The following is a 57671-nucleotide window of genomic DNA, read 5'->3' on the forward strand; positions in this document are numbered from 1 at the left end:
AAAATCTTATCAATTTGAATATAAAATTGATGCAAATAAATATATTATTGGATGTGATGAAGTTGGAGTGGGAGAGTATTTTACTAATCTAACAGTTTGTTGTACTTTGTTTAAAATTCAAGATATAAAACCTGATTTAATTAATCAAATTGTTGATTCTAAAATGTTAACTGGAAATAAATTAAACAAAATAGCTGATGAATTAAAAAAAGAAATTATATTTGAAGTGATTAGTTTGGATATGGATAAATACAATAAATTAATTGATGAAGGTTATAATTCTCATGAAATAAAAACTATATTGTATTTAAAAATTTTAAAAAAACTTGCCAAAAACTATTTTGCTAATTTAGAAATTAGTCAAATTTTCATAGATGGTTTTGTTTCATCTGAGCGTTTTTCTATATATTTGCAAAAAATTTACACTCAATTAAAAACACAAGCTTGAAATTTTGAAAAATATCCAATTATTTTAGCTAAAAAAGCAGATGAATGACTTAAACAAGCAGGAGCTGCCTCAATTATTGCTAAAGAGCACTTGAGTTCAAAAATGATTAGACGTGAAGCTAAATGAAAAACTAAATTACCAGCAGGTTCTAACCAAATTGATAAAATAATAAGTTATTGTATTTTAGAAATTCAAAAACATGGAATAGATTTTTTGTATAACAATGTAAAATATCACTTTAGTATCACGCAAAAAGTTTTAGAAAAATTAAATTTTAAAAATAAGGAGTAAATATGATTAAATTATTACAAGACGCAACAACAACTGAAAGCATAAGTGAAACAGTAGGTGGCGTATCCCTAGCTGGTTGAATTGGAATAACAATTGCAGTTGCAATTATTATGTTTATTGTCGGTGGGATTATTGCTTTAGTAGTTTCTAAAAAAATGTTTGAAAAACAAATTAAAGAAAATCCTCCAATTAATGAAAATATGATTAGAGCAATGTATATGCAAATGGGAAGAAAACCATCTGAAGCACAAGTGCGCGCTGTAATGCGTTCAGTTAAAAATGCAAGATAGGTAAAAAATGAACACAAAACAAAAAAAAACTGTCGTTTTAACCATCATAGATGGTCTTGGAATTAGAAAAGATAAGCAAGGAAATGGTTTTGCTTTAGCAAAAACACCCAATTTTGATAATTTGTTTGCAAACTATCCAAATTCACTAATTCAAGCATCAGGCGAGTTTGTTGGTTTGCCTGCGGGTCAAATGGGAAATAGTGAAGTGGGGCATCTAACAATTGGAGCTGGTTTTGTTGTATATACAGGAATTTCAATTATTAACAATGCTCTTGAAACAAAATCATTTTTTAAAAATGAAAAATTTATTAAGGCTTTTGAAAATTCAATAAAAACCAACACACCTCTGCAAATTATAGGACTTTTATCCCCAGGTGGAGTGCACTCACATGAAGAGCATCTTTTTGCTTTGATTGATTTTGCTGCTCAATACGGAGTGAAAAAACTCAATGTTCATATTTTAGGTGATGGTCGAGATGTGGCGCCAAGTTCGATTTTGCCTTCTATAGAAAAATTAGAAGCCAAATTATCACAAAAATCAGGTTATAAAATTGCAAGTATTGCAGGTCGTTTTTATTCCATGGATCGTGACAAAATGTTTGATCGTGTTGAACTAGGTTACCAAGCCATTTGTGGAGAAAGTGCTAAAACTTTTGTAGATGTAAAAGACTACATTAATCAACAATATTCTAGTCAAATTACAGATGAATTTTTTGTACCAGCAATTAATTCTGAAATAGCTAGTTCTGATTTTTTAACTGATAAAAATTCAGTAATTTTTTTCAATTTTAGACCTGATCGAGCAAGACAATTATCACATTTGATTTTGAGCACAAATTTATATGATTATCAACCTAAAAAAGCTGTAAAAACCAATGTTTTTGTGTCAATGATGAAATATGAAGGTATTGATTCTGATATTGCTTTTGAGGAAATGAAAGTTAATTATCCCTTGGGAAGAGTGGTCTCAGAAGCAGGGTTATCTCAACTTAGGTTAGCTGAAACTCAAAAATATGCTCATGTCACATTTTTTATGGATGGAGGGGTTGAGTTAGAACTTGATAAGGCCAAAAGGATTTTGGTTGATTCGCTAAAAGTTGAATCATATGCTGATGCGCCTCAAATGTCAGCTGTAGAAATCACAGATGCTTTACTTGAGCAAGGTGGTCAATTTGACTTAGTAATTATGAATTTTGCAAATCCTGATATGGTTGGTCACACTGGTAATTTGCAATCAACTATTGAAGCATGTGAAGTTTTAGATACTCAAATAGGAAGAATTGTTAAATGAGTTGAAGATAATGACTATACTTTATTTATTACAGCAGATCATGGGAATGCAGAATTAACCGAAGATGAAAATAACAAACCATCTACAAAACACACTTCATTCCCTGTAATGTTAATTAGCACAGATAAAAATTTAAAATTAGAAAATGGTAGTTTGGCACAGATAGCACCAACTATTTTGGATTATTTAGGACTTGAAAAACACCCTGATATGAACCAAAATTCACTTATTATTAAAAAATAAAAAAATTTTTTATATAATTTTGAATTTATATTTTTAAAAGCAAGTAGAAAGAGGTGTTCTTATCTCCTCATTTATTTATCATAGTTCCAATTTTTACTTTAATGTATTTGTAAACTTGTGAACATTTTTAGCTATTATTTTAGCTGTCCCAATTTTATTGGTTTTTTTAGTTGCTTGGATTAAGCCAAAAATCAAACCATCTAGCAATATTTATCTATATGCACTAAGTTCTGGGTTGCTTCTTATGGTTGCCACTGTTGGACTTCTGCGTGAATCATTTGAAGGTGCTGAAACATTTGCTGAAAAACAAAGAACTATACCTAGCCATTTAAGTATTCTTGCACTAATAATTGGTGGTGGTTCAATTGTTGGACTTACTACTGTTTTTGTATTTCGTTATATTTTTGTACGTTTTTTTGGCGGTGAAGTTCATAACAACCACCATGGTCATGATCATGGTGACCACATCATAAATTTTTCAGATGTGGATAATCCGAAAAAAGCTTGATTAGCTATAATTTTATTGCTTTCTCATCGAAGTATTGATGGTTTTATTTTAGGTTCTTTAGTTTCGAAAGTTACTGCAGGAGATCGCGTAAATTGATTTTTAATAGGTACTTTCGTTGCCCATATGTTGATTGAAATTTTAATTGTTCATTACCGTCAAGTTCAATATGGGCAGACTATTTTTAAATCCGTTGTTTACAATATTTTAACTACATTAATTCTTGTTCCAATTATTATTATTGGTGCTTTTGCAAATAAATTTTTTCAAGAACAAGGGTGAATTTTACCTTTATTTAATGCAAGTGGTGGAGCTATTCTATCTTTTGTGGTTATTATAGAATTAGTTCCTGAATTCATACACTTAAGAAATGATTCTTCTAAATCTTGACATATTACCTTAATTTTGTTTGCATTAGGAATTGTTAGTGCATTAATTCTTTTAACTATGCATCAACATTAAGTGTATTAATTATTCAAAAAACATTGTATTTATAATTTAAATTTGAATCAAAATTTTTAGATTCTACACGCAATCTATAAACTCCATCTTCAAAAGCTTGAAAATTTATTTTGTCAAAATTTGTTAGTTGCGAATCTGCAACCATAAGCACTTGTCAAGAACCTTTTAGCACTTCTAAATAAATATCGAAATCATTAAATTTTAATTTTGTTTCTTTTTGATTAACTATTTTTGTTTTATCTGGAAATCAATTCTTTCAAAATTGTAAACGATTTCAAATGTTTTGTCATATAGTTGTTGCTTCTTCTGTTATTTTCGGTTTATCATTAAAAATTTCTTTGTCATTTTTAGTAGAAAAAAATAACAAAGCAGATAATTTATCACCTTTTTTCATATTAAACATAGAGAAAGTTTTGGATTCGTTATAATCTTGAGAAACGTGTTCTGAATTTGGTTCAGACCCTTTTAAAAAACGCAAAGATTTTTCATAATTTATATAACCAAAACCTTCTGCAACATGCATTCCATTAAAAGAAAAATTTTGATTTTCAGAGTTTAAACTGTTTAAAGAAAGTGCTGCTCAAGTGTTCTCATTATTAATTTTAGAATTTTGCAAAGAACTATAATTAGCTAATAGTTGACTAAATAAAGCCCCACTAACAATTGCTGGATAATACTCTATTGTTGCATTTCTAAATTGATTTTCAATTTTGTACTTCAATTTTGGAATTATAAAATGAGGAGCAATTAAACCAGAATTTTGACTATCTATTGTTTTTGTTATTGTTAACGGAGAATGCTTTCGTCTTTGTTTGTCTTCTGTTTTCGCTAAAATAGAAAGTTTAGTAAAAACAGATTTTCCAACAACATTATCTGCATCAAAAAAATGTACTATACCATCAGTATTACTATAAAAATTCAAAATTTCATCAAAAGTAAATGCTTCATTTTTAATTCTAATTTTTTCTAGTAAAAAGTCTAAATTTAAAGGATATAAATGTAAAATTAGTTCTACATTTTGATTATGTAGGATTTCCAAACCTTCTACTCAACTATGTTCAGAACTAAAATTAACTGTTAAAATTTTTGGCTTACTAACAAAATAATTAAAAATTTTTTGTAAATTTTCTAACAATAATTGATTTTTCTTATTAGTTGGACTATAAAGCATCACACCTATTTTGATACTTCTGCCCGCATAGTTGGAAAATTTATAAAAATAAAGCTTTTCGGCTAAATCATCGAAGTCAAAACTAATATTTTGAATAGGTTTTTGGTTTATTTGTTGATTAAATAAAACAAGCGGAGATAGCAAGGGTGTGATTGTAATACTTTTGAATAAAATTTTTTTTAATAGCTTTTTCATCATATTTATAATTAAATTTTTATTGCAAAAAGTAAAAAAAAGAAAAAAAATAACTTTTTTGTCTAAAAATAGTTTATTTTTTAGTATTTTTAATTAAAATTTATATAAGTTTAGAAATAAACCTTAATTAGAACAAGTTAGTAAATTTATGCCAGAAACAATATTAATTAAATTATCGGGCGAGAGCCTTGCGAATAAGCAAAAATCACTTGCAATTGATTATGAATTAGTTAGAAATATAGGTTCACAGTTGGCGCAAGTTCGAAAACTAGGTCACAAAATTCTTATTGTTATAGGGGGTGGAAACTTTTGACGTGGAGCCTCTGCGGAAAAAAATGGAATTAAACGTAATAAAGCTGATTACATTGGTATGTTAGCAACTATTATGAATGGATTAGCTTTAGAATCAGTTTTTAATGATCTAGGTTTAAAAACAAGAGTTTTATCTTCTATTAACACAGACCCTAGAGTTTGTGAATATTACATTAATGAAAAAGCTAGAAAATACTTAGAAAATGAAAATATCATTATTTTTGTGGGAGGAACAGGTCGTCCTTATTTCACAACAGATAGTGCAACAACACTATTTGCTTCCGAAATGGGTGCTAAATTAATTTTAGTTGGTAAAAATAATGTAAATGGTGTTTTTGATTCAGATCCAAATACAAATCCAAATGCAGTTCGCTATGATGAAATAACTTATGATGAAGTTATTCAAAAAAATTTGAAAGTTATGGATTCCACAGCATTTTCAATGGCGCGAGATAATAAATTAAAATTAGTTGTTTTTGATATTAAAGAAAAAGATTCGATAGTTAATGTAATTCAAGGTCATATAAAACATACAAAGGTGTATTAAAATGGAAAGTAAAAAGGAAATTAATTTTTTTATAGATTTAATAGAGTCTAAATCTTTGGAAGTTTTTTCACATTTAGAAAAAAGCTTTTCAAAAATTAGCATAGGAAGAGCAAATCCTCAAATACTTGCTGCAATTAAAGTTGATTACTATGGTACTTTGACACCGATTAATGAAGTAGCAACTATCACAGTTCCTTCAGCTCTTCAACTTTTAATTCGTCCATATGAAATTAACTTAGTTAAAGAAATTGCTAGTGTTATTGTAGCTCATAAACTGGAAGTTCAAGTTCAAAAAGAAGCAAATCAAGTTCGCTTGATTTTCCCAGAACTCACAACAGATAAAAGAAAAGAATTAGTAAAATCATTAAAAAAATATGAAGAAGAAGCAAAAGTTAAGGTTCGTCTAATTCGTCAAGATATTAATAAACTTATAAAAAATGAAGACTTAAGTGAAGATGAAAAGAAACATTATTTAGCAGAAATTCAAAAACATGTTGATAAAATAATTGATAAAATTGAAAAAAATTTAAGTGAAAAATCATCATCCATTTTGAACTTTTAAGATGCTAAAATTTAAAAACGAAAAAATTAATGATTTATTAAAAAGAAGCATTATAAGTATTGTAATGCTTCTTATTGTTTTTCCAATTTTATTTGCAACTTATTATGGTCACCAAATAGGCAGGGCCATAGGTTTTGCTTTATTTGCATTAGTTCTTGTTTATAGTGTTTATGAAATTTTTCAACATTTTAAACTTAATAAGTTTTCCAGAATTATTTTAAGTTTGGTGCCATTATATATTTATTTTTTACCAGTCAACGTCATAGAAATTTTATTGAATAATCAAAATTTAGAAACAACCTCAAATAATTCAGACATTACTAAATTATTAGTTCAATTTACAATTGAACAATTTAGAGATTATAACATTCTGATTGGACTAGTTGTTGTAGTTGTTGCATTTCTATTAGAAATTAAAAATAAAAATAAAAAGGATATTTTATTAAATATTGTAGTAGTTTTTTTTGTAATTTACTTAGCAACTCTTTTTTTTAAACTGTTGTGATTAATAAATGTTTTTAATGTATATTTAGTTTTATTTTTAGGCTTTATTGCGGTTATCTCGGATGTTTTTGGTTACCTTGTAGGAAATGTTTTGGGTCATAAAATATTTAGTTTTTCTTTAAAAGTATCTCCAAAAAAAAGCTTAGAAGGTTTTTTATCATCATTTATTTTTAGTGCTTTATTTGTTTTTTTAGTTACTTTTTTTGGTCATTCGATTATGCCAATGGTTTCTAAAAATACTATTTTTCAGATTTTATTAATCTTAATTTTGCCAATAGCCGCTATTATTGGAGATTTATTTTTTTCATTTATAAAAAGATTTTTAAATATAAAAGATTTTTCTAAAATAATTAAAAACCATGGTGGTTTTTTTGATAGGTTTGACTCAACTTCTTTTGTTTTCTTCTTTTTTGCAGTTATCTTAATTATTAGTTTTTAAAAACTATGCAAAAGATTTAAAATGCTATACAATTAGCAAATTAATTAGAAAGAGAATTATGAACCCTGCTTTTAAAAAGTTTTGTGATTTTATCAAATGATCTATACCTTCAAATTGGGAAGATGCAAGTTTAACCCACAATACTTCAAATGATGATATTTTAAATTTAACTATAGAAAAAGAAATAATTCCAAAAATCAAAGATGTTGAATCTTTACTACTTGCAGTAGTTAGAGTTAATCAAAATTATGGTCAGGAATATTCTTTTAAAATAAATTTAAAATTAGATTTTAAGCAAAATTATTTTAAAGATGAAGAGTTTTGAGAATACTCAAACTTTTTAATGAAAATGATAACTAATAAAGAAGGTTTTTTTCAAAACTGTGAAATTATTCGAAACCAACCTGCAGAATTTACAATCCTTGTTTTTAATAAAGATCAATATGAACAAGTTTTAAAATATGAACAAGTTTTTTTAAACAAAGCACAAAAATTAGGATTAAAAAATTTAAAAGTTAGTTTTATATTTGAAGAAAGACCAGAACCACTTCCGCCTTCTCCAGTTACTCCTCTTTTTGTTAAACCTTTTTCTTTTAATAAAAAACGGAATATTTCTAATAATGTTCCAAAATTACAAGATTTTGAAAGCATCAAATTAGAAAATATTAGAAAACATCCAACACCTTTTGTCACTTTTGTAGGTCAAATCTACAAAATTAATAGTAGCAAAACCAAAAATAATAGATTTCGTTACAACTTGTTTTTAGTAGATGGTTTTTATAAAGAAGCAATAAGAATAGATTATTTTAATTTAGCTAAACCACTAGAACTGTCAGAAAACGACTATGTACAAGTTTGAGCCGAAATATCTAACCCTGAAAATCGTTTTAAAGATATAGTTGAATTAAAGCCTAAAAAAATAAAAGTTATAGATAAACCTGAAGATTTTTCTTTAACTTTAGTGGATGATGCAAATGAAAAACGCGTCGAATTAACAGCTAGAACTTCCAAGTCTACTATGGATGGCATTTCTAGTCCGGCTGATTATGTAAAAATAGCAGAAAATTTTGGACACAAAGCTATAGGAATTGCAGATTTGGATTCTGTCCAAGCATTCCCAGATATGTATAAAGCAATCAAAAAATCTAACATAAAAGCTATTTATGGTTCTACTTTTTCTACAATTTCTTCACAAATTAAAAAAGTTTTAAATTTAAAAAAGAATTTTGATTTATCAAAATCTAGATATGTTGTTCTAGACTTAGAAACAACTGGGCTTAGTCCAGAATACTCTGAGATTATTGAATTTGGTGCAGTTGTTGTAGAAAATAATGAAATTATAGAAGAACACCAATTTTTTGTAAATCCCGGTGTTAAAGTTCCTGAAAAAATTACAACAATTACGAATATTACTCAACAAATGGTGGATGAACAAGGGATCACCAAATCAGAGGCTTTTAAAAAAATATCAACTATTATTAAAGATTCGATAATGGTTGCTCACAATGCTAAATTTGATTTTAAATTTTTACAAAAACTCTTTATAAAAGAAGGTAAAACAAAAATTTCCGTTCCTATTATCGATACTTTAGAAGTAGCGCGTTTTTTACTTCCAACTTTAAAAAGTCATAGCCTTAAATATGTTAGTAAAACTATTGGTGTAATTTATGATGAAACAGTAGCCCACCGTGCTGATTATGATGCGAGAGTTTTAGCTCAAGTTTGACAATCATTTTTACAACAACTCTTAGAACAAAAAATTTCAACTGTTTTTGAATTGCAACAAGAAAAAAGTACAATTTTTGAATTAAAACCTGATAGAGTTTTTTCTAAAGAAATAACAGTTATTGCTAAAAACCAGTTGGGATTAAAAAAACTTTATAAAATGGTTTCTATTGCCAATACCGAAAACCTTATTGCCAATAAACCTTTGCTTTTTTATGACACTCTTAAGAAAGATAGTGATTTATTTATCGGTACCGGAGGTCCAAATTCTCAAGTTTTTGAGTTTTTACTATATGGTTTAAAAGAAGAAGTGGAAGAAATTATACATATTTATGATTTTATTGAACTACCACCCCCTATCGCTTTTACACACCTAATTAAACGTGAAATCATACTAGAAGAAAGTATTCATGATGCATTATCTTATTTAATTGGTTTAGGCAAAAAATATAATAAACCTGTTGTAGCAATAGGTGATGTTAGATATTGTGAACCTCGTGAAAAAATTTTTCATGAACTATATATATATGCAAAAGGTGTTGGGGGTGCCACACATCCACTTTATGATTACCGGGATAAGGATAAAAATTCTCATATTTTTCCTGATAAATATTTTTTTAACACAAAGGAATTACTAGATCAGTTTGCTTTTTTAAATGATTCTAAATTATCTTTTGAGTTAGTTGTTGATAATCCAAATTTAATTGCTAATCAAATTGACAAAAATATTGAAATAATTAAGGAGGATTTATACCCACCTAAAATTGAAAATTCAAGTCAAAAATTAAGAGATTTTGCTTATGAAGTTGCCCATAAAAAATACGGAAACCCACTTCCCCAGCTTATTCTAGATAGAATTAAAAAAGAATTAGATCCAATCATTCAACAAGGGTTTGATGTTGTTTATTGAATTTCTAAACAACTTGTTGAAGAAGCAAAGAAAGAAGGTTCTATTGTAGATTCTAGGGGTTCAGTTGGTTCGTCAATTGTAGCTTACCTAGTCGGTATAACCGATGTTAACCCACTAAAACCACATTATGTTTGTTTGAATTGCCAATATGTAGAATTTTCAGAAACATCTGAAGTTTCTTGTGGTTTTGATTTGCCTAGCAAAAATTGTCCAAATTGTAGTGAACCATTAGACCGTGATGGTCAAAACATCCCTTTTGAGACATTTTTAGGATTTAATGCAGAAAAAGTTCCTGATATTGATTTAAACTTTGCTGGTGATATTCAACTGAAAATGCACAATTTTATTCGTAAAATTTTTGGTGAAAAAAATACATTTAGAGCAGGAACAGTTTTAACTAGTGCCGAAAAAACAGTTTTTGGATATGCCAAAAATTTAAGTGAAGTAAAAAGACAATTAGACCAACGTTTTAATTTAAGTGAAGAGGTTAATTATTTTACGCATACCTTTATGGATTTTTTATCTACAAAAGCTAATGGTGTTAAAAGAACTAGTGGTAAACATGCAGGAGGGATTGTTGTTATTCCAAATGACTATGAAATTGAAGACTTTACACCCGTAAACTATCCTGCCAATGATGAAAAATCAGATTGAAAAACCACACATTTTGATTACAAACCAATGCAAAACAATATTTTAAAATTTGATATTTTAGGTCATGATGATCCTGTAATTTTGTTAATGCTTGAAAAATTAACAGGTTTAAAAGCGGATCAAATTCCTAAAAATGATCCTAAGATTTTAGAACTCTTCAAATCTACTAAAAGCTTAAAAATTCATCCATCACAAATTGCAGGCGAAACTACAGGAGCAATGGGAATTCCAGAATTTGGTACTCACTTTGTTCGTGGTATGCTTGTTACTGCGCCAGTTTCCAGCATTGCTGATATCATCGCAATTTGTGGTTTAGCTCATGGAACAAATGTTTGACAAGGTAATGCTGAAAGTTTGATTACTAAAGAAAATTTAACAATAAAAGATGTTATTTCTTGTCGTGATGATATTATGCTTTACTTAATCAACAAAGGTTTAGGTTCTTTTGATGCTTTTGAAATTATGGAACAAGTTAGAAAAGGGAAAGGAATTAGTGAAAGTCAAGAAAGGCTTTTAATTGCACAAAATGTACCTGATTGATACATTGATTCGCTTAAAAAAATTAGTTATCTTTTTCCTAAAGCACACGCTGCAGCTTATGTAGCAAAAGCATGGAAACTTGCTTTTTTTAAATTATATTACCCACTTGCTTTTTATGCTGTTTATTTTTCTATTCGTTCTAATACAAAAGATATTGATAAAATGATTCTAACACCAAAAGAGTTGGAACCAATTGTTAAAGATTTAAAAGAAAGAATGAAAATTAAAAAAACAACAAAAAAAGAAGAAGATTTGTGTTACATGTTAGAAATTGTTATGGAATTAAAAGCACGTGGTTTTGAAATTCAAAAAATAGACTTGTATCGTTCAGATGCTACAGAATGGCAAATTGATTATGATAATAAAGCTTTAATTCCGCCTTTTTCTTCACTAGATGGTATTGGGGATGTCAATGCAATTAATATTGTTAAAGCAAGAAAGGAAAAAGCTTTTAATTCTATAGAAGATTTTGTAAAAAGAACAGAAACTAATCAAACTATTACTCAAAAATTAACTGAAATGGGTGTATTTGGAACACTTTCTAAAAAAGACCAAATTAATATTTTTGAATTATAATATAATTTTGATTATGCAAGTAGGACAACGAGTTTTGTGTAAAATTAAATCACTAAATAATAATTATTTTTGGTGTGATTTACCAAATGATTATCAAGGTGTGGTTTTTGTAAATAAAATGCTTTTAAGTAAGAAAAATATTTCCGATTATTATATAGTTGGGCAAAAAATTGAAGTCGATGTTTTGACAGTTAGTCATGCAAACAAAAAAGCATCACTGAGAGATAATATGTGAAAAAGGTTTGTTGCAAAACCAAAGCAATCAAATTCTTTGTTATGTCCAACTGCAAAAGGTTTTGGAAATTTAAGTAAAAGAGCTAAGGAGCAAATAAATGAATTTAAAATTAGACATACAAACTAGCAGAAATCTTAACTTCGCTTCATTAGAGGCACAAATTTCAGAAATTCATTATGATATGAATAATTTGAATGTAAAAGGTTTTGAGTTTTTAGGTTGAAAAGACTTTCCCGAAAATGCTGTTAATGCAAAAGAATTGGAAAGAATGAAAGAAATTGCAAAAAAACTTCATTCTAAAAATATTGAAGTTTTAGTAGTAATCGGAATTGGTGGTTCTTTTTTAGGAGCTAAAGCAGCAATTGATTTTGTTCAAGGTTTATATCCTATTAGAAGACCAATGGAAGTTATTTTTGCAGGTACTAGTTTATCATCAACTGATTTATATCAAAAATTATCTTATGTTGAAAATAAAAGGTTTGCAATCAATGTTATTTCCAAATCTGGAACTACAATTGAACCTTCAATTGCTTTTCGTTTTTTTAAAAATCTTCTTGAAAAACAAGTTGGAAAACACGCAAATGAGTTAATTTTTGTTACTACTGATGCTAATAAAGGCGCACTATTAAATATTGCTAAAAAACAAAATTATGAAACTTTTGTTGTTTTAGATAACATAGGTGGTCGGTTCAGTGTGCTTTCATCTGTTGGATTTTTCCCAATGTTGTGTGCAGGTCTTAATGTAGACGACATGATTCAAGGGGCAAAGGAAGCTAATATTATTTTTAGTCAAGATAATTTAGAACAAAATTTAGCTTATAAATACGCAGCAGCCCGTTATTTGTTATTTAACAATAACAAAGGGAAAAAAGTGGAAATTCTTATTGGATATGAACCTAGTTTAGCTTATTTTAATGAATGATGAAAACAACTATTTGGTGAGTCAGAAGGTAAAGAAAAAACTGGACTTTGACCTTCATCAGCTATTTTTTCCACAGATTTACATTCGTTAGGTCAATATATTCAAGAGGGTTCTAAAATTTTTTTTCAAACTATTATTTTTATTCGCGAACCTAAATACGATGTTTATATAGATGAAGAAGTGGGTGATTTAGATGGATTGAACTATTTAGCTAAAAAAACAGTTCACGAAATTAATAGAGCTGCTTTTGAAGCAACTACAAAAGCACATACCTATATTGGTCAGAACCCAAACATTGTAATTGAAGTTGGCGACAATAGTGAAAAAACTTTCGGAACTCTTGTGATGTTTTTTGAAAAAGCTTGTGCAATGTCAGCCTACTTACTTGAGTTAAATCCTTTTGATCAACCTGGAGTGGAAGTTTATAAAACAAACCTTAAAGATATTTTGAAAAAATAAAAAATAAAAAACCACTTAAAAAAGTGGTTTTTTATTGTAATTAAACAGTTAGATTAAAAAGGTCAATTAAGGACAAAAGAAAAATTATACATAATAGTTAGGTAAAGATATCCAACACTACAGCGAATAGATATTCAAGTTATTATTATATATCCATTAATTATTAAAAATTAACTTAAATAACTTTTTAAAGTGATTTTGTTTCAACCAAACATAATTACGTATTTGTTATTCAATTTGGTTTTCAAACCTTCCAAATTAAAATTTTTGTATATTGTTTGATCCTCTCAATTGGCATTGTATTATATTTATTACTGTAAAACTTTAATTAACAGTATTAACTTAGTTAAAGATATCTTAGCAAAATTAAATATTCTAATTATAAAGTGGTTAGTGTAGATCCGACTGCAAAAACAAGACTAGCCACAAAAAATATTACAGCAATAAATAAATGAGCGTTATATTTCATTCGTTCTCAAGAAGGCAAATACAACTTCGTTTTTTCATATGTGATATTTTTATCTTTTGGATTATCTTTTATATATTCTTGGAGTTGTAATTCTTTAAAAGCCTTTATTTTTCTTCTAGTATAGCCATGTAATGACAAAGTTGCTATAGATAAAATAAAAAATAAAACAGCCAATGGAATAGTGATGGTTAAAGGTAAATTAAGAGATACAACACCTTCACGATCAAAAGGGTTAATATTTGATGATTGAAATTCAATGATTTTTAACATAATAGTTCGTTTATTTTTTAAAGCAAATTAATTAAAAATGTCTGTTAATTTGCTATTGGTTGGTAAATTTTTGATCTCATCATTAGATTTGATTGGATTACCTTTAAAAGCTGAAGTGCTAATTGTAATGGCTGTGTTATTTTTACTAAAAGTTATAGATTGAATTTGATTATTTTCAAAAGCACCACTGTTTATTTGTCTAATTGTATTAGTATTTGAAAAATCTATGCTTTCCAAAGAGTTTTCAAAAAAAGCACCAGTTTCTATTGTGTTTAATTTTGAATTTTCTGGCAATTCTAAAGAGTTAATCTTGTTTCTTTGAAAGGCCCCTTGACCAATAAAAGTTACAGAACTTGGTAATTTCAAATTAGTTATAGAATTATTTGCAAAAGCAAATTCATCTATTTTTTCTAGGTTTGTTGATTTAGAAAAATCAAGTTCAGTAATTTTTTGATTTTCTTTTTCTTGTAAAAATGAAGTATCAGCCTCAAAAGCACGTGCGCCAATTTCTTTTAAAGTCGCTGGAAAAATAATTTTGGAAAGATAGTAGACTTTTTGTACAATTTGTTTTTTATTTTCATCAGAACTTGTTTTGTTAGATACTGCATCTAAATTGTCAATCTGAGAAAAAACTCTATCTTTAAATTGAGTAAAGGCGTTGTTATCAATTTTTGTCAAACTTGTTTTACTTAAATCTAATGTAAAAGTTTTTCCATCAGGATTTAAAAACACATATTTGTTTAAAACATCTTTTTCATGTAAATATTGATTAGAAAAAGATTGAGTGTTGCCACAAGCAACAACAGCAAAAATAGGAATTATAGGAGCACTAAATAAAAATATTTTTTTAATTTTGTTCATAACTAAAAATTTTACAACATTGTTGTAAATTAAACTAAAATATATTAGTTTAAATTAAAAGGAAAAAATATGTTCGACTTAGTTTCAAAGTATAAACCAAGTGGTGACCAACCTAAAGCGATTCAGGAACTTGTTACAGGCTTAAGAGAAAATAAAAAAAACCAAGTTTTACTTGGTGTAACAGGTTCTGGTAAAACTTTCACAATGGCTAATGTTATAAAAGAAATTAACAAACCTACACTAGTTTTATCACACAATAAAACACTTGCTTCGCAACTGTTTAGTGAATTTAAAGAATTTTTTCCAAACAACAGAGTTGAATATTTTGTTTCAAACTTTGATTTTTATCGTCCCGAAGCATATTTACCATCAAAAGATATTTATGTGGACAAAACTAGCAAAACAAATATGGACTTAGAAGTTATGAGGATGTCAGCGTTAAATGCACTTTCTATGAGAAGAGATACAGTTGTAGTCTCTTCAGTTGCAGCTATCTATGGTGCTTTAAATCCTGAGGAATATATTTCTAGTTTTTTTAACATTGAAGTCAGAATGGAATTTAAACCTCAAAATTTTGCTATCGAACTTGTTAAAGTGGGTTATGAACGCAATAACACAGATTTGAAACCCGGAACCTTTAATATTAAAGGTGACTTGGTTGAACTAGCACCGGCTTGAGATGATAGCTTTAATATACGCATTGAATTTGATGGTAATATTATTGAAAATATAGCTACAATTCATCCAACTAGCAAAAAAATTGAACGAATTTATAAGGGTTATACAATTTATCCAGCAAGCGCCTATACAGTTAAGAAAGATACAATTAAAAAAGCTGTTGAAACTATTCAAATCGAGTTAGAAAATCAGTTAAATTTTTTCGACAAAGAACAAAAACTAGTAGAAAAACAAAGGTTAAAAGAACGAGTAACCAATGATATTGACTCACTTTTAGAATTTGGATACTGTTCTGGAATTGAAAATTATGCTCGTCATATTGATGGGCGCAAAGAAGGTGAAAAACCTTTTACTTTATTAGATTATTTACCAAAAGATTCACTAATTATAATAGATGAATCTCATATGATGATTCCACAATTAAATGCAATGTATGAAGGTGATCGTTCAAGAAAGCAAAATTTAGTGGACTATGGTTTTCGATTACCATCAGCGCTTGATAATAGGCCTTTAAAATTTAGTGAGTTTGAAAAATATAATCATTCAAAAATTTTTGTTTCAGCAACTCCTTCTAATTATGAAATCGAACAATCTAATGGTGAAATTGTTAGACAAATTATTAGACCAACAGGTCTTTTAGATCCTGTAATCGAAATAGTTAATACTGAAAATCAGATGGAAAAAATTTATCAATATTTACTGGAACAAAAAGCCAAAAACGAAAGAACACTCATTTTGACAACGACTAAACGTTTGAGTGAGGAAATTAGTAAATATTTACAAGAAGAAAAACAACAAAAAGTTTATTATATTCATTCAGATTTTACGACTTTTGAACGCGATGAAATCTTAATTAAATTAAGAAAAGGTATTTACGATGCTGTGATTGGGATTAATCTTTTGCGTGAAGGAGTTGATTTGCCTGAAGTTTCACTAATTTTAGTTTTAGATGCTGATCATGAATCCTTTTTTAGGTCAAAATCATCTTTAATTCAAATAGCTGGTAGGGCAGCTAGAAATGATAGGGGAAAAGTTGTGTTTTTTGCTGATAAAATAAGCCAAAGTATGGCTGCGGTTATCGATGATAACAAAAACAAACGAACATTACAAATTGCTTATAATGAAAAAAACAATATTATTCCTAAAACAATTATTAAAGCAATTCCACAAAGTTTGAACCCTAAAACATATTCAAGTTTAGCAGAACTTATGCGAGAAAAAAGAAAATCTAAAAAAGAAATTCAAAGGCACATTGAAAGCTTACGAATTGAAATGAAAGAAGCTGCAAAAAATCATGATTTTGAACGAGCGATTCAAATTCGTGATTTAATTGCTGAATTAGAACAACAAATGTAAAAAAGGATAAATTTGGTTTTGTACAAAAAATTAAACAATTTAAAATCACAACTTTTTGATTGTTGCAAATCTCAAGTTGTTTTTGTTGCTACATCAAATTGAGATTTAATTCATTCTATAAACAAACAAGTTTATTTAAATAACCTATTTTTGCTATCAAAAACAAAAATAAGTTTTAATAATTTTAATTATTTAGTCAAAAAGCATCAAATTTGTGCTGCTTTGTTTGTAAAACAAAAAAACAAAAATGAGACTTTTACTTTAAGTTTTGTTAGTTTTCATATAAATAAATCTATTGATTTTATTATTGATTTTCAAAGTTTGACTCATTTTTGAAAATCAATCATTAATAATTTTGATTATTTAAAAAATAATCCAAATATAGCTCAATTACAAAACGATATTTCTGAAATGAAAAAATATTCAAATTTATTTATAACTACAACAGACACTGTTGTAGGTATGGGTGTTTTTATTAAGAAAAAAGAAGTTGAAAATTTAATGATAATTAAAAAACGACCTGTTGAAAAACAATTTTTAATTTTAGTATCAAATTTAAAACAAATCAAACCATATGTTAAAACATCTAGTTTTTTAAGGTTAAAAAAAAATTCTAATAAGTTTTGACCTGGAGCAAACACTTTGATTTTGGAAGCTAAAACAAATCAAATTACGCTTGGATTTAGAATTCCAAATTGTCAAAAATTAATTGACAAACTAAATAAATATGGACCAGCTTATGTTAGCAGTGCAAATATAAGCGGTCAACCATCACTATCTTTTGAAGAAGCAAAAGCTCAATTTTGGCAAGTTAATAATTTTTGAAATTTATGTTCACCATCTGGAAAAGCATCAAAAATTATTGATGTTTCTACAGGTAAAATTTTTAGAAAATAAAAAAAATGCCAAAGGCATTTTAGGTCAATTTCTTGAAATGGTGGGAACGAATGGATTCGAACCATCGACCACACGATTATCAGCCGTGTGCTCTGACCAACTGAGCTACGCTCCCAATTAAACTATAATTTTAAATAGCATTAAAATTATAGTATAAAAATGAAAAAAAAGAAGAAATTTTAACGTTTTGAGAATTGTCTTGCACGTCTAGCTTTACGTAATCCGAATTTTTTACGTTCTTTCACACGCGCATCACGGGTTAGCATTCCGTTAACTTTTAGTTCTTTACGATAATCTGCAGATGCTTCAAGTAAAGCTCTAGCAATACCAAGTCTAATAGCTCCTGCTTGACCAGCAACTCCTCCACCTTTTGCATTAACACGAATGTTAAATTGCTCAGCAGTGTTTGTGATTCCAAAAGGTTGTAGAGCATCTTGGATTAAAATATCTGATTTTAAATATTCTTTTGCAGTTCTTTTGTTAATTTTAAACTCACCTGTTCCTGGAGTTAAAATAACTCTAGCAACTGAGGATTTCCTTCTACCAGTTCCGTAATATGCAATAACTTTTTTCACTATTATTTAACCTCCAATTTGATAGGTTGTTGTGCAACTTGTTTGTGTTCGCTACCAGCATAAACAAAAAGATTTCTACGTTGTTTGTCACCTAATTTTGTGTGTGGCAACATTCCATAAATAGCTCTTTCTAATAAAGCAGTAGGTTTTTTTGCTCTTAAAACTTTAGCACTTCTAACTTTTAGTCCACCTGGATAAAGTGAGTGATCATAATACATTTTTTGTTCTTCTTTTTTAGCTGTCAAAATAACTTTTTCAGCATTAATAATAATGATATTGTCACCCATATCCACGTTAGGAGTGAATAAAGGACTAGTTTTTCCACGTAAGTGAGATGCAGCTAAAGTTGCAACTTTACCAAGAACTTGGTTTTCTGCATCAATTAAATATCATTTTTTTGACACTTCTTTGTGTTTGACAATGGTTGTTTGTCTCATAATATAAATCCTTTTTTAAATAATTATTTAATGTGAGATGTAACGGAATAATACAAGCTTTTAATTATACTATAAATAGAACATTTTTAAAAAGGAAATTTTTAAATTTTTGAATTTTATGGTTTAAATTAAATTTGAAGTATAAAAATTCAATAAATTTATATTTAAATTATGATATTAATTAAAATATGTTTTTTTAAAGAAGTTTTAGGTAAAAATGAAAAAATCAAACAATAAAATCCAAGCTAAAAAAAGATTTGGGCAAAATTTTTTACAAAATCAAGAAGTTATAGATGCAATTATTAATTCAGTAGAATTTGAAGGTAAAGAAGTTATTGAAATTGGGCCAGGTTATGGTGCTATCACAACAGAACTTGCAAAACAAGCTAAAGAACTTACAGCTTATGAAATTGACAAATCGCTAATACCAAAATTAGAAAATGTCTTTAAAAATAAAGCCAATGTTAAAATCATAAATCAAGATTTTTTAAAAGTTGACCTTGATTTTACTACCAAAAAAACTATTATTGCCAACATACCTTACAATATTACAAGTGATATTTTGTTTAAAATTTTTGGCAAAATTAATAATTTTGAAACAATTGCACTTATGGTGCAAGAGGAAGTTGCCAATAGAATTGTTGCAAAAGCTAATACCAGTGATTTTTCAAAATTATCCTTAGCTTGCCAGTATGTTGCTGAAGTAGAAAAAATGTTTAGAATTCATCCAAACTCTTTTTTTCCTGAACCAAAAGTTTTTTCAGTTTTCGTGGTTTTTAAAATCAAAAAAAACATTAATCAAGAACAAGCAAATATTTTTTTTAACTTTGTCAAAAAATGCTTTTCAATGAAAAGAAAAACATTTTTCAATAATTTAATAACATTTTTAAAGAAAGAAAATGTGAATTTAATTTTTGAACATTTTGATCTCAATCCGAATGTTCGGCCACAACAATTAGATTTAAAACAATATATTCAAATTTGTGATTTTGTAATTTCAAATAAATTAGATTAATAAAACTTAATTATTCAAAACTTTTTTTATTTTTTTCTTATTATAGTGTAATTTAGCAAATTTATCAACTGTTTCTTGAATTAAAGATAAAAAATTAAAGACATCTTGAGAAACAAGAATTTGTTCATTTTTGTCATTTATAACATGACTAGTCTTGTGATTTTGATTTTTTACTAAACCAAAAACTTTTGCCTCAATTTTGTGTTTTTCTAAAATAATTTTAACTTGTTTGAGTTGGGCTAAACCACCATCTACAAATAGTAAATTAGGCTTAATAAAATTTTTATTTTTTAAGTATTTGTTTAATCCATCAATCATATAATCAACATCACCATACTTCTTCCCATTGTAATTAAAAAAGCGATTATATTTTTTATTATGCTCTCCATTTATGAAACAAATAATTCCTGTTGTGACAAGGTTGTTGGCAAAATGTGAGTTGTCAATTGACATAATTACGTCAGTTTTGTTTACTTCAAAAGTTTGTTGAATTTCAAGAAGAAGACTTTGAATTTGCTGTCTTTTTTGATTATTTAATTCAATGTTATTAGCTATAAAATCATAGTGATTTTGTTTTACATTTTCTAAAATTTGCAAAAAAGATTTATTTTTTGCAAATTCAATGTTAATTTTTGAATCAATAAACAACCATTTTAAATTTGCCATTTGTGAATCTAAAATCACTTTGTCTGGAATGAAATTTTTTTTGTAATAATAATTTAAAAAATTAATTAAACTTTCTTCAAAATTAAGGACAATATCAATAATAAAACTTCGATGAGATAAAAAAGTTCCATTTCTGTAAAAGAAAAAAGTAATGACAAAAGTGTTAATATTTTCCTGATTACAATAGAGAAAATCTAAATCAATTTTTTTAGGCAAGTCAATATTTTGATATTGTTTGAATGTTTGTTCTAAAACTTGGATGCTTTCAAAATATTGTTGAGCAAGTTCAAATTGTTGTTGTTCGCTAGCTTTTTCCATTTTGTCACGATAGTGTTCAATTCATTGACTTTTTTGTAATATTTGCTTGCAAATATTAAATTTTTTTTCTATTTCTTGTTTGTCAGCAAAATTTACTTTTTGTCCTTTGTCATACATAACTTCGCTTTCAAGAAGTTTCTTGATTTCAAAGGCTCCACTTCTTTTTAAAAAAGGACCAAAATAAAATGAATTATGATTTTTACTTAATTTGTATGTAATTTCAATTGCTAAACCAGAATTTTGCTTACTTATTTTTAAATAAGGATAGCTTTTATCATCTCTTAAATCAATATTGTATCTAGGTTGTAATTTGCTAATTAAATTTTTTTCTAGCACCAAAGCTTCAGCTTCGTTTGCTACAATAATGTATTCAATTTTAGTTGTTTGGCTAATCAAACTATTCGTTTTATATGAGTTTATAGATCCATTTGCATATTGTCAAATTCTATCATTTAAGTTTTTGGCTTTGCCAACATACAACAATTGGTTGTTGTTATCAAAAAATTGATATACTCCAGATTGTTTGGGAAAATTGGAATTGGCAACAATTTCTTTAAAATTTTTCATTTTAATTTGCAACAATTTTTATGTTTCTATTATATAATAAAGGAACTAAAAGAAGGTAAAAATGAATTTAGAACAATATAAAAAATTAAATAAAAGTCAAAAAGACAAAGTTCAAAAAAACACCTTTATTTTTGCAGCTATTGCAATTATAGCTTTTACAGCTTTTGCAATTATGCTCGCTTTTTATATTTTAATAAGTAGTGCAAATAAATTTCCAGATGATTTCTTAGAACCAACATGGTTATCAGTTACTTCTTTATTATGTTTACTTGGAGTTGTTGCTGTTGTTGGAATAATTTTTGGTTTAATTAAATTAAGAGTATTGAAAAAAGAATTAAAATCAATTGTAGATGAAATTCAGTTGTACAAATTTACTAATTCTTAGAATTTAAATTACGAAAAAGCCTTATGGCTTTTTTTATTTAAATAAAATCGATTTGAATTAACAATAAAAAAATTAGCACTTTTTATTTGTTTGTGCCAAATTTGTGGTATACTATTGGCATAATTAGTTTTTAGTGCTAATTATTGATTTTAAAAATGAACTTAATTTTAAAAGGGGAAAAATATAAATTATGGCAAAAGAAATAATTCTAGGTATTGACCTTGGGACAACTAACTCAGTTGTTTCTATTATTGAAAATAAAAAACCAGTTGTTTTAGAAAATCCAAATGGAAAAAGAACAACACCATCAGTTGTAGCATTCAAAAATGGTGAAGAAATTGTTGGTGATGCAGCAAAAAGACAACTGGAAACCAACCCAGATGCAATTGCATCTATTAAAAGATTAATGGGTTCAGGAAAAACTGTTAAAGCTAACGGGAAAGATTATAAACCTGAAGAAATTTCAGCAAAAATTCTAACTTATTTAAAAGAATATGCTGAGAAAAAAGTTGGACACAAAGTTAAAAAAGCAGTTATTACAGTACCGGCTTATTTCGACAATGCTCAACGTGAAGCTACTAAAAATGCTGGTAAAATTGCAGGTTTAGAAGTTGAAAGAATTATTAATGAACCAACCGCAGCAGCTTTAGCTTTTGGTCTTGACAAACTTGACAAAGATATGAAAGTTTTAGTTTATGACTTAGGTGGTGGAACATTTGACGTTTCAGTTTTAGAACTTTCAGATGGAACTTTTCAAGTTCTCTCAACCAGTGGTGATAATAACTTAGGTGGAGACGACTGAGATAATGCGATTGTTAAATGATTAACTGAGCAGATCAAAAAAGAATATGATTTTGATGCAACTAAAGACAAAATGGCATTAACCCGTCTTAAAGAAGAGGCTGAAAAAACTAAAATTAGTTTATCAAACCAAATGGTTGCAACAATTTCATTACCATTTTTAGGAATGGGTCCAAATGGTCCAATTAATGTTGAACTCGAACTAAAAAGATCAGATTTTGACAAAATGACTGCAGACTTAGTTGATAGAACTCGCAAACCAATTATGGATGCTCTAAAAGAAGCTAAATTAGAAGCTAAAGATTTAGATGAAATTCTATTAGTTGGTGGTTCAACTCGTATTCCAGCTGTGCAAACTATGATTGAACACGCTTTAGGTAAAAAACCAAATCGTTCAATTAACCCAGATGAAGTTGTTGCTATTGGAGCCGCAATTCAAGGTGGTGTTTTAGCTGGTGAAATTAATGATGTTTTACTACTTGATGTTACACCATTGACTTTAGGTATTGAAACTTTAGGTGGAGTAGCAACTCCTTTGATTGCAAGAAACACAACTATTCCTGTAACTAAATCACAAGTGTTTTCAACAGCAGCTGATAATCAAACAGAAGTAACAATTTCAGTTGTTCAAGGTGAGCGTCAAATGGCTGCTGACAACAAAATGTTAGGAAGGTTCAATTTATCAGGAATTGAAGCAGCGCCAAAAGGTGTGCCTCAAATTGAAGTTAGTTTCTCAATTGATGTTAATGGAATTACTACTGTAACTGCCAAAGACCAAAAAACTGGAAAAGAACAAACCATTACTATTAAAAATACAACAACACTTTCTGAAGAAGAAATTGAAAAAATGGTTAAAGAAGCTGAAGAAAATCGTGAAGCCGATGCTAAGAAAAAAGAGCAAATCGAAACTACTATCCGTGCTGAAAACTTAATTAACCAAATGGAAAAATCACTCCAAGATCAAGGTGACAAAGTTGATGCAAAACAAAAAGAATCTCTTGAAAAAGAAATTCAATCTTTAAAAGATTTAATTAAAGAAGAAAAATTTGAAGAATTAAAAACTAAATTAGACCAAGTTGAATCAGTTATTCAATCATTTGCACAACAAGCAGCTCAACAAGCAAACACTGAAGGTGCAAAACCATCAGACAAAGATGATGTAATTGATGCTGATATTAAAAAAGATTAATTTTGCTCATTAACCACTAACAAAGTCAATTAATAGCATTAAATAATAAATAAATTATTTTTCTTGTATTTTAAATTTTTTTGCTATAATATCTAATTAAGGCAATGCTCATTGTTATGAGCCACAAAAGAACCAATTGAAAGATTGGTTCTTTTGTTTTTTTATAGATAAACAAAACTTAATAAACAAAAATAAAAAACAATTAAAACATTATTGTTATAAAATTAAATCTGATTCAAAAAGGTTTTTAATTAAAAAATTATAAATTAGTATTTTTGAGTTTAGTGCAACAAAATTTCTTTAAAATTTAAATAAAAAATGATAAAATTTATAGAAAATTTTTTATGTATAGTTCTATAATGAATAAATCTATAAGATATATATATATATATATATAAATTAAAAATAAATAAAACCGGAGCTTCTTATGGCTAAGATTAAAGTCTTAGAAGCTTTTTCTGGTATTGGGGCACAAGCTAAGGCAATAACAAACCTTCAAAAAGAAGGCATTTTTGATTTTAAAATTGTTGGAACTATTGATTGAGATGTTAGAGCAATTATTTCATATGCTGCAATTCATAATAATTTATGAAAAGAATATAAAGAAACTTTAAAAAATAATAAATTAGATTCTGAAGAACAAATAGATAAATTTTTAAATAATTTCAATTTATCACTAAATGGAAAAACAAAATCTTTTATTTTAAGAAAAGATTATTTTTTTAAACAAATTTTAGCTGCAGCAATATTGTTGTCAAAAAATCTTGGTGATATCACAAGTGTTGATGTTCAAAAAATTAATAAATTAAAACCAGACTTAATAACATATTCCTTTCCTTGTCAAGGGCTTTCAATTGCTAATATGGGTCGAGCCAAAGGAATAATGAATGAAGAATCTACTAGTTCATTAGTTTGAAATATCTATAAAATTCTAGAAAGTTTAGAACATAAGCCAAAATATTTATTAATGGAAAATGTTAAAAATTTATTGTCAAATAAATTTATTAATCAATACAAATTATGATTAAAAAACTTGGAAAATATGGGTTACCAAACATATACTACAACAATTAATGCATTAAATTGTGGTTCGATTCAAAAACGTGAACGGGTCTTTGCTATTTCTATTTATAAGCCAGATAGATATTTTCTTAATGATGACTTAGATTTTTCTGAGCATATTAGTGAATTGTGCAATCTAGATAAGTTAGATTTTGTAAAAAGAAAAGAAAAATTTAATGAAATTTTTAATTTTAGATTGAATAACGAAGAAAATACAAATGCACTTATAAACAACACACCCTCACGAATTAGATTGGTCAATGAAAGCAAAATTATTAATAATAGTAAAGATTTTATCATTAATACTGTAACTACTAAGCAAGATAGAATTCCATGTTGCGGAGTTGTAGAACATGATAATGATAAAGAAAATAAACTAAAGCATAGATTCTTAACTCCAAGAGAAGCATTCATGTTAATGGGGTTTGAGAGCACTGATTTTGATAAATTATTGCCATTTATTGAAAAAAATATTTTGACAAAAGAAGCATTATATAGGCAAGCTGGAAATTCAATAGTTGTGCAAGTTATCGAAAAAATTTTTAAATTAGTTAATAATAAGGAAAAAAATGAATAAAACAACCAAAGAATGAAAAGAAATATTGAAAAATTTAAATATGGACTTGTGAAACATTGGAACCAATGTTCTTATATATTTGAAAAATTCTCTATTTAAATGATTTCATTTAATAGATTGAAATTCAAATTGGAACATATATTTAAAAAAGAAAATGTCACTAAAGGAATATAAAATTTTATTTGAGAAAGATGAAAATATTACATTCTATGAAGCAAAAAATAAGCAATATTATTCTTATTCAACAGCCAGACAATGTCTAGATACTCTTTTAGCTTTTGAAATCATTGAAAAAATAGATGAATCTAAATTTCAAATTCATAATACATTCAGAGAATTTGTGGTAAATGAAAATAAACATAATAATGTAGAAAAAATATTTATTCTTTTTTTAAAAAGAAAATTAAATTATTTTTTAAATAAATATATTTTAGTTCCATTAGAAAACTATAAATATAATCATTCATTCAACGAAAATGATAAAAATAAAAATCAATCAACTAAATTTTGATGAAATGTTCTCTTAGCATATGATAAAATTGCTGAATATTCAAAATTAACCAGTAATAACATTTTTTTGTCTAGTGAATTTTTTTATGATTTAAGCAAAATAATTTTTGAAAATAAATTGGATTTAAAAGAATTTTATAACAATTTTTTTGAAAAAACTACTAGAGAATTTCAAAAAAATAACATAATACTTGAAGAGAAAAATTTAGAAAATACTAAAGATTGAATAGCTTTAGATATTTCTAGTATTTTTAACACTATTGCTAAAGAAGAGAATCCTAAATGTAATTGTGATAATACACTAATTAAACAAATAAATCACACATCACTTGATCATAAAACAAAAGAAGCTAGTAAGGTTGATAAATTTAAATCATTTGCTATTACAATTCCAGAATTATTTGAACTTAGTTCTCGACTAGAATTGCCAATATTTCAAAGAACATACTCTTGAGATGAAAATATAATAGGCCACTTGTTTGAAAGTATTTATAATGATTTTAATATTGGGCCAAATGAATTTACATTTTTAAACACAATTATAATAAGTAACTCTGGAGAAAACATACTTATATTAGATGGACAACAAAGAACAGTGTCCAACACCTTGCTTGCCATAGCATTTGCAAGGTGGGCAAAGTACATCGATGATAAACAAACACTTCAAAAAATTGCGGATAAAATTTTTACAAAAAATAATAATATTAAAAAAACAATACAAACATGGTTAAACACTGCTCCACATTATCAAAATTTAAATTTTATTTTTTCAGGAAATTTCAATCTTGTGAAAGAGAAAAGTAATTTTTATAAAAATTATTATGAAATTTGTGAAATTATTGAAAAAAAATTTACAAACAAAAATGATAAATTTTCTAAATTTATTGATTACTTTTTGGAAAAAGTTCATTTTGTTGTTGCTTATGCAGGGAATGTTAGTGATAATTCAACAAAAATGACTAGAATTTTTCAAAACTTAAATCAATATAGTAAACCATTAGGAATTTTAGATTTATTTAGAAATAAAATCTATGAACATTACAAAAATAAAAATAAAAATGCAGATAATTATGTTCGTATTTATGAAGAAACAATTAATTTATTTTTTAGAAAAGATTACAAAATAGATAGCGAAGAAGAAGAAAAAGAAATTAATGTTTTTGTTGATACAGTTTTAATTAAAAATGAACAATTTAAAATTCTAAAAGAAGTTGATGAAGAATATAATAGTTTAAGCTCTAAGTGTCTTCAAAAACTTTGCAGAATTTTTGATAATTATGAAAATGAAAACAAAAATCCTTTATTAGAACTTTTCAAGGATCTCATTGATTTCCAATATTGTTGAGAAGGAAATATTAGCAAATTTAAAATAAGTCATTTAGACAATGAGGACAAAGATAATAAAGAAAAATTTAATTTCTTCTACAATAAGCTAAGTGATTTATTAAACAAAAATCCAGAAGCTAGTGAATTTATCCAACAAATAACAACTTATTCTAGCAAAATAGCAAGTTATGATTTTGTTGGTTCTCAAATAATGCATATTTCAAAAAAAACTAAAAGAACTGTGTTTATTCCTTTAATCTCATTATTTAAAAAAAGATCTAAAATAAATTTTTTAGATAATAAAGATGATAGAGATTTGGATTGGAAAGTTTCCAATTTTAGTAAACAATTATTTCCAATTGAAAAATTTTCAATTTTATGGACATTGTATACTAAAGGTCAATCTTTGACAGAATCAATTAATAAAATTTGTGAAAATCTTTCAGAGGGCAACATTACTGAAGAAGGTGCATTTAAAAAATTAAAACAAACGATTAATTTAGACATAAATAAAACTGACCAAGAATGATCAAAAGAGATTTATTCTACATTATCAACCCAATTTAATTCAGATTTTAATCCAGAGGAAGAAAATATAAAATCATCTAAATTAAGAAATAATGATTTATGACTAATTTGAATAAGATTAATCTATGGTATGAATGATGTTGAGTCGCCACAATATTTTAGTAAAAATGCAAGCAGGTTAGATAAGTTAAATTCCACATATGAGCATTGTATTCCAAGAAAATTAAATAAAGAAATAAAAAAACAGTATTCTTGAAATGAATTAAAAGAACTTCAATGATTAGTTTTGAATATTGGAAATGGTGGGTTAATTTCAGGAAAAGAAAATAGCAAACAAAGTAATAGATTTAATAAAGAATATTCCAATTTTAGTGAACCAACAATTTATGGTGGCAGAATGAGTGGGAAACTAAAAATTAGTATAGAAGAACAACAATATAATTTAAATGGCAAAATTTTAGAACTTCTTCCTACTCCAAACAAATTACTATCTTTAGAAAAAAACACTATTCATTTAATTAACAATGAAAAATATTCAAATAATTTTGAAAGTCTAAAAAACTATATTAAAAAAAGAGGGGCACAAGTTTTATCGGGTTATGTATCCATTTTCTTTGGTTCAAACAACAAATAAAGAATTTCACTCAATTTAAAAACATAGAATATTATTATCAAAATTTATTAATTTATCAAAATAAATTCAAATTTATTTTTGAATTAATATAGATTTAAACCAACAACATTTTAAAAACATAAAAGAAAAAAATAAACTTTTTTCGAACTTACCGATGTTGTTGTTATATAATATTAAGATATTTTAATTTTTACACTTAAGGACAAAATGCCAACAATATCTCAATTAGCAAAAGGTGCCAGAGTTAAGAAAGTAGCAAAATCTAAAGTTCCTGCTCTTAACTTGGTTTATAACACCTTAGACAAAAAAGAATTTAAGCTTACTGCTCCATTTAAAAGAGGAGTGTGTACAAGGGTTGGAACTATGACCCCTAAAAAACCTAACTCAGCGCTTCGTAAATATGCCAGAGTTAAATTATCAAATGGAATGGAAGTTAATGCCTACATTCCAGGTGAAGGTCACAATTTACAAGAACACTCTGTAGTTTTAATTCGTGGTGGTAAAGTTAAAGACTTACCTGGTATCCGTTACCACATTGTTCGTGGAACTCAAGATACCCAGGGAGTAAACAAAAGAGCGCAAGGGCGTTCAAAATATGGGTCCAAAAAACCTAAACAAGCAAAATAAAGGATAAACTATGTCACGAAAAAAACAAGCTCCTATTCGTCAGGTTTTAGCTGATCCTGTTTTTAAATCTAAATTAATTACAAAAGCTATAAATGCTGTTATGCTTGATGGTAAGAAAAACACAGCACAAAATATTTTGTATTCATCTTTTAAAATAGTTGAACAAAAAACAGGGAGAAATGCTTTAGAAGTTTTTGAAGAAGCTGTTAAAAACATTACTCCTTTAACTGAAGTTCGTTCACGTCGTGTTGGTGGGACCAACTACCAAGTTCCTATGGAAGTTAAAGCACGTCGTCAACAAACTTTATCACTTCGTTGATTAATTCAATTTGCTCGTAAACGTAATGAAAAAACCATGGATGTGCGTTTAGCAAATGAAATTATTGATGCTCTTAATAAAACTGGTGGAGCATTTAAAAAACGTGAGGATACACACAAAATGGCAGAAGCCAACCGTGCTTTTGCTCACTTTAAGTGATAGTAGGTTATTATGGCAAGACAATTTGATTTAAAAGATTACCGTAATATTGGGATTATGGCTCACATCGATGCCGGTAAAACCACTACAACTGAACGTATTTTATTCCACACTGGTAAAATTCATAAAATTGGTGAAACTCACGATGGTGTTAGCCAAATGGATTGAATGGAACAAGAAAAAGAACGTGGAATTACTATTACTTCAGCAGCTACAACAGCTTTTTGAAAAAACAAAAGAATCAACATCATTGATACTCCAGGTCACGTTGACTTTACTGTTGAGGTTGAGCGTTCCCTTCGTGTTTTAGATGGTGCTGTTGCAGTTTTAGATGCTCAATCAGGAGTTGAACCTCAAACTGAAACAGTTTGACGTCAAGCAACCACTTATCACGTACCTCGTGTTGTTTATGTCAACAAAATGGACAAAGCAGGGGCAAATTTTGAAGCTTCAATTGAATCAGTTCGCACAAAATTAAATGGAAATGCCTGAGCTATCCAACTTAATATTGGTGCTGAAGCTGATTTCCAAGGTATTATCGACCTTGTGGAAATGAAAGCTTACAAATATGATGGTGAAAAAGAAGAAAAAGAATATGAAATTGAAATTCCAGCAGATCTTTTAGACAAAGCAAAACAAATGCGTCACCAACTTGTTGAAGCAGTTGCTGATTTTGATGAAGAATTAATGAATGACTTGCTTGAAGAAAAAGAAGTTACTATTGAACGCTTAAAAGCAATTATTCGTAAAGCAACTATCACAGGTGAATTTTTCCCAGTAGTTTGTGGTTCATCATTTAAAAACAAGGGTGTTAAAAAAATGATTGATGCCGTTGTTGATTATCTTCCATCTCCACTTGATGTGCCTCCTGTTAAAGCTTTCCGTGATGATGAAGAAATCAGCATTGCACCAAGTGATGATGAAGAATTTTCAGCACTTGCCTTCAAAATTATGAATGATCCATTTGTTGGTTCACTAACATTCTTCCGTGTTTACTCAGGGGTTTTAAACAAAGGTGTTTACATTGTTAACTCAACTAAAGGTAAAAAAGAAAGAGTAGGACGTATTTTAGCAATGCATGCCAACTCACGTGAAGAAATTGATGAAGTGCGTACTGGAGACATTGGAGCATTTGTTGGTCTTAAAGACACTACAACTGGTGATTCATTAATTTCTGAAAAATCTAAGTCATTTATTTTAGAAAAAATGACTTTCCCAGAACCAGTTATTTCACAAGCTCTTGAACCAGAAAGTAAAGCTGAAGTTGAAAAACTAGCAACCGGATTACAAAAATTAGCAAACGAAGATCCTACTTTCAAAACTTGAACAGACAATGAAACTGGTCAAACAATTATTGCTGGTATGGGTGAATTACACCTTGACATTATTGTTGATCGCCTTCGTCGTGAGTTTAATGTTAAAGCCAATGTTGGTAAACCACAAGTTAGTTATCGTGAAACAATTACCAAAACAGCTGAAGTTGAAGGAAAACACATTAAACAATCTGGTGGACGTGGTCAATATGGACATGTTTGAATTAAATTTGAACCAAATCCAGATGGTGAATTTGAATTTGTTGACAAAATTGTTGGTGGTAAAATTCCTAAAGAATATATCAAGTCTATTCAAAAAGGACTTGAAGAAAAAATGGCAGCTGGTATTTTAGCCGGTTACCCAATGATTGATATTAAAGCAACTTTATTTGATGGATCATTCCACGAAGTTGATTCATCAGAGATGGCCTTCAAAATTGCAGCTTCTAAAGCTTTATCTAAGTCAAAAGGTGCAGTTGGTGCAGTTTTATTAGAACCAATTATGGATGTTGCAGTTTTTGTTCCAGCTGAATACTCCGGAGATGTTATGGGTGACTTAACTCGTCGTCGTGGAATTGTTAGAGAACAAGAAACACGTAGTGATGGAGCAAATACTATTAGAGCTGATGTTCCACTAGCAGAAATGTTTGGATACTCAACTCAATTACGTTCTATGACATCAGGTCGTGGAACCTATCAGATGCAATTTGCTCGTTATGAAAAAACTCCAAGCAACATTCAAGAAACTATTGTAAAACAAAGAGCAATCAAATCAGACGACGAAGATTAGTAGTCAAAAGTTTAAAATTTATATAAAAAAAGTACAAAATAATTTTGTACTTTTTTTTTAATATTTTTTTAATACAAAGAATTAAATTATAAGGTTTGTAATTTATATAACATTAATTAGATGCATTGGTGATGATATTATTTTATATCGAGATGTAAAAGCACTAATTCCTAGAATAAGTGATGTTTTAGAACCTTTATTGAATGTTTTGGAAATACTTGAAAACTTAATGATCAAAGTAATATTTCAATAGTTTCACTTAACAATGCAAATACAGAGTTAAAAAAAATAATTCCAATGATTATTGATAAACAATTATATAATGAACAGAAAAAACAAAATAAAGAAAAAACTACCCACTTAATTATAGATGAAGCACATAATATATTATCTGAAAAAATAACAATTGAAAATGAGGGCAATCGAAATTTAAGGTTAAGTTTGTTTAAAGAAATTACCAAAGAAGGAAGGAAATTTGGTTTTTTTCTAACAATATCTAGTCAAAGACCTTCTGATATTTCTTCTACTATAGTATCACAATTACATAATTTTTTTATTCATAGACTTGTTAGTGAAATGGATTTGGAAAAAATAAAAAATTCCATAAATGAGATAGATGCTTTATCTCTCAAAAAAATACCAACATTAGAATCGGGACAATGCATATTATCAGGTACTGCTTTTTAAAATCCTATATTAATCATTGTGGATGAGTTAAATAAAGAAGAAGCTCCCGAAAGTCAAAATATAGATTTAGAAAAATATGGTGTTTGAATAATTAAAAAGATTAAAATAAATTTACTGAAATTTTTTAAAAAAATAAAATTATAATTATTTTTTTCCAAATATTTGTTAATTAATTGTTTAATATCATCTATAGTTTTAGTTTCTTTTAAATTTTTTAATTTAAAATCTAATTTATATCCTCGTCCAGTTGCATTTGACCCATTTTTTGATCTATAATGCATTTTGTGTTCAATTCCATTGATAAAAACCACACCATATTTTACTTCTGGTTCTTTAGAGTTTGTTAAACCAAATTTAAATTCACTTTTATCAACTATAGTGATGTACAAGTTGTTGGGTGCCACATCTACAAATATTATAGCATCTCACTTATCGCTATCTTTAATTCCTTCATGTTGAAACTTGTTATTTACATCTAGTGATGCTGTTTTTATTTCCATTCTATAATTATTAATAATGATATCATAATCGCCTGGTTTATCATCATCATATTCTACTTGGCTACCAAAGTCCTTAAAAATATTTTTAATGAGATGTTCACCAATTCTTCCTCTTTGATCTATCTGTAATTGTCTGAATTTAAAATATGTATCAGTAGGTTTTCAATTAGTTTGTTTTGTGTCTTCATTGTCAATAAGATACAAAATTTTTTCTTTAATATAGTTTGTCATAAATTACCCTTTACCTATACATCTTTAAATAAAAATCTTTCAAAAGCATCAATTATTAGCTGAGATCTCAAATTATTAGCACCATTAGTAGATTTGAAACTTATTTTTTTTCAATCAATGACTGACATTATTTGTTTGATTTTATTTCTGTCCTTTAAAATTATTATTCCATACCCTCTTTTGTTAGGTAAATCATCAAATTTATTTACTAAATTTACATCTTGAAAAGTAGTAGATGGTAAATAAAAATCACATTTTCCAATCATTTTAACATTTCTTTTAGAACTAGGAGAATTTCCATTAGATAAAGCATAAACTTTAATTCATTCACTTCGTTTTGTTTTAGGAATAATTGGTTTTATTTTAAAACTGGGTATTTTGCTTCATATTTGAAAAATAGCATTCACAGTTACTTGTTGACCATTAGGGTAAAAAAAAATATTATTAACCTCAAATTCTTTAGCTAAATAAAGATCTTTTTTAACTCTTAACATTGGAGAACCTTTTCCATTACTATTAAATAGTGGTGGTAATACAAAGCAAATGAAATCAGCAAAATTGGATGCTTTATTAATAAACTTCAAAGCTTGTAAACCTCTTAAACCAAAAGGAGGGTTTCCAATCACAATATTTTTATGAGATGAGGGGATAAAATTAAAAAAATCTTGTTTTAGAATTTGAGAATTTTGAGGGAATAAGTCTATCCCTATTTTATTAAAATTTTTTGGAAAATTATTAAAAAATGATCCATTACCAGCGCTAGGTTCTATTAAAGTATAATCATTTAGATTTATATTTCAATTTTTTTTAATAAATTTTAAGGAAATATCAATAAGTCTTTTAGCTTCTTTTGGATTAGTATAAAACTGGTCATATAATTTAAAGTGCTCTTTTTCGCTAACGTCTAAAGTATATTTATATCCTGATAATTTATTTAATTCAATAAAATACTGGCTTGGCACTTCTTTTAAATTTATTCATCTTTTAATTGTTCCAACATGAATTTCAAAAAAATTAGCCAATTCATTTATAGAAAATTTTTTTAGACCATATTTTTCAAATATTTTAAATAAATTAGATTTATCATTATTAATTTTTTTCATTTAACTAGAGCCTTGTAATACTTTTTTACTTATTAAATAACACAAGCTTGACAATCATTTAGATTTTCACTATCTTCAAGGACATCTTGGCGAATTCGTACGTAGTAAATAGAACCACATCCTTTTTTAAAGGCATGAATATAAGCTTTATTTAAATCACGAGTTGTTGCTTTGTCTGTTAAAAAGAAGGTCATTGAAATAAGTTGATCAACGTGCTTTTGAGCTTCGGCAACTATATTAATAATTGGAATTGGTCCAAGCTCATATGCGCCATCTTTATAAAAGTCCATAGTTTCAAAGTTAATGTTATAAGCTGGCACATAAACACGACCAATTTTTCCTTCTTTACGAACTTCAACTGGTGAAACCACAGGTTGAAGTGAAGGGGTACAGGAACTTAAATAAGAGATTGATCCAGTTGGTGCAACAGCTAATAAGTGTGAGTTTGCAAGTCCGTGAATTTTAATTTGTTCAACTAACTCAACTCATTGTTGTTGAGTTGGGATTGCAACATTATGTTTTGCAAAAACATCAGCAATTTTTTGAGTTTTTGGTTTATATTCATCAATAGAAACTTTGGTATATTTGTCAAAATAACTACCATCAGCAAACTTTGTGTTCTCAAAGTTTGCAAATTTTCCTAATTTTTGTGCTAACTTCATTGATGAGTTAAAAGAGTGGTAAGCCAATGTGTAGAAAAATAAGTTAGTAAAATCTAGAGCTTCAGGTGAATCATAGAAAATTTGATTTTGAGCAAAAAATCCATGAAGATTCATGGCTCCAAGTCCGATAGCATGATTTTGTTTGTTGCCATTTTGAATTGAAGGTGCAACACTCAAATCAGAAGAACGACTAACACTATCTAAAGCTAAAATGGAATAGTAAACTAAATCTCCAAAATTTTGTCCTGCATGCATAGCTTTATCAATGTTAAGCGAACCTAAATTACAACAAATATCCTGACCAATTTTGTTAAAATTGAGATTGTCAAAATAGGTACTTGGAGTTGAAGGTTGTGCAATTTCACTACATAAATTAGACATTACAATTTTGTCAGGATGGGCATTTCTTTTATTAACAGTGTCTTCAAATAAAATAAATGGATACCCACTTTCAAAGTGTAATTCAGCTATAGTTGCAAAAAGTTTACGCGCATTAATAAAAGTTTTTTTGATATTTGGATTATTTAGTAAATTATAGTATTCATCTGTAATTGAAATATCAGAAAAAGCTTTTTTGTATTCACGTTCAACATCATAAACGCTAAATAGTGCCATATCCTTGTTATCTTTAGCAAGTTCAAAAGTAATATCAGGAATAATAACACCTAATGACAAAGATTTAATTCTAATTTTTTCATCAGCATTTTCTCGTTTGGTGTCTAAAAAACTTAGAATATCAGGGTGATGGACACTTAAATAAACAGCTCCAGCACCTTGGCGTTGCCCAAGTTGGTTGGCATATGAAAATGAATCTTCAAGAATCTTCATAACTGGAATAACTCCAGTTGCTTGCCCTTCAATTTTTTTAATTGGAGCCCCTTGCTCACGAAGGTTAGAAAGGAGTAAACTAACTCCACCACCACGTTTGGAAAGTTGTAAGGAAGTTGAAATTGCTCTAGCAATTGATTCCATGTTATCTTCAATTCTTAAAAGATAACATGAGACATACTCACCACGACTGACTTTACCAGCATTTAAAAATGTTGGAGTAGCTGGTTGAAAACGACCTAGCATAATTTGCTCTAAAATTTTACTTGCATCTTCAAAGTTACCCTTGGCCAAAAACAATGCATTTGCTAATGCCCGATCTTCAAAGTGTTCTAGAAATTGTGAACCATCATTAGATTTAAGCCCATAACTAGTATAAAATTTGTAAGCGCCCATAAAAGATGGGAAAAAGTGCTTATAATCATAGGCTTGTTTGTGTAATTTTTCTAATTGCTCTTTACTATATTGATTATAAATTTGTGGATCATAATATTGATTTTCAATAAGTCAATCAATGCGTTCACTATAACTATTAAAATTTTTGAAATGAGGTTGAATTTGATTTTCAATGTAATTTTGAGCAGCTTCTAAATCATATTTATAAGCATCTGGATATCAATTATAAAGTTTTGATTTAGCATTCAGGCTAATATATTCTTCTGACAAAGAACCAGTAATATTTGGTTTTAGTTTGCTGTTACTCACAGTCGCTCCTTCAAAATTGAGTTAAAATTTTTTGCACATTTGTAACATCATCTTTTGTGCCCAAAAGTTCAAATTGGTATAGCAATGGAACAGATAATTTGCTAGATAAAACAGTACCAGCTAAAGCAAAAGTGTCACCAAAGTTTGTGTTTCCAGATGCTATAACTCCCCGACAAAAGTCGCGGTTATGTTTGTTGTTTAAAAATTTAATAACTTGTTTTGGTACAGCTCCAGCTGAAAATTCACCACCACCACTATAGGTTGGGCAAATTAAAACATATTCATTATCAACAGTGATAGATTCTTCTAAATCTATTGGAATTCGTTTATTTTCAAAACCTGTTTTTAAAATAAAACGATGTGTATTATTGGAAATAGAAGAGAAATAAACTATAAAAATTTTGCCACAAGGTCTTTTGATATCTTCTGGTTTTACAATTTTAATATTTTCATGCATATTTAAAAGTCCCAGTCCTCATCTTCAGTTTCTTCAGCTGTACCCATAACATATGATGAACCATTACCAGAGAAAAAGTCATGGTTTTCATCAGCACGAGCAGAAAGTTGGGTAAAAATTTCAGGTTCAATTCGAGTTTCTTCTTCAGTAAAAGGTGACTCATAACCTAAATTTTGCAAGAATTTTCCAGCATTATATACACTAAAACGAATTGCTGGTTCAGCCAAATCCACTTCACTATAAAGTTCGTATAAGTATTCTTTTTCTAAATCGATTAATTTGTATAGTAAGTCGAAAACAAACTTTTTCATTTCTTCTTGTTTTTCTGGACTTAATTTTTCAACTTTACGTTGATATTTATAACCTGAATAATAATTATGAATAACTTTGTCTCTCAAAATTAATCTAATGATATCAGAAGTATTTGGTAATTTAGATCTTGCTGATAAGTAGAAAGGAAGATAAAATCCTCCATAGAGTAAAAATCCTGGCATTAAAGCGGCGGCTACTTTGGATTTTAAAGGATCTTTGTCAATGTAGAAAGGTATTAATGCTCTAGCTCTTGCTTGTAATTTTTCATTATTAATAACTCATTCATGAGCTTCTTCAATTTCTTCACTAGTATTTAAAGTTGAAAAAATTGTTCCATATGAACGAGCATGTACACCGACCATGAAAGCAAAATTAGTATAAATAATTTGTTCATGATCAGTTAATGAGTGGGCGATTTGAGCTGTATCACCAACTGTAGCCTGAATTGTGTCGAGTAAAGTTAAACCAGTAAAAGTTCTAGTAATTAATCTTTTTCAAGTCGGACTAAGTGTTCTTCAAGTTTCTAAATCGTTTGAAACTGGAATTTTTTCAGGAACTCAAAAATTTTGAATAACTCTTGTCCACACTTCAAGATCTTTTGGATCATTGATAACATTCCAGTTTGTTGCTCTCATTTTACCTTTTAAACCATTGAGAGCATAGGTTAATGGTGAAATAGATTCATTGTAATAAGCGTTTTTCTGTTTTATCTTGTGATTTTCCATATTGAGAACTCCGGTTTTTTTAGTTTAAAAGTATTGAAAAATATTAAGAATTTTATAAATTCATAATATTTTTGCAAATAATAAATTAGAAATTTTGATTAAAATATCAATTTAATTTTCTAAGCTATTGTGTCTTTAGTTTATCATATTATATAGAACTTTGTTTAATTAAAAATGAAAAAAAATAAGTTAACAAACAATGTTGCTTTTTTTAGTGATTTTCAGAAAAAAATATTTTATTGTCAATAAACAAAAAAATATTTATTTTTAATTATTTTTGCTATAATATCTACATTAATTTAAGTTTTTGAAAAATATGCATACGTTTAACATAAGAAAAATGTTTGTTCATCCTTCTAGAAAAAAGAGTTTTCTTATGTTTTTTATTGCCATGAAACTAAATTTATATAGGGTTTGGTTATAATCAAATGAAAACTTTTGAGATTAGCACAATTACAAAAAATAATTTTAGTTTTTCATTGCCTTGCTTTTTGACTCGCCAAGCACTTATAATTTTCCATTCCAATTGAATAAAAAGAAAGTTTTCTGTATTTACTTTTGTTTTTAGTTATTTTTTAGCTTTGCTTTATGACTATTAATTATTATTGTTATATAAATAAATTTATATATAAAAAAATCATTTAAGCTTAGCTAAAAAAATTAATCAAATTCAAAAGAGGATTCAAAAAATGTTTAAATTTAAAAATAAATTATTCAAAGTAGGTATCGTGTCTTTGCCATTAGTTTCTATGGTTGCACTTGCTTCTTGCGGACCTATTAAAATTAAAGATGTTGAAAACAAAACAAATTTACAAAATCAAACAACAATTAAAAATAATACTTCAACACATTTCGGCTTTGATCAGCCAAATGATGGTAAATTAAAATTTGGTGTTCCATGGAAAAAGGGAGACCCTCGAGAACAAGCATTGCAAATAATCATTAACAAATGAAATAATTTACCTAATGTTAAAGATAAAAGCAACAAAGAGTTTTTACCAATGGAAATCGTTTCTTATACAGGTTATTATGATGGAATGGCTTCACAAATTTCAACAGATATTAATACTAAAAATGCACAAAAGGGATTAAATTTAGCTTTCAACTATCCAGGTCTTGCTGCTACATTAAATAGTCATGATATGCTATTGAACTGAAATAATAATTCTGAACTAAAAAATAAAATTCAAGATATCTATGAACCTGCGTTTTTAAAAGCAGGGAATCTTATGAGCGGTATAGACCCTAACGGTGTTTATTTAATTCCAGCTCTTAAATCGGGTAAAACTTTAGGAATTGATTCTCCATTATTAGCTTATTTTGTAGATCAAGCCACTACTCAGGGGTCTGTGCATGCAACAATTAAACCTGAAGATGCAAGTTTTTTCCACGATCTTAAAAGAACAGATCAGGAATTCATTAAACAAGCTTGAGGAAGTTATAAGGAAATACCTGTGTCTCAAGGTGGGTTAGCAGGTTATGAATTTAGTAAAGAAAAACTTGAAAACTATAATGATCTTTTTGATTTAGTTATAAGAATTAAAAAATCCTTCCCATTTACTAACAATGAAGATGGAATTACTGCTAAAGGTCGTTGATTAATTGGTTTTAATGATAGTTCTAGTCATTGGTTTATCTCAAGTTTTCAAGTTGCTAATGGTGATTGAAATAATTATATAGTTGATTTTGGACCTAAAGTTCAAAGTTTTAATTACCGTGTTAAACAACCAGGAACACCAGCTTATAATAACGGTAAAGTGGCTTTTGATTTATTTGAAAAATTACAAAAAAATGATGCTGTTCTTTATGAGCAAAATGCACCAAAAAATATTGATCGTTTTGAATCTTCTACTTTACAGAAAAAACATTTATTGCTTTTTGCTTTAATGTCAACAACAAATTATAATAACAAATACGAATCCACAGAATCTAATACAACAATGAATAAAGATGAATTATTATTGTTGCCAGAGCCTACAAAAACCCTTAATAGTGAAACTAAAAAAAGTATCACAAGTCAAGGTCCTTCAATTATGGGAATGCATTCTAACTCTGAAGAAGATTTAGCCACCGCTAAATTTTTAGATTGATTTATTTCTGAATCCACCTCTTTTGAATATCCAGATAAATCAAAAAAAACTCAAACTTTTTCTGGAACTGCAAATGATTTTTTTGCTTTTATTTCTAACTATTTAAACCCAACTAAAAGTAATTTAACTTCTGATTATGAAACAAATAATAAGTTTCCACATAATCCAATGTTTAAATTGTTGTTTAACACTTTTAAAACAGTTGTTTCTCATAATGATGAATATGCTGTATTTAGTGAACCAGGAGATGCAACTTCTCAATCATTCCGCGAAGCGGTAAAGGGAGCTTTAGGTTCAATTGGTAATAAATTAAAAAGTAATAATGACACTTCTAAAATCAACTTTGATACATTTTTATCAGAATTAAAAGCTTTATCAAAAGGTATTATAAAATAATTAATTTAACAAAGGAACTCTATGAATATATTTAAATGAAAAAAATCAAAACTTTTATTGTCAACAACTTCTATTGTGGGATTATCTACACTTTTAGTATCTTGTGGGACATTTGAAAGCAACCAATTTAATAACAAACATTTTGCTTTTGACATAGATCATGACAATAAAATAATTTTTGGTCACAGTTTTTCATCCAGCAATACTGAAGCTAAAACTTTAGCTGAAATTGTTAAGCAATGAAATGAACAAGCTAAAAATTTACCAGGATTTTTACCAATGGAACTACAAGCTTTTGCCAATGGTTATGGTGGAGCAACTCAAAGTATTCAAACCTTTTTAAAAACTAAAGACAAAAAGAAAATCCCAAACATTGTTACTAATTACCCATCTTTACTAGCGATAGTTAATAGTACAAACATGGCTTTACCAATAATTCATGACTTTAAAAGCTCAAAACCATCTGGTTCGGAAGCTGAACAACAACTTTACAACACACTAAAACAAGATGGTGTTTCTGCCTTTTTAGACTACAACAGTGAAATTCCTTTATTGGATTCAAAAGGTATTTACTCTTTACCTTTTGCAAAATCTTCTCAAATTTTATCTATTGATAAAATGGTTTTAGCATACATAGTGGACAAAGCGATGAGCGATCCAAACACACAGGCTACTATTGCGCCAAATGATAAATTGTTTGAAGAAATTTCACAAATTAAAGCTGGTGGGCAACACGCAGCTGATTTGGCTGAGGTTGAAAAAATCTGAAAGGATTATAAATCCATTCCTGTTGCTAATGGTGGGCTTGCTGGATACCAATTTAGTAGTAAAGTTTTTGAAAATTACACTGATACTATAGATTTAGCAGATAGAATTGTTAAAACATTCCCTAACTCAGTTACACAAGGAAATGATTTAACAAAAGCAAGAGGTGCGTTTGGTATTGATAATGCTGCAACTAGTTTCTTTTCAATGGTAACAGGATATAACAATGGCGATAGGTCTAAAGGTATTGCTGTTTTAAATACAAAAAACAATAGGGTTGATTATAATTCTTATTGAAAGGATACATCATCACCGCGTTATCAAGCTTTCAAAGCAGCTTATGATGTTTTAGATAATGGGATTAATAATAAATCAGTTTATATTGCATCAGCAGGTGAATATAATTCTTTATACTTAAAAAATCACCAAGAAGCTTTTTCGCTTGGATCTTCTGCAGGTTATAAATATAACTATTTTCCTAAAAATAAAACACAATTTGTAGTTCAATATCAAGATTCAACCGGTGCAAACAAGACTACTGTAAACATAAATCCTCAATTTGCAGCTCTAATTAATAAACGCACACATTTTGGAACTGGTACACAAGGTAGATATACCCTACCTAGTTTATTAGGAAATAATAAAACAATTAATATTTATGAAGAAACTAAAAAAGATCTTGATAAAATAATTGAAAACATTGGAGACAAAACTTTTATATATTTTACAGCAAAAAGTATTCCAACAGATTTAGATGTTAAGAGCACAGAAACTCTAAAATTTCCAGAAAATTTTAAATATTTCCCATTTATTTTGAAAAATGTATCATCTTATGAAAATCAAGACACTAATAGTAAATTAAATGAAGATGAAACACAAACACTTCCAGGACCAGAAAAATTTAATAAAAATAGCGAAAAACACTCAATTGTTTCTCAAGGTGCAGATTTAATCGCAATTCACGCAAACAAAAAAGAAGATGAGGCTGTTCGTTTATTTTTAAATTGATTATTAAATACTAAAGTAAGATTTCCTAAAGGAGATTCTGGAGTTGAAGAAATAACTCCAATTGAATATTGAGTTCAACAAACTTCATATATCGCTCCTTATAAACCAACTTTTGAAAATACATCTTTTTCAACAGATTCTAATGCAGGGAAACGTATTACATGAACAGAATTTAACAAATTCTTGTTAAATGATAATGCAAATAATAAATATCAACTAATTTACGATACCGCAGATGCTCAATCTGCTTCATTTAGAGATAAATTAGGAACTACAATGTCTGCTGTTTTGAGCAAAGCTCAAGTAGGTGATCGACTTAATTTTGATCAATTCCTAGAAGAGTTACAAGTAAACTTAGGTCCAAAATTTAAATAATTTTTAAATAGAAATAATCATGTTTTTTTGAAAAAAATTACTCTTAATTTCTGCAACTTTAACACCCATTGTTACACTAGCATCTTGTGGTTTAAATAATCACAAATATGATAGTGCGCAAAAATATTATCAAGTTGAAAGTTTTCAAGATAGTCCTTTCGCAGATATTCAAAATACAAATAGCAATTATTACAAAGAAGTTCAAAAATTTTTTGACACTAATTATGTTTGAACTGATACAGATAGACAAATATACAAAGATGAAAAATTACCAAATTTAAATTATTTTAGTGTATTTGAAGCCAAACTAATTAGTTGAACTGACGGCGATACTGCTAAAGTTCAAACAACGGGCAAACTTGAATTTGATACAAAAACTCAAAAATATAAAACTATTCAAGAAAAAGAACCACAGTTTCCAGAGATAATTAATGTCCGCTTCGAAACTATCGATACAGCTGAAACTACTTTTGTTGACAAAGATACTGGTAAACGAAAACCAACTACTGGATTAGAATACAAATACGCTGAGGAAGCAAAAGAATTTGCAAAAAAATTAATCCCTGTAGGTTCAACAGTTTATTTTGTCTTTTCAGGCAAATCACCAAAAAGTTCTTATAATAGAAAAGTGGGAAATATTTATTTTGGTCATGATGGTTTTTACAAAAATTACAATATTGAAATCATCAAAGCAGGTTTAGCACTTCCAATTATTAGCGACTTGGCCAATGTCAATATAGATACAAGTGAAGCTTTTTATACATCAATTAAGCAATCAGCTAGTTTAGAACAAGCTATTAACAAAAAATATGGAATGTTTGCAGAACTAAAAGGTTCACATTTTAAATCAATTTTAACTGTTGTTGAAAGCATTTATCAAACTAGAGGTGGTTCAGCAATTTCTCAATTCCTAAAACTCGATGATAATGAAAACGAGAATGTTGTAGATTCCTACACATTTGCTTTAAATAAACATAAAGAAGAACAATAAAATGAATTCAAAAAATCCAAATAAACTCCAACAAGAACAACAATTTTTAAATGAAATAAAAAGTTTAAAAATTGCTGCTGATCAACGTTTTCAACTAAAATCTAAAATCCCAGCTATTGAAATTAAAGATCTTACAATTGATTTTGGTGAAACACTTGCAGTTGACACTGCAAATATAACTGTTTATAAAGGCGAGTTAGTTACTTTGCTAGGTCCATCAGGTTCTGGTAAAACAACTATTTTAAATGCTATTGCAGGATTATTAACACCAACTTCTGGCCGTATTTTATTTAATGGTCAAGAGGTTACAAAATACACTCCACAACAAAGAAAATTAGGGCTTGTATTTCAAAATTATGCTCTTTATCCACACTTAAATGTGTATGATAATATAGCTTTTCCTTTAACTAACGATCCAAAATGAAAACAAAAAGTATTTGAAAAATCACTTTTAGCACGTGTTAATGCTAATTCAATTGTATTTGCAAAAAATGGCGCATCTGAAGAAGCGATTAAAGAATATAAAACTAATTTATATAATTACTTAGATGTTTATAAACAATTGGAAATGCAATATAATGCAAGTAAAAGCGCTATATATGCAAAATTAAATCAATTAAAAACAGATTTAGTTTTAGTAAAAGCACATAAACATGCTGAAATTAAAAAAATAACTTTTGATATTTTAAAAACGCAGAAATTAGTTCCTACATTTTTTAAAAGATTATTTAAAAAAATTGTTTTTTCTTGAAATAATCGTTTTGATAAGGAAATTGGTGAACAAGAAGAAGAGATTTTGAGATCTTATGAAAAAGCAATAATGGCTTTAAAAAAACCAAATGGAAATTTAGATTTTGACAAAAAACATGTTCAAGTATATGAATTAAATAAAACTATTGCTTCAAGTAAAAATAAAATTGAAGAGTTAGAAGTAGAAAAGAAAAAAAACATTTCTTTAACTGAGAAAAAATACTTAGAAAATCTTAATAATTTCTTTAATGCTCGCGCTAAATACAAAGAAGATGTTAAGAAAATAAATATTAAAACTCGTGAGGAATACAAATCATTAAAAGCACAATGGAAAGCCGAAAAAAGAGCTATCAATAGAAATATTCCTGTAGAAATAAGTCAGGATTATGAAGCAAGCGCAACCAAAATTGTACGCACAAAAACTGAGTTACAAAAACTTAAAAAACAAATTAATCAATTTAGAAAAAAAACTTTTTCAATTTTTGTTAATTTTGAAAAACAACTTATTAATAAATATTCACTTGATTTAAGTAAATTGAGTTTTGAAGAATTAAAAGAATATGAAAATTTTAAAGCAGATAATATCACAGTTCGTGAAGCTATTGATCGTGAAGTTTTAAGAACAGCTGAAAAAGTTGAAATCACTAAAAATTTAGCTAAAAAACCAACCAAACTTTCTGGTGGACAACAGCAGCGTGTTGCTATTGCTCGTGGGATTGTTCGTCATCCAGATATTTTATTAATGGATGAACCATTATCCAACTTGGATGCTAAATTAAGAATTCAAACTCGTCAATGAATTCGTAAAATTCAAACTGAAATTGGGATTACTACAGTCTTTGTTACCCATGACCAAGAAGAGGCTATGTCAATTTCAGACCGAATTATCTGTATGTCAACAGGTTATGTACAACAAATCGGAACTCCAATGGAACTTTACAACACACCTAAAAATGAGTTTGTTGCTAGTTTTTTAGGAATGCCAGAAATGAACATTTTTAATGCCGATTATAATTTGAAAACTAATCAAATTAGTGTAAAAGGAAAAGTAGTAATTGAAAATTTCAAAAATTATGACAAAAATCAAATTCGTGTTGGAATAAGAGCGGAACATATTCGTGAAATGGCTAGTGGTAATTTTGTAGGTACAATTGCAACTTTAGAGCATCTTGGAAAAGATATTTTAGCTAAAGTTGAGGTTGAAGAACTAGGTCAAATTACTATATTTTTAAAAGAAAAACAATTTTATGAAATTGGTGAAAAAGTTAATTTTTATTTCCGTCCTGAAAAAGTTCATTTTTTTGACATTGAAACTAGAGAGCGTGTAGAATGGTCTTCTTAAATTATTTAAACAATTTAATTTATAAACACCGTGTTCGTAAACAATGAACAGAACTGGGTATTTTAGATAAATCTAATCCATTTTGAAAGCCATTTTTACTTTTATTACCTTCTGTTTTAGTAATTTTTCTATTTACATTTTTACCCTTTATTTATTCTTTAACTAAATCTTTTAGTGTTTCAAATAATCCAAATAAAGCTTCAGATATTAGTTTTGGGTTTGGCAATTTTCTAGATATTTGAAATGACCCAAATTTTGTTATTGCAATTAGAAATTCTGTAATTTATTCTGTGGTAGCCTTGCCAATAACCTTAATGATAAGTTTAATTGTTGCATCAACATTGGCTTCCTTGCATCGTAAGTATGCTCGTGGATTTTGACAAACAGTGTTTTTTTTACCATATGTTACATCAGGAATTGCAGTTTCAATCGCTTTTGCGTTTATTTTTGACTCATCACGTTCTGGATTTATTAATTCAATTACAGGTTTGGAAACACGTTGATTAGAAAGTGCTGATCGTAATAGTTTTAAAGCTTTATTTGTTATTCTAACTTCAGGAGTATGAAGAAATTTAGCTTTTGAAATTTTAATTTTAACCACTGCGATGGTTTCAGTTAATCCTACACTTTATAAAGCTGCTTCAATTGATGGAGCTTCACGGCTAAAACAATTTTTCAAAATTACTTTACCATCTGTTTCAAAAACAATTAATTTTTTAATTACTATTGGAATTATTGCCGGAATTAAAGTTTTTCCTATCGGAATTTTTAGAAATCCAACAGATGCTTTTGCTAATGGTGGAAATACTTTATTGTTATATATTTATTCATTTGTACAATCAAGTCAATTTGGTTTAGCAGGAGCTGCAACATTATTTTTATTTATTTTTGGGGTGGCCTTATCTGTCACTGTTAAGCAAGGGCTAAACTTAACTGTTCAATTAGTTAACAGAATTGGAGAAAAAAATGTTTACCGTAAAATTAAAAATTCAACAATTCATTAGCAATCAACGCGCTAAACGTATTGTTGAATCAATGACATCACAAGTACGAGATGTAAGTTTGTGAGGAACAATATCTAGTTTAATTATCAAATTTATTGTTTTATTTATTTTTGGACTATTTATTATTTTTCCTTTTTATTTCATGATAGTGTATGCTTTTGCATCTGACAAACAAATTGAAGATACAAGACTGCCTGTTTATTGACCGGATCACTTTAATTTTAATAATTTTGTTAGAGCCTTAAACCAAGGTTATTTAAGTGCTTTAGGTTGAACAGCACTAATTACATTAGTTTCTGTAATTTCTAAAGTGTTTTTTTCCATGACTTTTGGTTATGCATTTTCACTTAAAAAATGAAGATTTAAAAAACTTTCATGAGTAATTTTTTTATCAATTTTAGTTTTACCTGAAACAGCACTATTGCTTGGACAATATAGGGTTATGGTTATTTTACAATGAACAACTGGGCCGCAGTCATTTTTAGCTTTAACTTCACCTTTTGTGGCTTCTGTATTTTCAGGGTTTATGTTTAGAAATGCTTTTGAAGCTATTCCAGATCGAATTAAAGAAGCTGCGATGATGGATGGATGTTCACAAGTGCGTATGTTTTTTAAAGTTGCTATCCCAATGGTAACCCCAACTATTTGAACTGTTGGAATTTTAACAGCATTTGCTGCTTGAAATTCAACTTTATGACCACTACTTATTTTGACAGGAAATAAAGACATTCAGGTTCTTAATGTTTGATTATTAAATGTTGGAACTGATGATGCAGGAGATGAACAACTAGGGTTTTTCAAAAATGTTAGAATGGCTGGTGCTATTTTAGCGATTCTACCTATGTTTATCATTTACTTTGGTTTTCGTCGCCGTATTTTGAATGCTATTTCAAGACAAGGGTCAACAGTTAAGGGATAATATGAGTTTAACTAAATTTTTTAACAAAAAAAATAATACAAAATTAGGACTTTTTGTTCAATATTTTTTCATGGGATTGGTTGTGTTTGTTGGTTTAACCTTTGTTGCACTAACGATTTATGGAATTATTGTATTTTTTCAAGGTATTTCTGTTGACGGATTTTAAAATCCTCATTATCAAAGTCATAAACTTCTAATGTTACATATAAAACTGCTCGTTTAATTCGACTAGTTGTGTATCTTTTCGAATTAGTGCGATTAATGAATTCAGCCAAAGTATTAGCATCAATATGCTTTTTGAAAAGATTTTCCATACCTTCTGAAATCATTTTGATTTGTTTTAACTTTTCAGCCGATGTTTCATTTACAACCTTTTGAAAAACAGGATATAAGTCTTGTAATTCAAAAGGTTTTTTATTAAATTTCATAGGTGAAAATTGACTAATATCTTGTCCATTAGTTATCATTTTACGCAATAATGATGCAGAAGCAAAATTATCAGTAGCATTTTCACTATGAAAATCAACAGTTCTTTTCAAACAAAATGCCTGAATAGGATAATTGTTAAAAACTATTTGTTTCACATATTCAAAACCTAAAATATCATTAGGCAAAGTAATTTTTTGCCCTGATAATGATTCTAAAGCACTAGCAGCTGCATTTGGAAATGAACAACCCTGTTTTAAAAAACTTTTAATCAATTTATTGTAATTATCTTCATTGTTTTTAATTAAATTTGCTAAAAAATATAAATTGTCAATATTATCAGATTCCGAACCAAAAATTAATTTATTTATTTTATTTTCATAAATTAATCTAATTGCCCCTTCCGCAAAAATATGAGCTGCTTGAGTTGCAAATTTAAAAGGAAGCTCAATAACTTTAGAAGCTCCATATTTTAGTGCAAATTCTTTGCGAGTTTTAAAATCCGCAACAGCTATTTCTCCTCTTTGTGTATAATTTCCTGTCAAAATTATAATAATTTCATCATTTGGGAAATTTTGTTTTACATAATTTAATTGATAAATGTGTCCATTATGAAATGGATTATATTCTGCGATAATTGCGATTGCCATAATTAAATTATAAAACCATTTTTACAATTTTTCATTTTATAAATTTCTTTTTAAACTTTTTTCACCATTTACTTTGGCTAGCTAGCACCAAAATTTCTAATGTAAAAATTACAAACCAACCAACTCAAGCATAAGTGAAAAAACTGTTGATAGAATTTGTCAAAAAATTAGAAGATAATACACTAATTTTTTGTCCCAATTCTGAACCACTAAAATAGCCAAATAAAATTAAACTATGAACAATATTAGTGGAATAAACAAATAAATAATTTTTATATTCAGGTCAAATAGATGGAAATACAAAGTCTTTAATTAATTTAAATTTAGATCAACCTTGTAATTTAAGTAATTCATATTTTCGTCAATCAATTGAGTTTAATGTTTCGTTAATTTTTTTAGTCAATTCTAGAGAATCTTTAAAACCAATAAGAATTGCAGTTAGCAACAAAGGAGGGGTGTATGATAAAGGAAGTAATATGAAAAAGAATATTGTTGATGGGATTATTCTCAAAATTATCAAAATAATTTTGCTAGGAATTCATTGATAAGGTTTGTTTAATTTTTCATTAGAAATTAAAACGTTAAAAATAGTAAAAATAAACAAAATAGATAATGCAACAACCATTTGTCCAGTTAATGACCAAATCATAAAAATAGGATTGTAGTCAGGATTTTGACGAAATAAAAACCAATTTATGTTAAAAATATTTTTTAAGAAAAATTTAATTTTTGAGGTATTTGCACTTCAGATTGGAATGCTAATAATTGATCAAATTGCAATTATTAATATTATTATTCATATAAATAATTTAGCAAATTTATCATAGTTTAATTTTCAAAATAAAACAAAATTATTTTTTTGATTTAAATTTATATTTTTTTTATTAACAGTGAGTTTGTTTAAAAAAATTACAATTAATTCTAAAACAATTATTGAAAAAATTAAAACTGTCAAGGGAATACCAATTACAGATCATCCTATTGTTGGGTCTTGGGCATCGATTATTAGTTTTCCAATACCTATAACTCCAGCTGCTGAAATTATAGTAGTTCATCGTATATTAGATTCTAAAGAATAAAAAAATAAACCCAAAAATTTGTTACTAATTATTGGTAAAATTAAATTTTTAAAATTAATAAATTTATTTTTACCAATTTGATTTTGAAGGTGGTAATTATATCAATTCACACTATTTAAAAAAGATAAAAAATATCTATGAAGTCAAATTCAAGTAAATCAAAAAATTATCAAAACAGCTGCTAGTTGTTTACTAAAAATATCGCTAATAGCTAGTAAAATAAAGGGTATTGGAAAGGATTTAATAAATATTATTAAAAAATTAATAATTTTTTTACAATATTTATTTGTTGTAAAATCAGATGAAAATAGTGAAGTTCAAAAAGCAAAAAAAGATCCAAGCAATGTGCCTAAAACTGTATATTTTATTGTAATCCACAACAAACTAAAACTAAAGCTTCAAAGTGAAAAATTTGGATAACTAGGATGTTTGTTGCTAAAAATAAAAAAATCTGAAATATTTGTAAAAGTTAAAAATCAACCTTTTGTATTGATAGGTGAAAAAACTGTATAAAAAGACGTAATTATTATTGTTAAAATAATTGAAAATAAAATTATTTTTTTTATTTTATTTGATTTTAAAAAAATAGTAACATTAGCATTCATCTTAAATTAAAAATGTTTCTTTTAGTTCCGGAATTATTTCATCAAAAGAATTAAATAAAGTCGCCTTTTTATTATTAATAACTAAAAAATAACCATCATATTTTTTTATAATGTCAGCATTGTGAGATGCAATAAACACTATAGATTCACTCTGTTTTGCCAACTCTAAAATTAAATCAAAAATTTTTTGTGAAGTTAGTTGATCCAAACCCTTTGTTGGCTCATCTGCCAAAATAATTGATGGCTTTGTAAGCATTAGTTTTGCAATTTCTACTCTTTGTTGTTGTCCTCCTGATAAATTTTTGTAAATAGTAAAAATTTTTTGTTCTAATCCCAATTGTTGTAGGATGTTATAAATTTGTTGTTTCTGACTTTGAGTAGCAATATTAAATAAGTTGTAAAATCAATTCCTAAACTTTGGTAAATGTTTAACAATATTAGTGTAAACATTTTGAAATTCAATAGAATTGCCCGATTGTGATAAAAACCCTATTTTTTTTGTAAATTTTTTTTTATTTTTATTATCTAAGCTAGTAATATTTTGTTTATTAAAAAGAATATGTCCATTTTTAACATCCATATTTTGCAAAATAGATAAAAAAAAGGAAGTTTTTCCTTGCCCACTTGCGCCAATGACAAAAATTGGTTTGGAATTAGAAGCGGAAAAAGTTATATTATTTAACACAGTTTTTTTAGAACCAAGGTAACCAATAGTTAGGTTTTTAAACTCTATAAAATTCATTAATTTCTTTCTAGTGAATTTTTAAACATATTGCGAAATATAGATGAATCAGAAATTCTTTGATAACCATTATATCCAACACTTTCACCAAAAGTGTCTCTATGATTTAAAGATAAATTAATTAAAGCTTGAGATATTAAATATTTTTGAATTTTATTAAAATCATTGCGAAAACTACCAATATCATAAGGTAAAGGGTTTGTTAAAGTTAAAATTTCAATTTTTTCTTCAGGATTTTTAGGCGTAAATCGCAAACCATCTCCTTTATTTGGTGTTCAAGCAAAACTTGCTTCATCATCAAAAGCAATTCTAAAATTTTGGTTTTGTCCTATTGAAGTTGATTGAGGTGATTCTTGAAAAAAATATTGTGGTTTTTTTACTTTTTCTTCACTCAAAGTTTTACCTTTATTTTTAAAGTAATTAGCGAAATGCTGCTCAATTAAATTAGCTTCCAATTTTCATCTTCCACCAGAAGACTCTTCCCCATGAATAATTCCAAATTTTTCTCATTGTTCAAAATCTTTATTATCTCAATATTTTTTAATATTTTTTAAAGTTTCAGAATTGCCTGAAATCATAATCATTCCTCTATAAAAAGGTACTTGCCTTTTATTTTTGTCATACAAAAATCTATATGCAACTCCATCTCATTCTTGTGGTCCCTTTTGTTTATTTTGTCATTCATTAAAAGGTGTTTGATTAAATAACTTAGATAATTCCTGTGCTTGTTTGACTAAATAATCATTGTCAGATCCATTTGAGTAAGTTTGTGGTTCTAAGTCATTTGCAAAAGCTCATGTTGTAGTTTGCAAAGCGTTTTGTAATTGATTGTTTTTATCAATTTCAATTGTTGATGTTGCATTTGCAAAAGCAAAATCAATGGACTTGTCAGAATTATCAGCAACTAACAATTGTGTAATTGCACTTTTACTATCACTAATATCTTGAAATTCAAAAGTCACCTTCGCTAAATTTTTAGTTTGTGGATTTTGATTTTTTAGTTTATTAAATTCATTAGTAAGATTAGATAAAAAAGTAGAAATCCTGCTATCCGAAGGATCTTTAGAACGAGTTCAAGATGAATCTGCTCCAATATTTACTTTAGTGTCTCAAGCAAATGAGTTAGATGTGTTGTTTGTTGAACAACTCATTAATGTGAAAAAAGAAAAAAATGTACTACAAATTAAAATTTTGTGCACTTGTTTTTTAATTTTTAAATAAAATTTTGTTTTCATACAATCCTTAAAATCTTGATGTATGTAAACAAAGGAACATATAAAAAATAAACTCGTTACGCTAGTACTAACTAGTTCAACTTTTAAGAGTATTTCTCAGCCCAATATAAAGGCACCCCTGTTTACTTAACATATTATTTTAACAAATTTATGCTGTTTTTTAATTATTTTTAAGTGGAATTGTTTTTTTAATTTCAAAATTATTGAATACTCCAATAAAAGATGTATTTAATAAATCCTTAAAACTTGTGTATGGATTAGCCAAAGCATAAAAAATATTGTAAGTAATCTCTAATTCATTACCAATTATTCTTGCATCAAAGAATAATTCATTATTTAAATTTTTTAAATCTAAAAATATCAAATTATTTAACAAAAAATAATTTTTATTTTTAGATAATAAATCTGAGACTAAAATGTCTAAATCCTTTATTTTTATAGACAAATTCGTGTTCTTTGCAAAAATACTTTCAGCATTTTTGGGTTTTAAAATTAAGTTATTTTTTATAAAATTAAAAATTTTATTTTTATAGTTATTGTCAATGGTTGTTAAATTCATTAAAGGCAATTCTGTTAATAATTTTTTAGTATCAATATCTATTTCAAAAGGTATTTGCTTACTAATTTTTTGAAACCCAGAAAATAAAAATTGTTTAGAATTTAAAATTTTATTTTGATTTAAAATTTGAACTTCTAATTTTAATGTTCCATTGTAATCATTTGCAAATGAATTTGTTATTTTAAAGATAATGTTTTTATCTTTCTTTAAGTTTGGAAGTTCAAAAAAATCATTAATATTTAAATACTTTAGATTATATGCAATAAAAGAAGGATAAAATAACAAATAATTATTTAAAATTTTTGGTTTTACATTAAATTCATTTATGTTATTTGCTTTTATGTTGACTATTTTTGATATCTTGTACTGTTTATTTGTTTTATCAATAATATTTAATGTTACATTTTTAATTTTATTATTTTTTGCAAATGCTTTTTTAAAATTGAAATTTAAAATAAAATTAAGGGGTATAGGATAAGGGAATTCAACAAAATTTAAAGGTTGATTAAAAATTAAAATTTGTTTAAACTCATTCAAAATATCTTTGGTTAATTTGTTATTTAAGTAATAAGGTAAATCTAAATTATTGGGAATGGAGTTTGCATAGTCTTGCAAAGTTCAAGTTTTCCCTTTTATTTTATGAAAATTTGGTTGAAAATCTTGTTTATTTTCAATTTTTGGATTATTTTGAGCACAACTAATAATTGATAAATAAAAAGGGACAATGAATCATAGTTTAAATTTCATATAGAATTATTTAATTAAGCTCAATTGCTCCAGTTAGTGTTGTAGTTTTACTTTCACCAGAAAATAACGAATCATTATCACTAATGTATTGATGAAAATCTAAATATGAGTATGTTAAATTTCAAGTATATGAAAGTGTTTTGTTAGTAAGTGAAAATTGAATATTATTATCAGCATTATTTTCTACTAACGAGTTAAAAAAAATAATTTGAGGAAATAATATGTGATTTTTTTGTTTTAAAATTTTTTGAACATTTAATAAAACTTCTTTATAATTCGTTATTTGCTGTTTAGGGTTAATGAAAATTTGTAAATGTTTTTTTATGAGCTGTATTAGTTTGTGCTTAGTTAAAACACTTTGTAAATTAGTTTCTATTTTAGTTTTCAACTTAGAATCATTTATAATGTCACTTCTTAGTTGGATATTATCAACTTGAAGTTTTACTAACTCGTCACTATTTTTAGCTAGATTATTAAATACAAATGTGTATTCTTTTGAATCTTTTATAGTTTCTTGATAGTTGTCATCTTGATTTTCAGCTTTTACAGTTATACTTAAACTTCCCTCATCATCATTTGGAGTTGCTTTTATTGTTTTAATCTTGTAATATTGATTATTTTTACTTTTTATTTCTAAAAATGAATTAATTAATCCAACACCAAACCCTAAATTATCAATTACTTTTTCAGGAGTTGAAAAAAATGAATCTTCAACAGTTGTATTGCTATTTACCAATGCAAATGCTAAAAAAGAAGGGAAGATTTGCTTAAAAACTGGAGGTAGTTCTTTTTGTTCAATGTAAAAACTGGATGTTGAAACATCTTCTCTGGGCATAGATAAACTAACAATTTTACTTTGTGAATTACCACTTTTTGAATCAGATAGTTTAAGACCAACATTTTGGATTTCACTATTGTCGCTTGTCGCTTGCGAAAAATCAAAACTAATTTTATAATCTTTATCTAAAACATTAAATAAAGGTTCGACAAAAGTTTCATAACTATAACTAGATGGGTAATCATATTTAAATTTGTGCAAAATGGTTTTGGTATTTTGAAATTGCTTAACCTTATCTTGTGCTATTGTCAATGTATTAGGAATTGAATTTATAGCTTCTTTCAATTTTTCATCAAATTCTTTATTAACCTGCTTTGGTGCAAGAACTTGTGGTAGTGTTTTTTCAGAATCAACCTTATCTTCTATAGGATTTGGAAAAGTTCCTTCAATTTTTGGTTCTTCATTTTTATCAGAAGGTGTTGTTGGTTTAAGATTTGTGTTGGGCTTGTTTGAAGAGTTGTTTGTTTCTTTAGTTTTGGATTTATCTAAACTAGACCCCTCGTTTGAAGGTTGTGTTTTTATAGAACCTACTTTTTTTGGTTCCTCAGTTTTTGGTGTTGTAGAAGGTGTTACTGGTGAAGATTCTTTTGGAGTTGTTGGTTTTGGTCCTTCAGGTTCTCTAGGTCTAAGGACTGGTTGAGACGATGGTGGTAATTGAGGGTTTAAATCTTTTGAAATTTTATTGGGAGTTTCACAAGAAATTATTGCAACAGTAGTTATAGCTAATGTTGATGCAACAACTCATTTTTTTTTCTTCATATTAGTGTAAAATTATACACTATTAGCCTTAATAAGTTTGTAAATCAAAACATTTAATAAAGGATTTTAGATATGAACAACAAATTTATCGTAACTTTAGATTCAGGTACAACTTCATGTCGAACATTAGTTGTTGATCACCAAGGTCAAATTAAAGCTATATCGCAAACTGAATTTACTCAGTATTTTCCAAAATCAGGTTGAGTGGAACATGATCCACTTGAAATTTGAAACACACAGCTTTCAACTATGCAAAGTGCAACAAATAAAGCTAAAATTAGTTCAAAAGAAATTGTTGCACTTGGAATCACAAATCAACGTGAAACTATAGTTTTGTGAGATAAAGAAACAGGATTACCAGTTTATAATGCAATTGTTTGGCAAGATAGAAGAACTAGTAATTATTGTGATGAACTAGTTGCAAAAGGTTTTGCTCAAACTTTCACTGATAAAACAGGATTAATAATTAATCCTTATTTTAGTGGAACTAAAATTCGTTGAATTTTACAAAATATTGAAGAGGCAAAAACCAAACTACAAGAAGGTAAATTGCTAGCTGGTACAATTGATACTTGATTAATGTGAAAACTAACAGATGGTAAAGTACATGCTACAGATGTTTCAAATGCTTCTAGAACACTTTTATTTAATATTCATACATTAGAATGAGATCAAGAAATTCTTGATTTGCTAGAAATACCTAGAGAAATATTGCCTGAAGTTAAAGATTCGTCAACTCATTTTGGATTTGTTGAAGCACATCACTGATCCAACAAAGACAAAGATTTAGTACCAATTACAGGGATTGCTGGAGACCAACAATCTGCACTTTTTGGTCAACTTTGCACTGAAGTTGGAATGGTTAAAAATACCTATGGAACAGGTTGTTTTACTCTTGTTAACACAGGTACAACTGCTGTAAAAAGTAGCAATAAATTATTGACCACAATAGCTTGAAAACTTGAAAATCAACCAACAATTTATGCGCTTGAAGGTTCGGTTTTCATAGCAGGTGCTGCAATTCAATGACTTCGTGATTCGCTTCGAATTTTATACAATTCGGCTGAATCTGATTTTTTTACCTCACTTGTTCAAGACGATCAAAGAGTTTATGTAGTACCTTCTTTTACGGGACTAGGAGCACCATATTGAGATTCATATTCTAGAGGGGCAATTTTTGGTTTAGAACGTGGAACAAAGCGTGAACACATTATTAAAGCAACACTAGATTCAATAGCTTATCAATCAAATGATTTAATTAAAGCCATGGAAAAAGATCTTCAAAAACCTATTATTTTGCTAAAAGTGGATGGCGGGGCTTCTAATTCAAATTATTTGATGCAATTTCAATCCTCAATTTCAAATTTAAAAGTTGAAAGGCCAGCTAACATTGAAACTACAGCATTGGGTGTATCATATCTTGCAGGTTTAGCTGTTGGATTTTGGTCATCTATTGAACAAATTAAACAAATGGCAAAAGCAGATAAAATTTTTGAACCCGAATTTGATCAACAAACTATTAATCGTTTACTCAAAGGTTGAAATACAGCTGTTCAAAAAACCTTAAATTGAACGAAAGATATAGAATAAGAAAAGAAAGGAAAATATGGGACTTTTTGATTCACAATTATTATCAGAATTTTTAGGAACACTATTTTTAATTTTGCTTGGAAATGGTGTTGTTTATAGTGTTTCTGGCACAAAAATGTTTGCAAATCAACCTGGAAAATGAGTTGTAGTTGCAATGGCTTGGGGATTTGCTGTTTTGGTAGGTATTATTATTAGTCAAGCCTTAAATGGTTTTGGTCACCTAAATCCCGCAGTTTCTATTTACTCTGCAATTTCAAATAAAGATGCCAAAATTTTAGCTTATATTCCAATGCAAATTTTAGGAGCAATGGCAGGACAGACTATTCTCAATTTTATTAATTGAAAACACATTAGTGAAACAGATTTAGTATCAGTTCGTTCAGCACATTGCACTTCACCAGCCTATGAAAATAAAGGGAAAACAATACTTTTTAATTTTTCATATGAGTTTGTTGGAACTGCTGTTTTACTTTCAGTAATTCTTGCACTTTCAAAAAATAAAAATGAAACACTTGTCAATTTAGGACCATTACCAGTAACATTTTTGGTGATGTCAATTGGGATGTCACTAGGATCATCAACAGGTTATGCAATTAATCCGGCTCGTGATTTAGGTCCTAGAATTATTTATTTTGCAATGGAAAAGCTACTTATGCAAAAAAGAACAAAAGAATTTATAGGCGGTTCTTTTTTAAGTTATGGGTGGTTGCCTGTTGTGGCTCCAAGTTTGGCTGGTATTGTAGTTGGTCTTTTTGGATTAATTAAATAGTTACTTTATTTATGTTTTATAAAAAAAATTAATATTTTTGAAATATTAATTTTTTTTATATTTTAAATTTAATATAGAGTATTTGCATAATTTTTACTAATTTTTGAATATCACTTACTTTTAAATGTTTTTCTATAAAACTTTTGAGTGTAAGCGTAATTTGTTGTGATTGCAAAGTGATAAAATTGAGAAATATAAACTGAAAGAGTTGA

48 protein-coding genes, 1 tRNA gene and 1 riboswitch (2 of these 50 cut by a window edge) are annotated in these 57671 nt (G+C 27.6%); of the genes, 30 read left to right on the forward strand and 19 right to left on the reverse strand.

The window, feature by feature from the left end:
• From ACJHWB_RS00255 to ACJHWB_RS00270, 4 genes are all read left to right on the forward strand, one after another.
• Positions 1-739 carry the 3' portion of a ribonuclease HIII gene (locus ACJHWB_RS00255; RefSeq protein ID WP_483132527.1) on the forward strand. Its footprint begins 14 nt before the window's first position, so the window shows 739 of its 753 coding nt (coding positions 15-753); its start codon lies off the left edge, out of view; its stop codon occupies positions 737-739.
• A 2-nt stretch (positions 740-741) separates the two neighbouring features.
• Entirely contained in the window at positions 742-1029 is a 288-nt protein-coding gene (locus ACJHWB_RS00260; RefSeq protein ID WP_483132528.1) for a YneF family protein, read from the forward strand.
• A 7-nt stretch (positions 1030-1036) separates the two neighbouring features.
• A complete protein-coding gene (gpmI, locus tag ACJHWB_RS00265; protein WP_483132529.1) occupies positions 1037-2563 on the forward strand; it encodes a 2,3-bisphosphoglycerate-independent phosphoglycerate mutase in 1527 nt (508 codons plus the stop codon).
• A gap of 244 nt (positions 2564-2807) precedes the next feature.
• A complete protein-coding gene (locus ACJHWB_RS00270; RefSeq protein ID WP_483132574.1) occupies positions 2808-3530 on the forward strand; it encodes a hypothetical protein in 723 nt (240 codons plus the stop codon).
• Here ACJHWB_RS00270 and ACJHWB_RS00275 read toward each other — a convergent pair.
• Positions 3514-4899, reverse strand: coding sequence for a hypothetical protein (locus tag ACJHWB_RS00275; protein WP_483132530.1), 1386 nt, complete (start codon positions 4897-4899; stop codon positions 3514-3516). The genes ACJHWB_RS00270 and ACJHWB_RS00275 overlap by 17 nt on opposite strands.
• Positions 4900-5044: 145 nt before the next feature.
• On the opposite strand from ACJHWB_RS00275, the gene pyrH reads away from it, so the two are divergent.
• From pyrH to ACJHWB_RS00305, 6 genes are read left to right on the forward strand one after another with little or no spacing between them, the layout of a single operon-like run.
• Positions 5045-5755: a UMP kinase gene (pyrH, locus tag ACJHWB_RS00280; protein ID WP_483132531.1), complete on the forward strand. Its 711-nt coding sequence runs from the start codon at positions 5045-5047 to the stop codon at positions 5753-5755.
• 1 nt (position 5756) lies between these two features.
• Positions 5757-6317, forward strand: coding sequence for a ribosome-recycling factor (locus ACJHWB_RS00285; RefSeq protein ID WP_483132532.1), 561 nt, complete (start codon positions 5757-5759; stop codon positions 6315-6317).
• Position 6318: 1 nt separating this feature from the next.
• Entirely contained in the window at positions 6319-7260 is a 942-nt protein-coding gene (locus ACJHWB_RS00290) for a phosphatidate cytidylyltransferase (RefSeq protein WP_483132533.1), read from the forward strand.
• 58 nt (positions 7261-7318) lie between these two features.
• Positions 7319-11665: a PolC-type DNA polymerase III gene (locus tag ACJHWB_RS00295; RefSeq protein ID WP_483132534.1), complete on the forward strand. Its 4347-nt coding sequence runs from the start codon at positions 7319-7321 to the stop codon at positions 11663-11665.
• Positions 11666-11699: 34 nt separating this feature from the next.
• The gene (locus ACJHWB_RS00300) at positions 11700-12026 is read left to right on the forward strand and encodes a hypothetical protein (RefSeq protein WP_483132535.1); all 327 of its coding nucleotides are present in this window, start codon (positions 11700-11702) and stop codon (positions 12024-12026) included.
• Positions 11998-13281 carry a glucose-6-phosphate isomerase gene (locus tag ACJHWB_RS00305; protein ID WP_483132536.1) on the forward strand — a complete coding sequence of 428 codons (1284 nt, stop codon included), beginning with the start codon at positions 11998-12000 and terminating at the stop codon, positions 13279-13281. The genes ACJHWB_RS00300 and ACJHWB_RS00305 overlap by 29 nt, the downstream gene beginning before the upstream one ends.
• 379 nt (positions 13282-13660) lie before the next feature.
• Here ACJHWB_RS00305 and ACJHWB_RS00310 read toward each other — a convergent pair whose 3' ends face one another.
• Both ACJHWB_RS00310 and ACJHWB_RS00315 read right to left on the reverse strand, forming a co-directional pair.
• Positions 13661-14020 carry a hypothetical protein gene (locus tag ACJHWB_RS00310; RefSeq protein WP_483132537.1) on the reverse strand — a complete coding sequence of 120 codons (360 nt, stop codon included), beginning with the start codon at positions 14018-14020 and terminating at the stop codon, positions 13661-13663.
• A gap of 27 nt (positions 14021-14047) precedes the next feature.
• Entirely contained in the window at positions 14048-14881 is an 834-nt protein-coding gene (locus ACJHWB_RS00315; RefSeq protein WP_483132538.1) for a leucine-rich repeat domain-containing protein, read from the reverse strand.
• A gap of 69 nt (positions 14882-14950) precedes the next feature.
• On the opposite strand from ACJHWB_RS00315, the gene uvrB reads away from it, so the two are divergent.
• Together uvrB and ACJHWB_RS00325 are read left to right on the forward strand one after the other, a co-directional pair.
• Positions 14951-16915, forward strand: a complete 1965-nt coding sequence (gene uvrB / locus ACJHWB_RS00320) for an excinuclease ABC subunit UvrB (protein ID WP_483132539.1) — start codon at positions 14951-14953, stop codon at positions 16913-16915.
• Between the two features lie 18 nt (positions 16916-16933).
• Positions 16934-17812 (forward strand): Sua5/YciO/YrdC/YwlC family protein, encoded by an 879-nt coding sequence (locus ACJHWB_RS00325; RefSeq protein ID WP_483132540.1) that lies wholly within the window; start codon positions 16934-16936, stop codon positions 17810-17812.
• A 38-nt stretch (positions 17813-17850) separates the two neighbouring features.
• On the opposite strand, the gene ACJHWB_RS00330 is transcribed toward ACJHWB_RS00325, so the two are convergent.
• The 3 genes from ACJHWB_RS00330 to rplM all read right to left on the reverse strand — a co-directional run bounded on the left by ACJHWB_RS00330 (position 17851) and on the right by rplM (position 18824).
• Positions 17851-17927 (reverse strand) — tRNA-Ile (locus ACJHWB_RS00330).
• Between the two features lie 64 nt (positions 17928-17991).
• Positions 17992-18387 (reverse strand): 30S ribosomal protein S9, encoded by a 396-nt coding sequence (gene rpsI, locus ACJHWB_RS00335; protein ID WP_022935412.1) that lies wholly within the window; start codon positions 18385-18387, stop codon positions 17992-17994.
• 2 nt (positions 18388-18389) lie between these two features.
• Entirely contained in the window at positions 18390-18824 is a 435-nt protein-coding gene (rplM, locus tag ACJHWB_RS00340) for a 50S ribosomal protein L13 (RefSeq protein WP_483132541.1), read from the reverse strand.
• 217 nt (positions 18825-19041) lie between these two features.
• On the opposite strand from rplM, the gene rsmA reads away from it, so the two are divergent.
• Entirely contained in the window at positions 19042-19839 is a 798-nt protein-coding gene (gene rsmA, locus ACJHWB_RS00345) for a 16S rRNA (adenine(1518)-N(6)/adenine(1519)-N(6))-dimethyltransferase RsmA (protein WP_483132542.1), read from the forward strand.
• 6 nt (positions 19840-19845) lie between these two features.
• Here rsmA and ACJHWB_RS00350 read toward each other — a convergent pair whose 3' ends face one another.
• Positions 19846-21390, reverse strand: a complete 1545-nt coding sequence (locus ACJHWB_RS00350) for a GIY-YIG nuclease family protein (protein WP_483132543.1) — start codon at positions 21388-21390, stop codon at positions 19846-19848.
• 61 nt (positions 21391-21451) lie between these two features.
• On the opposite strand from ACJHWB_RS00350, the gene ACJHWB_RS00355 reads away from it, so the two are divergent.
• From ACJHWB_RS00355 to ACJHWB_RS00390, 8 genes are all read left to right on the forward strand, one after another.
• Positions 21452-21775, forward strand: coding sequence for a hypothetical protein (locus tag ACJHWB_RS00355; RefSeq protein ID WP_483132544.1), 324 nt, complete (start codon positions 21452-21454; stop codon positions 21773-21775).
• 190 nt (positions 21776-21965) lie between these two features.
• Positions 21966-23765 carry a molecular chaperone DnaK gene (dnaK, locus tag ACJHWB_RS00360; protein WP_483132545.1) on the forward strand — a complete coding sequence of 600 codons (1800 nt, stop codon included), beginning with the start codon at positions 21966-21968 and terminating at the stop codon, positions 23763-23765.
• 427 nt (positions 23766-24192) lie between these two features.
• Positions 24193-25404, forward strand: coding sequence for a DNA (cytosine-5-)-methyltransferase (gene dcm, locus ACJHWB_RS00365; RefSeq protein WP_483132546.1), 1212 nt, complete (start codon positions 24193-24195; stop codon positions 25402-25404).
• Entirely contained in the window at positions 25397-28402 is a 3006-nt protein-coding gene (locus ACJHWB_RS00370) for a DUF262 domain-containing protein (RefSeq protein ID WP_483132547.1), read from the forward strand. The genes dcm and ACJHWB_RS00370 overlap by 8 nt, the downstream gene beginning before the upstream one ends.
• A gap of 207 nt (positions 28403-28609) precedes the next feature.
• Positions 28610-29029 carry a 30S ribosomal protein S12 gene (rpsL, locus tag ACJHWB_RS00375; RefSeq protein ID WP_022935402.1) on the forward strand — a complete coding sequence of 140 codons (420 nt, stop codon included), beginning with the start codon at positions 28610-28612 and terminating at the stop codon, positions 29027-29029.
• A 10-nt stretch (positions 29030-29039) separates the two neighbouring features.
• A complete protein-coding gene (gene rpsG / locus ACJHWB_RS00380; RefSeq protein ID WP_022935401.1) occupies positions 29040-29510 on the forward strand; it encodes a 30S ribosomal protein S7 in 471 nt (156 codons plus the stop codon).
• A 9-nt stretch (positions 29511-29519) separates the two neighbouring features.
• A complete protein-coding gene (gene fusA / locus ACJHWB_RS00385; RefSeq protein WP_483132548.1) occupies positions 29520-31610 on the forward strand; it encodes an elongation factor G in 2091 nt (696 codons plus the stop codon).
• A 297-nt stretch (positions 31611-31907) separates the two neighbouring features.
• On the forward strand, positions 31908-32297 hold the full coding sequence (locus ACJHWB_RS00390; RefSeq protein ID WP_483132549.1) for an ATP-binding protein: 390 nt from the start codon (positions 31908-31910) through the stop codon (positions 32295-32297).
• On the opposite strand, the gene ACJHWB_RS00395 is transcribed toward ACJHWB_RS00390, so the two are convergent.
• The 5 genes from ACJHWB_RS00395 to nrdF are packed head-to-tail and all read right to left on the reverse strand — an operon-like array spanning position 32294 to position 37820.
• Positions 32294-33028: a hypothetical protein gene (locus tag ACJHWB_RS00395; protein WP_483132550.1), complete on the reverse strand. Its 735-nt coding sequence runs from the start codon at positions 33026-33028 to the stop codon at positions 32294-32296. The genes ACJHWB_RS00390 and ACJHWB_RS00395 overlap by 4 nt on opposite strands.
• 14 nt (positions 33029-33042) lie before the next feature.
• Positions 33043-34131 (reverse strand): hypothetical protein, encoded by a 1089-nt coding sequence (locus tag ACJHWB_RS00400; RefSeq protein WP_483132551.1) that lies wholly within the window; start codon positions 34129-34131, stop codon positions 33043-33045.
• Positions 34132-34163: 32 nt separating this feature from the next.
• Positions 34164-36326 carry a class 1b ribonucleoside-diphosphate reductase subunit alpha gene (gene nrdE, locus ACJHWB_RS00405; RefSeq protein WP_483132552.1) on the reverse strand — a complete coding sequence of 721 codons (2163 nt, stop codon included), beginning with the start codon at positions 36324-36326 and terminating at the stop codon, positions 34164-34166.
• Entirely contained in the window at positions 36319-36783 is a 465-nt protein-coding gene (nrdI, locus tag ACJHWB_RS00410; RefSeq protein ID WP_483132553.1) for a class Ib ribonucleoside-diphosphate reductase assembly flavoprotein NrdI, read from the reverse strand. Before nrdI ends, nrdE begins: the two co-directional genes overlap by 8 nt.
• 2 nt (positions 36784-36785) lie before the next feature.
• Positions 36786-37820 (reverse strand): class 1b ribonucleoside-diphosphate reductase subunit beta, encoded by a 1035-nt coding sequence (gene nrdF / locus ACJHWB_RS00415; protein ID WP_483130320.1) that lies wholly within the window; start codon positions 37818-37820, stop codon positions 36786-36788.
• 689 nt (positions 37821-38509) lie between these two features.
• Between nrdF and ACJHWB_RS00420 the strand changes: the two genes are divergently transcribed.
• From ACJHWB_RS00420 to ACJHWB_RS00450, 7 genes are read left to right on the forward strand one after another with little or no spacing between them, the layout of a single operon-like run.
• Positions 38510-40306, forward strand: coding sequence for a P68 family surface lipoprotein (locus ACJHWB_RS00420; RefSeq protein ID WP_483132554.1), 1797 nt, complete (start codon positions 38510-38512; stop codon positions 40304-40306).
• A 21-nt stretch (positions 40307-40327) separates the two neighbouring features.
• On the forward strand, positions 40328-42454 hold the full coding sequence (locus tag ACJHWB_RS00425; RefSeq protein WP_483132555.1) for a P68 family surface lipoprotein: 2127 nt from the start codon (positions 40328-40330) through the stop codon (positions 42452-42454).
• Between the two features lie 19 nt (positions 42455-42473).
• Complete coding sequence (locus ACJHWB_RS00430; RefSeq protein ID WP_483132556.1) at positions 42474-43445, forward strand: thermonuclease family protein; 972 nt, start codon at positions 42474-42476, stop codon at positions 43443-43445.
• A gap of 1 nt (position 43446) precedes the next feature.
• A complete protein-coding gene (locus tag ACJHWB_RS00435; protein ID WP_483132557.1) occupies positions 43447-45537 on the forward strand; it encodes an ATP-binding cassette domain-containing protein in 2091 nt (696 codons plus the stop codon).
• Complete coding sequence (locus ACJHWB_RS00440) at positions 45525-46541, forward strand: carbohydrate ABC transporter permease (protein WP_483132558.1); 1017 nt, start codon at positions 45525-45527, stop codon at positions 46539-46541. The genes ACJHWB_RS00435 and ACJHWB_RS00440 overlap by 13 nt, the downstream gene beginning before the upstream one ends.
• Positions 46504-47460 carry a carbohydrate ABC transporter permease gene (locus ACJHWB_RS00445; protein ID WP_483132559.1) on the forward strand — a complete coding sequence of 319 codons (957 nt, stop codon included), beginning with the start codon at positions 46504-46506 and terminating at the stop codon, positions 47458-47460. Before ACJHWB_RS00440 ends, ACJHWB_RS00445 begins: the two co-directional genes overlap by 38 nt.
• A 1-nt stretch (position 47461) precedes the next feature.
• Complete coding sequence (locus ACJHWB_RS00450) at positions 47462-47626, forward strand: hypothetical protein (protein WP_483132560.1); 165 nt, start codon at positions 47462-47464, stop codon at positions 47624-47626.
• Here the strand turns inward: ACJHWB_RS00450 and ACJHWB_RS00455 are convergent.
• The 6 genes from ACJHWB_RS00455 to ACJHWB_RS00480 form a co-directional block, all read right to left on the reverse strand.
• On the reverse strand, positions 47586-48536 hold the full coding sequence (locus ACJHWB_RS00455) for a nucleotidyltransferase (protein WP_483132561.1): 951 nt from the start codon (positions 48534-48536) through the stop codon (positions 47586-47588). The two genes, ACJHWB_RS00450 and ACJHWB_RS00455, sit on opposite strands and share 41 nt — an antisense overlap.
• A gap of 7 nt (positions 48537-48543) precedes the next feature.
• Positions 48544-50220, reverse strand: coding sequence for an ABC transporter permease subunit (locus ACJHWB_RS00460; RefSeq protein ID WP_483132562.1), 1677 nt, complete (start codon positions 50218-50220; stop codon positions 48544-48546).
• Between the two features lies 1 nt (position 50221).
• On the reverse strand, positions 50222-50962 hold the full coding sequence (locus tag ACJHWB_RS00465; RefSeq protein ID WP_483132563.1) for an ATP-binding cassette domain-containing protein: 741 nt from the start codon (positions 50960-50962) through the stop codon (positions 50222-50224).
• Positions 50962-52197 (reverse strand): ABC transporter thiamine pyrophosphate-binding lipoprotein p37/Cypl, encoded by a 1236-nt coding sequence (gene cypl / locus ACJHWB_RS00470; RefSeq protein ID WP_483132564.1) that lies wholly within the window; start codon positions 52195-52197, stop codon positions 50962-50964. The genes ACJHWB_RS00465 and cypl overlap by 1 nt, the downstream gene beginning before the upstream one ends.
• Before the next feature lie 36 nt (positions 52198-52233).
• A riboswitch (TPP riboswitch) is annotated at positions 52234-52327 on the reverse strand.
• Between the two features lie 30 nt (positions 52328-52357).
• Positions 52358-53503, reverse strand: a complete 1146-nt coding sequence (locus tag ACJHWB_RS00475; protein ID WP_483132565.1) for a hypothetical protein — start codon at positions 53501-53503, stop codon at positions 52358-52360.
• Between the two features lie 10 nt (positions 53504-53513).
• A complete protein-coding gene (locus ACJHWB_RS00480; RefSeq protein WP_483132566.1) occupies positions 53514-55100 on the reverse strand; it encodes an LppA-related lipoprotein in 1587 nt (528 codons plus the stop codon).
• Positions 55101-55172: 72 nt separating this feature from the next.
• Between ACJHWB_RS00480 and glpK the strand changes: the two genes are divergently transcribed.
• Both glpK and ACJHWB_RS00490 read left to right on the forward strand, forming a co-directional pair.
• Positions 55173-56690 carry a glycerol kinase GlpK gene (gene glpK / locus ACJHWB_RS00485; protein ID WP_483132567.1) on the forward strand — a complete coding sequence of 506 codons (1518 nt, stop codon included), beginning with the start codon at positions 55173-55175 and terminating at the stop codon, positions 56688-56690.
• 16 nt (positions 56691-56706) lie between these two features.
• Positions 56707-57459, forward strand: a complete 753-nt coding sequence (locus ACJHWB_RS00490; protein WP_483132568.1) for an MIP/aquaporin family protein — start codon at positions 56707-56709, stop codon at positions 57457-57459.
• 68 nt (positions 57460-57527) lie between these two features.
• Here ACJHWB_RS00490 and ACJHWB_RS00495 read toward each other — a convergent pair whose 3' ends face one another.
• Positions 57528-57671: the end of a YhjD/YihY/BrkB family envelope integrity protein gene (locus ACJHWB_RS00495; protein ID WP_483132569.1), read on the reverse strand. It continues 939 nt past the right edge of the window; only the last 144 of its 1083 coding nucleotides appear in the window; its start codon lies off the right edge, out of view; its stop codon occupies positions 57528-57530.

It is taken from the genome of Mesomycoplasma sp. (assembly GCF_056854695.1).